46 protein-coding genes, 1 tRNA gene and 2 pseudogenes (2 of these 49 cut by a window edge) are annotated in these 57671 nt (G+C 61.3%); 33 read left to right on the plus strand and 16 right to left on the minus strand.

The annotated features are described in order from the left end of the window. Together ACVWSC_RS09705 and ACVWSC_RS09710 are read right to left on the minus strand one after the other, a co-directional pair. Nucleotides 1-702, minus strand: partial view of a UDP-2,3-diacylglucosamine diphosphatase gene (locus tag ACVWSC_RS09705; protein WP_442113424.1) — the 5' portion only. It extends 21 nt beyond the left edge of the window; only the first 702 of its 723 coding nucleotides appear in the window; it begins with the start codon at nucleotides 700-702; its stop codon lies off the left edge, out of view. Beyond that, on the minus strand, nucleotides 699-1202 hold the full coding sequence (locus tag ACVWSC_RS09710; RefSeq protein WP_442113425.1) for a peptidylprolyl isomerase: 504 nt from the start codon (nucleotides 1200-1202) through the stop codon (nucleotides 699-701). The genes ACVWSC_RS09705 and ACVWSC_RS09710 overlap by 4 nt, the downstream gene beginning before the upstream one ends. Before the next feature lie 236 nt (nucleotides 1203-1438). Here ACVWSC_RS09710 and ACVWSC_RS09715 point away from each other — a divergent pair, with 236 nt between their 5' ends. Both ACVWSC_RS09715 and cysS read left to right on the plus strand, forming a co-directional pair. Then, nucleotides 1439-3142 (plus strand): glutamine--tRNA ligase/YqeY domain fusion protein, encoded by a 1704-nt coding sequence (locus ACVWSC_RS09715; RefSeq protein ID WP_442113426.1) that lies wholly within the window; start codon nucleotides 1439-1441, stop codon nucleotides 3140-3142. Nucleotides 3143-3151: 9 nt separating this feature from the next. Continuing rightward, the gene (gene cysS, locus ACVWSC_RS09720; RefSeq protein WP_442113427.1) at nucleotides 3152-4534 is read left to right on the plus strand and encodes a cysteine--tRNA ligase; all 1383 of its coding nucleotides are present in this window, start codon (nucleotides 3152-3154) and stop codon (nucleotides 4532-4534) included. 67 nt (nucleotides 4535-4601) lie between these two features. Here the strand turns inward: cysS and ACVWSC_RS09725 are convergent, their stop codons facing one another. From ACVWSC_RS09725 to ACVWSC_RS09735, 3 genes are all read right to left on the minus strand, one after another. Further along, complete coding sequence (locus tag ACVWSC_RS09725) at nucleotides 4602-5990, minus strand: sensor histidine kinase (RefSeq protein ID WP_442113428.1); 1389 nt, start codon at nucleotides 5988-5990, stop codon at nucleotides 4602-4604. Continuing rightward, on the minus strand, nucleotides 5968-6648 hold the full coding sequence (locus tag ACVWSC_RS09730) for a response regulator transcription factor (protein WP_442113429.1): 681 nt from the start codon (nucleotides 6646-6648) through the stop codon (nucleotides 5968-5970). The genes ACVWSC_RS09725 and ACVWSC_RS09730 overlap by 23 nt, the downstream gene beginning before the upstream one ends. 143 nt (nucleotides 6649-6791) lie before the next feature. Beyond that, nucleotides 6792-7808 (minus strand): branched-chain amino acid aminotransferase, encoded by a 1017-nt coding sequence (locus ACVWSC_RS09735; RefSeq protein WP_442113430.1) that lies wholly within the window; start codon nucleotides 7806-7808, stop codon nucleotides 6792-6794. A gap of 253 nt (nucleotides 7809-8061) precedes the next feature. Between ACVWSC_RS09735 and ACVWSC_RS09740 the strand changes: the two genes are divergently transcribed. The 3 genes from ACVWSC_RS09740 (at nucleotide 8062) to ACVWSC_RS09750 (ending at nucleotide 12086) form a co-directional block, all read left to right on the plus strand. Continuing rightward, complete coding sequence (locus tag ACVWSC_RS09740; protein WP_442113431.1) at nucleotides 8062-8598, plus strand: sigma-70 family RNA polymerase sigma factor; 537 nt, start codon at nucleotides 8062-8064, stop codon at nucleotides 8596-8598. Continuing rightward, nucleotides 8595-9539 carry a FecR domain-containing protein gene (locus ACVWSC_RS09745; protein ID WP_442113432.1) on the plus strand — a complete coding sequence of 315 codons (945 nt, stop codon included), beginning with the start codon at nucleotides 8595-8597 and terminating at the stop codon, nucleotides 9537-9539. Before ACVWSC_RS09740 ends, ACVWSC_RS09745 begins: the two co-directional genes overlap by 4 nt. Nucleotides 9540-9689: 150 nt before the next feature. Beyond that, nucleotides 9690-12086 carry a TonB-dependent siderophore receptor gene (locus tag ACVWSC_RS09750; RefSeq protein ID WP_442114284.1) on the plus strand — a complete coding sequence of 799 codons (2397 nt, stop codon included), beginning with the start codon at nucleotides 9690-9692 and terminating at the stop codon, nucleotides 12084-12086. 201 nt (nucleotides 12087-12287) lie between these two features. Here the strand turns inward: ACVWSC_RS09750 and ACVWSC_RS09755 are convergent, their stop codons facing one another. After that, nucleotides 12288-12653 (minus strand): glyoxalase superfamily protein, encoded by a 366-nt coding sequence (locus ACVWSC_RS09755; protein ID WP_442113433.1) that lies wholly within the window; start codon nucleotides 12651-12653, stop codon nucleotides 12288-12290. A 260-nt stretch (nucleotides 12654-12913) separates the two neighbouring features. On the opposite strand from ACVWSC_RS09755, the gene ACVWSC_RS09760 reads away from it, so the two are divergent. After that, nucleotides 12914-14623 carry an amidase gene (locus ACVWSC_RS09760; RefSeq protein ID WP_442113434.1) on the plus strand — a complete coding sequence of 570 codons (1710 nt, stop codon included), beginning with the start codon at nucleotides 12914-12916 and terminating at the stop codon, nucleotides 14621-14623. A 200-nt stretch (nucleotides 14624-14823) separates the two neighbouring features. On the opposite strand, the gene ACVWSC_RS09765 is transcribed toward ACVWSC_RS09760, so the two are convergent. Then, nucleotides 14824-14898: transfer RNA gene (locus ACVWSC_RS09765), tRNA-Gln, on the minus strand. 195 nt (nucleotides 14899-15093) lie between these two features. Here ACVWSC_RS09765 and ACVWSC_RS09770 point away from each other — a divergent pair. Then, nucleotides 15094-15474 carry a RidA family protein gene (locus tag ACVWSC_RS09770; protein WP_442113435.1) on the plus strand — a complete coding sequence of 127 codons (381 nt, stop codon included), beginning with the start codon at nucleotides 15094-15096 and terminating at the stop codon, nucleotides 15472-15474. Between the two features lie 132 nt (nucleotides 15475-15606). Then, complete coding sequence (locus tag ACVWSC_RS09775) at nucleotides 15607-17601, plus strand: peptidase U32 family protein (protein ID WP_442113436.1); 1995 nt, start codon at nucleotides 15607-15609, stop codon at nucleotides 17599-17601. A gap of 32 nt (nucleotides 17602-17633) precedes the next feature. On the opposite strand, the gene ACVWSC_RS09780 is transcribed toward ACVWSC_RS09775, so the two are convergent. Next, nucleotides 17634-18536, minus strand: a complete 903-nt coding sequence (locus tag ACVWSC_RS09780; RefSeq protein WP_442113437.1) for a LysR substrate-binding domain-containing protein — start codon at nucleotides 18534-18536, stop codon at nucleotides 17634-17636. A gap of 152 nt (nucleotides 18537-18688) precedes the next feature. Between ACVWSC_RS09780 and ydiJ the strand changes: the two genes are divergently transcribed. Continuing rightward, the gene (ydiJ, locus tag ACVWSC_RS09785; RefSeq protein ID WP_442113438.1) at nucleotides 18689-21709 is read left to right on the plus strand and encodes a D-2-hydroxyglutarate dehydrogenase YdiJ; all 3021 of its coding nucleotides are present in this window, start codon (nucleotides 18689-18691) and stop codon (nucleotides 21707-21709) included. A 78-nt stretch (nucleotides 21710-21787) separates the two neighbouring features. On the opposite strand, the gene ACVWSC_RS09790 is transcribed toward ydiJ, so the two are convergent. Both ACVWSC_RS09790 and ACVWSC_RS09795 read right to left on the minus strand, forming a co-directional pair. Continuing rightward, nucleotides 21788-22141, minus strand: a complete 354-nt coding sequence (locus ACVWSC_RS09790; RefSeq protein ID WP_442113439.1) for a cupin domain-containing protein — start codon at nucleotides 22139-22141, stop codon at nucleotides 21788-21790. A 10-nt stretch (nucleotides 22142-22151) separates the two neighbouring features. Then, on the minus strand, nucleotides 22152-23642 hold the full coding sequence (locus ACVWSC_RS09795) for an aldehyde dehydrogenase (protein ID WP_442113440.1): 1491 nt from the start codon (nucleotides 23640-23642) through the stop codon (nucleotides 22152-22154). A 186-nt stretch (nucleotides 23643-23828) separates the two neighbouring features. On the opposite strand from ACVWSC_RS09795, the gene ACVWSC_RS09800 reads away from it, so the two are divergent. From ACVWSC_RS09800 to ACVWSC_RS09860, 13 genes and pseudogenes are all read left to right on the plus strand, one after another. Then, entirely contained in the window at nucleotides 23829-25256 is a 1428-nt protein-coding gene (locus ACVWSC_RS09800) for an APC family permease (protein ID WP_442113441.1), read from the plus strand. Nucleotides 25257-25290: 34 nt separating this feature from the next. Beyond that, on the plus strand, nucleotides 25291-26046 hold the full coding sequence (locus tag ACVWSC_RS09805) for a TorF family putative porin (protein ID WP_442113442.1): 756 nt from the start codon (nucleotides 25291-25293) through the stop codon (nucleotides 26044-26046). A 227-nt stretch (nucleotides 26047-26273) separates the two neighbouring features. Beyond that, nucleotides 26274-26531: pseudogene (locus tag ACVWSC_RS09810) on the plus strand (PAS domain-containing protein); the annotation flags it as partial. A gap of 111 nt (nucleotides 26532-26642) precedes the next feature. Continuing rightward, nucleotides 26643-26775 (plus strand): annotated as a pseudogene (locus tag ACVWSC_RS09815) (methyl-accepting chemotaxis protein); the annotation flags it as partial. Between the two features lie 194 nt (nucleotides 26776-26969). Further along, nucleotides 26970-27437, plus strand: a complete 468-nt coding sequence (locus ACVWSC_RS09820; protein ID WP_442113443.1) for an Lrp/AsnC family transcriptional regulator — start codon at nucleotides 26970-26972, stop codon at nucleotides 27435-27437. A gap of 313 nt (nucleotides 27438-27750) precedes the next feature. Then, nucleotides 27751-29175, plus strand: coding sequence for an APC family permease (locus ACVWSC_RS09825; RefSeq protein ID WP_442113444.1), 1425 nt, complete (start codon nucleotides 27751-27753; stop codon nucleotides 29173-29175). Nucleotides 29176-29228: 53 nt separating this feature from the next. Continuing rightward, on the plus strand, nucleotides 29229-30065 hold the full coding sequence (locus ACVWSC_RS09830) for a polysaccharide deacetylase family protein (RefSeq protein WP_442113445.1): 837 nt from the start codon (nucleotides 29229-29231) through the stop codon (nucleotides 30063-30065). Then, complete coding sequence (locus ACVWSC_RS09835; RefSeq protein ID WP_442113446.1) at nucleotides 30062-31147, plus strand: C45 family autoproteolytic acyltransferase/hydolase; 1086 nt, start codon at nucleotides 30062-30064, stop codon at nucleotides 31145-31147. The genes ACVWSC_RS09830 and ACVWSC_RS09835 overlap by 4 nt, the downstream gene beginning before the upstream one ends. Nucleotides 31148-31181: 34 nt before the next feature. After that, nucleotides 31182-31601 (plus strand): VOC family protein, encoded by a 420-nt coding sequence (locus ACVWSC_RS09840; protein ID WP_442113447.1) that lies wholly within the window; start codon nucleotides 31182-31184, stop codon nucleotides 31599-31601. Nucleotides 31602-31615: 14 nt separating this feature from the next. Next, nucleotides 31616-32425, plus strand: a complete 810-nt coding sequence (locus tag ACVWSC_RS09845; protein WP_442113448.1) for an SDR family NAD(P)-dependent oxidoreductase — start codon at nucleotides 31616-31618, stop codon at nucleotides 32423-32425. A 27-nt stretch (nucleotides 32426-32452) separates the two neighbouring features. Then, nucleotides 32453-33484, plus strand: coding sequence for a Rieske 2Fe-2S domain-containing protein (locus ACVWSC_RS09850; RefSeq protein ID WP_442113449.1), 1032 nt, complete (start codon nucleotides 32453-32455; stop codon nucleotides 33482-33484). Next, nucleotides 33481-34440 (plus strand): PDR/VanB family oxidoreductase, encoded by a 960-nt coding sequence (locus ACVWSC_RS09855; protein WP_442113450.1) that lies wholly within the window; start codon nucleotides 33481-33483, stop codon nucleotides 34438-34440. Before ACVWSC_RS09850 ends, ACVWSC_RS09855 begins: the two co-directional genes overlap by 4 nt. Nucleotides 34441-34584: 144 nt before the next feature. Beyond that, nucleotides 34585-35307: an amidotransferase gene (locus tag ACVWSC_RS09860; protein WP_442113451.1), complete on the plus strand. Its 723-nt coding sequence runs from the start codon at nucleotides 34585-34587 to the stop codon at nucleotides 35305-35307. A gap of 8 nt (nucleotides 35308-35315) precedes the next feature. On the opposite strand, the gene ACVWSC_RS09865 is transcribed toward ACVWSC_RS09860, so the two are convergent. The 3 genes from ACVWSC_RS09865 to katG form a co-directional block, all read right to left on the minus strand. Continuing rightward, entirely contained in the window at nucleotides 35316-36248 is a 933-nt protein-coding gene (locus ACVWSC_RS09865; protein ID WP_442113452.1) for a cation diffusion facilitator family transporter, read from the minus strand. Nucleotides 36249-36401: 153 nt separating this feature from the next. Further along, on the minus strand, nucleotides 36402-37337 hold the full coding sequence (locus ACVWSC_RS09870) for a Ppx/GppA phosphatase family protein (protein ID WP_442113453.1): 936 nt from the start codon (nucleotides 37335-37337) through the stop codon (nucleotides 36402-36404). A gap of 465 nt (nucleotides 37338-37802) precedes the next feature. Continuing rightward, nucleotides 37803-40058 carry a catalase/peroxidase HPI gene (gene katG / locus ACVWSC_RS09875; RefSeq protein WP_442113454.1) on the minus strand — a complete coding sequence of 752 codons (2256 nt, stop codon included), beginning with the start codon at nucleotides 40056-40058 and terminating at the stop codon, nucleotides 37803-37805. Nucleotides 40059-40614: 556 nt separating this feature from the next. On the opposite strand from katG, the gene ACVWSC_RS09880 reads away from it, so the two are divergent. From ACVWSC_RS09880 to ACVWSC_RS09890, 3 genes are read left to right on the plus strand one after another with little or no spacing between them, the layout of a single operon-like run. Further along, the gene (locus ACVWSC_RS09880) at nucleotides 40615-41280 is read left to right on the plus strand and encodes an ABC transporter ATP-binding protein (RefSeq protein WP_442113455.1); all 666 of its coding nucleotides are present in this window, start codon (nucleotides 40615-40617) and stop codon (nucleotides 41278-41280) included. Continuing rightward, nucleotides 41280-43742, plus strand: a complete 2463-nt coding sequence (locus ACVWSC_RS09885; protein ID WP_442113456.1) for an ABC transporter permease — start codon at nucleotides 41280-41282, stop codon at nucleotides 43740-43742. Before ACVWSC_RS09880 ends, ACVWSC_RS09885 begins: the two co-directional genes overlap by 1 nt. Then, nucleotides 43732-44796: a lipocalin-like domain-containing protein gene (locus tag ACVWSC_RS09890; protein ID WP_442113457.1), complete on the plus strand. Its 1065-nt coding sequence runs from the start codon at nucleotides 43732-43734 to the stop codon at nucleotides 44794-44796. Before ACVWSC_RS09885 ends, ACVWSC_RS09890 begins: the two co-directional genes overlap by 11 nt. An 87-nt stretch (nucleotides 44797-44883) precedes the next feature. On the opposite strand, the gene ACVWSC_RS09895 is transcribed toward ACVWSC_RS09890, so the two are convergent. Continuing rightward, complete coding sequence (locus tag ACVWSC_RS09895) at nucleotides 44884-45330, minus strand: NUDIX hydrolase (protein WP_442113458.1); 447 nt, start codon at nucleotides 45328-45330, stop codon at nucleotides 44884-44886. Between the two features lie 235 nt (nucleotides 45331-45565). Between ACVWSC_RS09895 and ACVWSC_RS09900 the strand changes: the two genes are divergently transcribed. The 3 genes from ACVWSC_RS09900 (at nucleotide 45566) to ACVWSC_RS09910 (ending at nucleotide 50217) form a co-directional block, all read left to right on the plus strand. Next, nucleotides 45566-48154, plus strand: a complete 2589-nt coding sequence (locus tag ACVWSC_RS09900; protein WP_442113459.1) for an autotransporter family protein — start codon at nucleotides 45566-45568, stop codon at nucleotides 48152-48154. Beyond that, nucleotides 48154-49020, plus strand: coding sequence for an alpha/beta hydrolase (locus ACVWSC_RS09905; protein WP_442113460.1), 867 nt, complete (start codon nucleotides 48154-48156; stop codon nucleotides 49018-49020). Before ACVWSC_RS09900 ends, ACVWSC_RS09905 begins: the two co-directional genes overlap by 1 nt. Nucleotides 49021-49179: 159 nt before the next feature. Then, on the plus strand, nucleotides 49180-50217 hold the full coding sequence (locus tag ACVWSC_RS09910; RefSeq protein ID WP_442113461.1) for an ABC transporter substrate-binding protein: 1038 nt from the start codon (nucleotides 49180-49182) through the stop codon (nucleotides 50215-50217). Nucleotides 50218-50292: 75 nt separating this feature from the next. Here ACVWSC_RS09910 and ACVWSC_RS09915 read toward each other — a convergent pair whose 3' ends face one another. Further along, the gene (locus ACVWSC_RS09915) at nucleotides 50293-50751 is read right to left on the minus strand and encodes a GNAT family N-acetyltransferase (RefSeq protein ID WP_442113462.1); all 459 of its coding nucleotides are present in this window, start codon (nucleotides 50749-50751) and stop codon (nucleotides 50293-50295) included. Between the two features lie 178 nt (nucleotides 50752-50929). Between ACVWSC_RS09915 and pdxR the strand changes: the two genes are divergently transcribed. Then, entirely contained in the window at nucleotides 50930-52426 is a 1497-nt protein-coding gene (gene pdxR / locus ACVWSC_RS09920; protein ID WP_442113463.1) for a MocR-like pyridoxine biosynthesis transcription factor PdxR, read from the plus strand. Between the two features lie 8 nt (nucleotides 52427-52434). Here the strand turns inward: pdxR and ACVWSC_RS09925 are convergent, their stop codons facing one another. After that, nucleotides 52435-53355, minus strand: a complete 921-nt coding sequence (locus tag ACVWSC_RS09925; protein WP_442113464.1) for a LysR family transcriptional regulator — start codon at nucleotides 53353-53355, stop codon at nucleotides 52435-52437. Between the two features lie 101 nt (nucleotides 53356-53456). On the opposite strand from ACVWSC_RS09925, the gene ACVWSC_RS09930 reads away from it, so the two are divergent. The 4 genes from ACVWSC_RS09930 to ACVWSC_RS09945 form a co-directional block, all read left to right on the plus strand. Beyond that, complete coding sequence (locus ACVWSC_RS09930; RefSeq protein ID WP_442113465.1) at nucleotides 53457-54530, plus strand: SDR family oxidoreductase; 1074 nt, start codon at nucleotides 53457-53459, stop codon at nucleotides 54528-54530. A 193-nt stretch (nucleotides 54531-54723) separates the two neighbouring features. Next, entirely contained in the window at nucleotides 54724-55185 is a 462-nt protein-coding gene (locus ACVWSC_RS09935; protein ID WP_442113466.1) for a YbjN domain-containing protein, read from the plus strand. Further along, nucleotides 55182-56117 (plus strand): peptidylprolyl isomerase, encoded by a 936-nt coding sequence (locus ACVWSC_RS09940; RefSeq protein WP_442113467.1) that lies wholly within the window; start codon nucleotides 55182-55184, stop codon nucleotides 56115-56117. Before ACVWSC_RS09935 ends, ACVWSC_RS09940 begins: the two co-directional genes overlap by 4 nt. Before the next feature lie 220 nt (nucleotides 56118-56337). Continuing rightward, nucleotides 56338-57671 carry the 5' end (the start) of an autotransporter-associated beta strand repeat-containing protein gene (locus ACVWSC_RS09945; protein ID WP_442113468.1) on the plus strand. 7549 nt of this gene lie beyond the right edge of the window, so the window shows 1334 of its 8883 coding nt (coding positions 1-1334); the start codon lies at nucleotides 56338-56340; its stop codon lies beyond the right edge, outside the window.

Consider the following 57671-nt stretch of genomic DNA (forward strand, 5'->3'; position numbering starts at 1 on the left):
CAACTGAAACCCTTGCTCATCCACCTGCAAGGCCCAACCCTGACGATCCCAGTCCCCCAGCACGATTCGCCGTGCCGGTTGCTCATCGATCATCAGTTTGTGAATGGCCGGGCGATGAGTATGCCCATGCACCAATGTGCGCACGCCATACTCCGCCATGATCCGCGGCACTTCCTCCGGGGTCACGTCGACGATGTCGTTGGCTTTCATCCGTGTTTGGGCCCGGCTTTCACTGCGCAGCTTGCGTGCCAGCTTTTGCCGGGTACTCAACGGCAGGTGACGCAGAATCCACAGGCTCACCGGGTTGCGCAGATAGCGGCGCATTTTCATGTAGCCGATGTCCAGGGTGCACAGGCTGTCGCCATGCATCAGCAACACCGACTCACCCCCCAGGCGTACCACGCTGGGGTCGGCCAGTAGGGTGGCGCCTGCGGCTTGGCAAAACGCTTCGCCAATCAGGAAGTCGCGGTTGCCATGCATCAGGTAGACCTGTGTGCCGCTGTCGCTCAAGGCGCGCAGGGCCTGGCAGATTCCGCGCTGGAACGGGGTCATGGCATCGTCGCCGATCCACGCCTCGAAAAAGTCACCGAGGATGTACAGGGCTTCGGCATGCCGAGCCCGACCTTCGAGCAGATCTAGAAACGCCCGGGTAATGTCCGGGCGTTCTTCTTGCAGGTGCAGATCAGAGATCAGCAGTATCACTCAACGATCTCGGCTTTCTCGATGATCACGTCTTCAACCGGTACGTCCTGGTGGCCAGCTTTGGAGCCGGTGGCGACTTTCTTGATGCTGTCGACCACGTCAGTACCTTCGGTGACTTTACCGAACACGGCGTAGCCCCAACCCTGCACGTTTTTGCTGCTGTGGTTGAGGAAAGTGTTGTCGGTGACGTTGATGAAGAACTGCGCCGAGGCCGAATGCGGCTCCATGGTACGGGCCATGGCGATGGTGTACTTGTCGTTGCTCAGGCCGTTGTCCGCTTCGTTCTGGATGCTTGGGCGCTTGTCTTTCTTTTCTTTCATGCCTGGCTCGAAACCGCCGCCCTGGATCATGAAGTTGCCGATGACGCGGTGGAATACGGTGTTGCTGTAGTGGCCAGCGTTGACGTATTCGATGAAGTTGGCCACGGTGATCGGGGCTTTTTCGGCATTCAGTTCGATAACGATGTCGCCGTGATTGGTGCTCAGTTTGACTTTGGACATGCTGGAATTCGCTCTTTCAAGGCATTCGAAAATGGGGTCGCGCAGGTTCGCGATACACACCTGACGCACAGTCTACAGCCCGCGATACGTAATTCGCGGCAGTTTTTTCGCGTTGCCTGCCGAATATCGCGCCAGTTTGTCGGCCCGAAGCTGTCGGCAGCTCGACCGCTTCGGCTATGATAAGCGCTTTGATTCAGTCGGCCTACCCAGGCCGTGTACCGGTATTCAAGGATCCTATGAGCAAGCCCACTGCCGACACCGCTGCCAACGCCGCTGCCAAAGGTGCCCCCGCTGTCCCTGCGAACTTCCTGCGCCCGATCGTGCAGGCTGACCTGGACTCGGGCAAGCACAGCAGCATCGTCACCCGTTTCCCGCCAGAGCCTAACGGTTACCTGCACATCGGCCATGCCAAGTCGATTTGTGTGAACTTTGGCCTGGCCCAGGAATTCGGCGGCGCCTGTCACCTGCGTTTCGATGACACCAACCCGGCCAAAGAAGACCAGGAGTACATCGACGCCATCCAGAGCGATGTGAAGTGGCTGGGCTTTCAGTGGACCGGCCCGGTGCGCTATGCCTCCGAGTATTTCGACCAGTTGCACGACTGGGCGGTAGACCTGATCAAGTCGGGAAATGCCTACGTCTGCGACCTGACCCCGGAGCAGGCCAAGGAATACCGTGGCAACCTGACCGAGGCGGGCAAGAACAGCCCGTTCCGTGAGCGCAGCGTCGAGGAAAACCTCGACCTGTTCGCGCGGATGAAAGCCGGTGAGTTCAAAGACGGTGAGCGCGTGCTGCGGGCCAAGATCGACATGGCCTCGCCGAACATGAACCTGCGCGACCCGATCCTCTATCGCATTCGTCATGCCCACCACCACCAGACCGGTGATAAGTGGTGCATCTACCCCAACTACGACTTCACCCATGGTCAGTCGGATGCCATCGAAGGCATTACCCACTCCATTTGCACCCTGGAGTTCGAAGGCCATCGTCCGCTGTACGAATGGTTCCTGGAGCACCTGCCGGTACCGGCCAAGCCGCGCCAGTACGAGTTCAGCCGCCTGAACCTGAACTACACCATCACCAGCAAGCGCAAATTGAAGCAACTGGTCGATGAGCAGCACGTCAATGGTTGGGACGATCCGCGCATGTCGACCCTGTCGGGTTTCCGTCGCCGCGGCTACACCCCGGCCTCGATCCGCAACTTCTGCGAAATGATCGGCACCAACCGCTCTGACGGTGTGGTCGACATGTCGATGCTCGAATTCAGCATCCGTGACGATCTCGACCGCACCGCACCCCGCGCCATGTGCGTGCTGCGTCCGTTGAAGGTGGTTATCACCAACTACCCGGAAGGTCAGGTCGAAAACCTCGAACTGCCGCGTCACCCGAAAGAAGACATGGGTGTGCGTGCACTGCCGTTCGCCCGTGAAATCTACATCGACCGCGACGACTTCATGGAAGAACCGCCAAAAGGCTACAAGCGTCTGGAGCCGGCCGGTGAAGTGCGCCTGCGTGGCAGCTACGTGATCCGTGCCGACGAGGCGATCAAAGATGCTGACGGCAACATCGTCGAGCTGCGTTGCTCCTACGACCCGGACACCCTGGGCAAGAACCCGGAAGGCCGCAAGGTCAAGGGTGTGATCCACTGGGTGCCGGCTGAGGCCAGCGTTGAGTGCGAAGTGCGCCTGTACGACCGTCTGTTCCGCTCGGCCAACCCCGAGAAGACCGAAGACGGCGGCAGCTTCCTCGACAACATCAATCCCGATTCGCTGCAGGTGCTGACTGGTTGTCGTGCGGAACCTTCTCTGGGCCAGGCCCAACCAGAAGACCGCTTCCAGTTCGAGCGCGAAGGCTACTTCTGCGCCGACCTGAAAGATTCCCAGCCGGGTCGCCCGGTATTCAACCGGACTGTGACCCTGCGCGATTCGTGGGGCAGCTGAGGAACGCTCGTGCTTAGCATTTACAACACACTTAGCAAGACCAAAGAGGTTTTCAAACCGCTCGACGGCAACAAGGTACGGATGTACGTCTGCGGCATGACCGTGTACGACTTCTGCCACCTGGGCCATGGCCGCAGCATGGTGGCGTTCGACCTGGTCACCCGTTGGTTGCGTTACAGCGGCTACGACCTGACTTATGTGCGCAACATCACCGACATCGATGACAAGATCATCAACCGGGCCAACGAAAACGGCGAATCGTTCGAAGCGCTGACCGCGCGCATGATCGATGCGATGCACGAGGATGAGCGCCGTCTGAACATCCTGCCGCCAGATCAGGAGCCGCGTGCCACCGACCATATCGCTGGCATGCACGCGATGATCCAGACCCTGATCGACAAGGGGTATGCCTACGCGCCGGGTAACGGCGACGTGTACTACCGGGTCGGCAAGTTCGTCGGTTACGGCAAGCTGTCACGGAAAAAGATCGAAGACCTGCGCATCGGTGCGCGTATCGAGGTCGACGAAGCCAAGCAGGATCCACTCGATTTCGTCCTCTGGAAGGGCGTCAAGCCGGGTGAGCCGAGCTGGGAGTCGCCGTGGGGCCCAGGCCGTCCGGGCTGGCACATCGAGTGCTCGGTGATGTCCACCTGCTGCCTGGGTGAGAGCTTCGATATTCATGGCGGTGGCAACGACCTGGAGTTCCCGCACCACGAGAACGAGATCGCCCAGAGCGAGGCCGCGACCGGCAAGCAGTACGCCAATTCGTGGATGCACTGCGGCATGATTCGCATCAATGGCGAGAAGATGTCCAAGTCCTTGAACAACTTCTTCACCATTCGCGATGTGCTCGACAAGTACCACCCTGAAGTGGTGCGTTACCTGCTGGTGTCGAGCCACTACCGCAGCTCGATCAACTACTCCGAAGACAGCCTGCGCGAGTCCAAGGGTGCCCTGGAGCGCTTCTACCATGCCCTGCGTGGTTTGCCGCGGGTCGAGGCCAAGGGCGGCGAGACGTATGTCGAGCGCTTTACCGTGGCGATGAACGACGACTTCGGTACGCCGGAAGCCTGCGCGGTGCTGTTCGACCTGGTGCGTGAGATCAACCGTCTGCGTGACAGCGAACCTGAAACCGCCGCTGGCCTGGCAGGGCGCCTGCGTGAGCTGGCGGGCTTGCTCGGTGTGCTGCAACTGGACGCCGACGACTTCCTGCGCGCGGGTGCTGAAGGCAAGGTTGATGCGGCTGAGGTCGAGGCCTTGATTCAGGCGCGTTTGCAAGCGCGAGCGGACAAGAATTGGGCCGAATCGGATCGCATTCGTGACCAGATCACCGCCATGGGAGTAGTGCTGGAAGACAGTAAAGGCGCTACCACCTGGCGTCTGGCTGACTGACCTTTCGCGGGGCAAGCCCGCTCCCACAGAACCGGTGGGAGCGGGCTTGCCCCGCGATTTATTTGCCCTAACTGACTACTCCAGTCCTGCAGTGCAACACCAACCTCGCGCCACCCAGCTCACTGGCTCCTACCTCCAGCACAAACCCATGCAGGTCAGCGATCGCCACAACGATCGACAGCCCTAGCCCGAATCCTGAATGCCGATGGCCTTCCTCGCTGCGGTAAAAACGCTTCAGCACGGCGTCCCGCTCGTCAGCGGGAATCCCAGGGCCGCTGTCTTCCACCGCAATCTTCAGCACGCCTGCCTCATTGTTGGCGTGCATGCGCACCTGGCCGCCCGCCGGGGTGAACTTGATGGCATTGCTCAGCAGGTTGGACAGTGCCTCGAACAACAGTTCGCGATCACCATGAAGCGCTGGCAGTTGTGCTGGCAGGTCAAGATCCAGGCGGATGTCGCCATCTTCAGCCAGCGGCAAGTAAAAGTCGTGCATTTCCATCAGTAGAGCATGAGGGTCAAGTTCGACGAACCCGGCGCGGCGCTGACGATTCTCCAGTTCACTGATGCGCAGCAAACCACGAAAGCGCGCCATCAACGTATCGGTTTCACCAATTGCCTGCTCCAGCGCTTGCGCTTGGGGTGAGTCGTCTCCGGCCTGCTGGCGGATGCGGTACAACTGGGCGCGCAGGCGGGTCAGTGGCGTGCGCAGGTCATGGGCGATGTTGTCACAGACCCCCTTGACCTCATGCATCAGCCGCTCGATGCGGTCGAGCATGGCGTTGACGATGGCGGCGAGCATGTCCAGCTCATCGCGGCGCTGCGACAACGGCAGGCGCTGGGTCAGGTCGCCGGCGACGATCTGTTCGGCAGTGGCCTGAATGGCGCGGATGCGCTTGAGGGGGCGGCGGCGCAGCAAATACCAGCCAGCGATGCCGGGGATGATGGTCAGCGACAGCCCCCAGAGCAGGGCATGCAGAATGATCCGGGTGACGACAAACAGCGAGCCGTTATCGCGTACCAGCACCAACCAGCGACCATCGCGCACCTTGATCGCCACCGCGTCACAGCTGTCGCGCGGCAGGTGCGGGTCGTCGGCATCCAGGCAGCGGCCCAACTCGTGGATCTTGCCGTCCAGACCGAGGTCGGTCGGAACCTGGCGAATCTGTCCGCCCAAAGGGTTGAACTGAGCGTCGAACAGGCCATAGGCATCGAAGCTGCGTTCTTCGAAGGCCTGGCTGGCGATCAGCGCGTCGTCCAGCTGTTTGCCACTCATGTGCGCGAACAGGTGCTGACGCTGCAGCAACGAGTGGCGGGTGAGTTTGTTCAGGTAGCCCGACACTTCAAAGTACAGCACCCCCATGAGGATGCTGCTCCAGGCCACAAAGAGAAAACTGTACAGCGCCAACAGGCGGCTGGTTGATGAACTCCACCCTTTAGACGGGTTCGGCAATGGCATAGCCCGAGCCCCGCACGGTCCGAATCAGCGGGGTTTGGCCAGCGGCATCGATTTTCTTGCGCAAACGGCCGATATGCACGTCGATCAGGTTGGTACCGGGGTCGAAGTGATAGCCCCAAACCTCCTCGAAAATCATCATCCGGGTGATTACCTGACCGGCATGGCGCATGAGGAATTCCAGCAGCTTGTATTCGGTGGGCAGCAGGTTCAGCGACTGTTCGCCACGCTTGGCCTCGTGGCTGATCAAGTCCAGTTCCAGATCCGCCACCTGCAGGCGGGTCTGCGCCATGGGCACGCTGTTGCGTCGCAGCAGCACTTCCACGCGGGCCGCCATTTCGTCGGAAGCGAACGGCTTGGTCAGGTAATCATCGCCGCCGGCACGCAGGCCGCGGACCCGTTCGTCGACATCCGACAGCGCACTGATCATCAGGATCGGCGTGGTGATCTTCAGGTTGCGCAGGGTGGTGACGATGGTCAGGCCGTCAAGCTCGGGGAGCATACGGTCAAGGGTGATGAGGTCGTAGCCTCCGGCGATAGCCTTGGCCAGGCCTTCACGGCCGTTGTCGGCCCAATCCACTTCCAGACCATGGCTGGAAAGCTCGGCGACGATCTCCTGAGCGGTCACGGCGTCGTCTTCGATAGTCAGTACGCGGGGCATGCTATTACCTGGGCGGCGGGTAGAGACTTGATTGTGCCAAAGAATAGGCGGTGCCCGGGTTAAAGAAAAATTCATCTTTGTAGCCATCGCGGGGCAAGCCGGCTCCTACAGTAGGAGCGGGCTTGCCCCGCGATGTGGTTACATCAAACCTTGACGATCCAGCCCGCCGGGCCTTCGATGTCGCCGCTCTGGATGCCAGTCAGCTCGTTGTAGAGCTTCTGGGTCACCGGGCCGACTTCGCTTTCGCTGTAGAACACGTGCAGTTTGCCGTTGTATTCGATACCGCCGATCGGGGTGATCACCGCCGCAGTGCCACAAGCGCCGGCTTCGCTGAACTGGCCGATCTTGTCGATCAGTACATCACCTTCGATCACTTCCAGGCCCAGGCGCGATTGCGCCAGTTCCATCAGCGACAGACGGGTGATGCCCGGCAGTACCGATGGCGATTTCGGGGTGATGAACTTGTTGTCCGGGGTAATCCCGAAGAAGTTGGCCGAACCGACTTCCTCGATCTTGGTGTGGGTCAGCGGGTCGAGGTAGATGGCGTCGGCGAAGTTGGCTTTCTTCGCTTCGGCGCCCGGCTGCAGGCTGGCGGCGTAGTTGCCACCGACCTTGGCCGCACCGGTACCTTGCGGGGCCGCGCGGTCGAAGCTGGAAATCTGGAAGTTGTGCGGCTTCATGCCGCCCTTGAAGTACGAGCCGACCGGGATGGCGAAGATCGAGAAAATGAATTCCGGTGCGGTGCGCACGCCGATGTTGTCGCCCACGCCGATCACGAATGGACGCAGGTACAGGGCACCTTTGCCGTGTGGCGGTACAAAGCGTTCGTTGGCCTTGACCACTTGCTTGCAGGCCTCGATGAAGGCTTCGGTCGACACTTGCGGCATCAGCAGGCGGGCACAGCTGCGCTGCATGCGCTGGGCGTTCTGGTCAGGGCGGAACAGGTTGATCGAACCGTCCTTGCAACGATAGGCCTTCAGGCCTTCGAAGCACTGCTGGCCATAGTGCAGGGCGGTCGAGCCTTCGCTGATGTGCAGCACGTTGTCTTCAGTCAGGGTGCCCTGGTCCCACTCGCCGTTGCGGAAGTAGGAAAGGTAGCGCTTGTCGGTCTTGATGTAGTCGAAGCCCAGCTTGTCCCAGTTAATGCTTTCGTTACTCATGGCACCCTCGAATCGGTTTGCATATGCCTGCATGCTCAGGCGTGTGTTATTGCGCACGCAGCCACGATAATACATCCCGTGCGGATCGGGAACGCCCAGTCATAGATTGGACCTTAGTTGCAGGCAAAATCTTCATGAAAGCGCCAGCGCAGTGCCCTGGCGCGTGATTTTCACAAGATTTTCAGGGTGATGATTGCTGTTGGTGCACGGCTCGTTTAAATTGCGATTAATTCTCAGTCGCGTATTTATTGCTATGTCCGTTTCCAGTGCTGCCCCCGTGTCGAGGTTGACGATCGGTGCCCTCTACAGTGATCACCATCGCTGGCTGGTGGGCTGGCTGCGTTCGCGCCTGGGCTGCTCGCAGCAGGCGGCGGACCTGGCGCAGGACACGTTCGTGCGCTTGCTGGTGGCCGATCGCGCCCAGCGTCTGCAAGCGCCCCTGCAGGAGCCTCGGCACTTTCTGGTGACCGTGGCCCGGCGCGTGATGGTCGACAGCTTCCGCCGTCGCGCGGTGGAGCAGGCGTATTTGCAGACGCTGGCCGAGCAGCCGGAAATCCTTGTGCCTTCGCCGGAAGATCAGCTCATGCTGATCCAGGCCCTGCAGGCGATCGATGCCATGCTCGACGGCGTGGGCGCGCGGGCCAAGCGGGCGTTTTTGCTGTCGCAACTGCAAGGCCTGGATTACAAGGCCATTGCCAGTGAGCTGGGCGTGTCGGTCAGCTCGGTGACCAAGTACGTCGCCCGGGCGACCGAACACTGCTTGTTGTATGCGCTGGAGCACGGCTTGTGATCACTGCCGAGCAACGCCAGGCCCTGAGTGAAGCGGCAGACTGGTATGCCCGGCAGAACGTGCCAGGGCACAACCCGCAACTGCGTGTGCAGTGGCAGCACTGGAAGCAATGCAGCGAGGTCAACGCTTGGGCCTGGCAGCGGGTAGAACGGCTGCAGGCGCAACTGGGCGGTGTCGACGGCGCGCTGGCCGGCGAAGTGTTGGCCCGTGCCACGCGTGCACCGCTCGATCGGCGCACCCTTTTGCGCTGCCTGTTGCTGGGCGTGGGCGCAGGGGCGCTGGGGTTGGGCGGCTATCAGCAGGCGCCGGTATGGCTCGCCGATGCGCGTACCGAGCGGGGGCAGCGGCGAACCCTGACCTTGGCCGATGGCAGCCGGGTAACCCTCAACACCTCGAGCGCCGTCGATGTGCAGTTCGATGCGCAGATGCGCTGCGTCGTCATGCGTCAGGGTGAAGTGTTGATCGAAACCGCCAAGGATTCCCGACCGTTCTATGTGCGCAGCGCCGAAGGCCAGATGCAGGCGTTGGGTACGCGCTTCATCGTCCGCCAACACCCGGGCATCACCGACCTGGCGGTGTTGGAGCATGCGGTGGCGGTCACCACCGGTGGCACCCATGCCAAACAGCGGATCGAGGCCGGGCAGGGGGTGCGTTTCGATCAGCAAGGCATCGTTGACCTGCGCGTGTTGCGAAGCGGTGAAGGGGAGTGGGTCAAGGGCCACCTGCTGATCGACGGCTGGCGTCTGGATCGTCTGCTGGCAGAGTTAGGCCGCTATCGGCCGGGCTATCTGGGCTGTGCCGAGGAGGTTGCTCATCTGCAACTGTCAGGCAGCTTCCCGTTGGACAACACCGATCAGGCACTGGCCGCTATCGCCCGCGCGGTACCCGTGGACATTCGCCAGCACACCCGCTTTTGGACCCGTGTAATGCCACGCGCTTGAGGCGGATAAAAAAACTTGCCCGGGCGTTGTCGATTTCTCGCGGTTGATACGACTCCCATGAACAAGATTAATTCTCGTTCATCTTTTGCAACAGGAGTCAGCATGTCCCGCGCCACTCATCCCCCTGTCACCCGGCCGCATCAGGCATTCATGAAAAAGCCATTGGTCGTGGCATTGCTTGGTGTTGCACTGCTGGCTCATGGCAGTGTGCTGCAGCCATTGCTCAGTAGCAGCGGGCAGGCGGGTGCTGCAGAGCAGCAGCGCCATTATCAGATTGGCGCCGGGGCGTTGGGCGAAGTGCTCAGCCGCTTTGCCGGTGACGCGGGCGTGGTGTTGTCGTTCGACAGCAGCCTTACGGCGGGCCGTCAGAGCCCGGGGCTGGTGGGCAGCTACAGTGTGGACCAGGGCTTCGCCCTGTTGCTTGGCGGCAACGGCCTGGTGGCGGTGCGCAATGCCGATGGCAGTTATTCGCTGGTGGTCAGCGGTGACGGGCAAGCGATGGAGTTGGGGGCGATCAGCATCTCCGGCAAGGCGCCGGGTTCGACCACCGAAGGCACTGGGTTGTACACCACCTATTCGTCGAGCAGCTCGACCCGCCTCAACCTTACCCCCAAAGAGACCCCGCAATCGCTGAGTGTGATCACCCGCCAGCGCCTGGATGACCAGAAGCTGAACGACCTGACGGAAGTGATGGAGGCCACCACCGGTATTACCGTGACCCGAGTCGGCGTTGGCGCAGAGAATGACACCTACTGGTCGCGCGGCTTTCAGATCAACAACTTCGAGATCGACGGCGTGCCGACGGCGTCACGCCTGGACATCACTACGCAGAACACTGCGATGTATGACCGGGTCGAAATCGTACGTGGTGCGACCGGCCTGATCAGCGGCTCCGGCACGCCCTCGGCTACCGTCAACCTGATTCGCAAGCGCCCGACTGATGAGCCGCAACTGAGCTTCACTTCCGAGGCCGGTAGCTGGGATCGCTATGGTGTGGGCATGGATGTTTCCGGTCGCCTGACCGAAAGCGGCAACGTGCGCGGCCGTTTGGTGCTCGATTACAAAGACCAGGCTTCCTGGGTCGATCACCTGAAAAGCGAGGGGCAACTGGTCTACGGCATCACCGAGTTCGACCTCAGCGAATCGACCTTGCTGACCCTGGGTTTCAGCTATGTGAAGAACAATGTCGAACGCCCGCTACGCACCGGTTTCCAGACCTTTTTCAGTGATGGCAGCCGCACCGATTTCGGCCGTTCGGCCAACAGTGCGCCCGACTGGGCCTATAACGACCGGGCCATGACCAACCTGTTCGCCTCGATCGAACAGCAGTTCGATAACGGTTGGAATGCCAAGCTGGAAGTTGGTCATTCGCAGAACGAATTCGACGAACTGATCAACTACATGAACGGCTCGATCGACCGCGAAACAGGCAGCGGCGCGTTCCTGTACCCCAACCGCTGGTCGGGCAAGCCGCGTCAGGATAACGTCGACGCCTACCTGACCGGCCCCTTCAGCCTGTTCGGTCGCGAGCATGAGTTGATCACCGGTCTGACCCTGTCGCGTTACCGCGAGAATACCCCCAACCATGGTGGCTGGTTCGGCCCCTGGACCGGCTACGACGGCACCATCGACAACATTTACACCTGGGATGGTGAAGGCCCGCGTCCCGATACCACCCCCATTGGCAAAACCTACATCGAAGAGAAACAGTACGCGGCCTACATGACCGGGCGCTTTAACCTCACCGATGCCACCCACCTGATTGTTGGCGGGCGGGTCACCGACTGGAAGCGCACCAACGATGTACGCACCTACGCCGACCCGGCCAGTGACAGCAAAGATGAAGAAACCCGCAATGGTGTATTCCTGCCCTACACCGGCCTGGTCTACGACTTGACCGACCAGTGGTCGGCGTACGCCAGCTACACCAAGATTTTCAACCCGCAGTACTACGGGATTGAAGACGTCAACGGCAAACCGCTGGATCCACAGGAAGGTACCGGCTACGAAGTAGGGGTCAAGGGCAGCTTCAATGAAGACCGGCTCAATGCCAGCCTGGCCCTGTTCAAGCTCGATCAGGACAACCTGGCGGTTTATGTACAGGACAACTATTACAAGGCTGAGCAAGGCACCACCACCAAAGGGGTGGAACTTGAGCTCAGTGGTGAGTTGAGTGAGGGTTGGCAGGCGTCGGCAGGCTATGCCTACAGCGTCAGTACCGACAGCGACGACAAGCGCATCGTGACGCAGATTCCGCGTCATGGTCTGAAGGCCTTCACCAGCTACCGCTTGCCAGGCGCCTGGGATCGATTGACTGTCGGTGGCGGGGTGAACTGGCAAAGCAAGACGGGTCAGGACCTGCATAACCACACTCAGGGCAGCTACGCCCTGACCAACCTGATGGCGCGTTACCAGATCGACGAACACCTGAGCGCCTCGCTCAACGTCAACAACCTGTTTGACCGTGAGTACTACAGCTTTGCCGACAGCTGGAGCGTGTACGGCGCGCCGCGCAATTTCATGGCCAGCCTGAAGTACACCTACTGACCAACGGTATACCAGCGGGCATTGACCGGCTGGTCAGCGCGGAGCAGTATAAAGCCATCAAGGTTTGCCTGCTGACCTCGATGCGTACCACGACCACCGCCAATCGCGATTCGGGTACCGATGATTCACCTTAAGGCAGTAGGTAAAACAAGGCCCCGTCCAGCAATGGACGGGGCCTTGTCTATTTAGGCCTTCGCCGATTCAGCCTTCAATCTGCTGACAAAAGCGCAGCCGGTTGCCAAACGGATCGGCGATCTCCATCTGTAACCCCCAGCCAACCCTAACGGCTTCAGGGCGCGAATAGCCGTAGCGCTTGGCGACCAGTTCGTTCTGCAGGGCGATGATGTCTTCGACCCGGGCAAATACCGTCGAGCCGGGTGTCGCGTCGCCGTGATGCTCACTCAAGTGCAGGATCAACCCGTCACGGTGCACTTGAGCATAGAGAGGCAGCTCAGGCTCGAAACGATGTTCCCAATCCAGTGTGAAACCGAGGAAGTCCAGGTAGAACTCCTTGGCTTTATCAACCGAAAAAATGCGCAGAACTGGAATGGCAGGGGCGAGGTGCATTCAGAGGATTCCATGTAGGAGCGGGCTTGTCCCGCGAAACAATACAACTGAAAACCCTCAATCACTAGGCAGGCCTGCATCTTATCCATGCCGTAGCGCAATATTGCTTTAAACCCAATGTCAGGGTTTCATGGTGCCCACTGCGCGGTTTCGCGTGAATGGCGTGCAATGAGACTTGATATGAAAACCCGTTTTAAACAATGTGATGTGCCTGAACTGCGTATGCCCAGCATCAACCAACAGTCGTCGGTGGTGAGCGCATGATTGAAGTCACTGAAGTTTCCATTGCCCAGCTGCGAGCTGCGCTCGAGTCTGGCCAGACCACGGCGGTCGAGCTGGTGCAGGCTTATCTTGCCCGCATCGAAGCCTATGACGGCCCGGCAACTGCTACCGCGCTCAACGCCGTGGTGGTGCGCAACCCTGAGGCGCTGGCAGAAGCCCAGGCTTCCGACGCGCGGCGCGCCAAAGGCGAAACCCTGGGGCCGCTGGATGGCATTCCTTACACCGCCAAGGACAGCTACCTGGTCAAAGGGCTCACCGCCGCCTCCGGTAGCCCGGCATTTGCCGAGCTGGTTGCCTACCGCGATGCTTTCACCATCGAGCGTCTGCGCGCGGCTGGGGCCATCTGTCTGGGCAAAACCAATATGCCGCCGATGGCCAATGGCGGGATGCAGCGCGGCGTGTATGGCCGCGCTGAAAGCCCGTACAACGCCGACTACCTCACAGCACCGTTTGCCTCGGGTTCTTCCAACGGCGCCGGTACTGCCACTGCCGCCAGCTTCTCGGCGTTCGGCCTGGCGGAAGAAACCTGGTCGAGCGGGCGCGGTCCGGCATCCAACAATGGCCTGTGTGCCTACACGCCTTCGCGTGGAGTGATCTCGGTGCGTGGCAACTGGCCACTGACGCCGACCATGGACGTGGTCGTGCCTTTCGCCCGGACCATGGCCGACCTGCTGGAAGTGCTCGACGTGGTGGTCGCCGAAGACCCCGATACCCGTGGCGACCTGTGGCGCATGCAGCCCTGGGTGCCGATTCCGAGCGTTGCCTCGGTGCGTCCGGCGTCCTACCTGGAGCTGGCAGCCGGTGCTGCAGCCTTGGCAGGCAAGCGCCTGGGTATCCCGCGCATGTACATCAATGCCGACCCCGAAGCAGGCACCAGCGAAGCGCCCGGTATTGGCGGGCCGACCGGCCAGCGTATCAACACCCGGCCGACCGTGATTGCCCTCTGGGAAGCCGCACGCAACGCGTTGGAAGCTGCAGGCGCTGAAGTCATCGATGTAGATTTCCCGCTGGTGTCCAATTGCGAAGGTGATCGCCCTGGCGCGCCGACCGTGTTCAACCGTGGCCTGGTGTCCAAGGAATTCCTCCACCATGAGCTGTGGGACCTGACCGCCTGGGCCTTCGATGATTTTCTCCAGGCCAACGGCGACCCTAAATTGAACCGTCTGGTCGATGTCGACGGGCCGAAGATCTTCCCGCACGACCCTGGCACCCTGCCAAACCGTGAGGGCGATCTGGCTGCGGGCATGGACGAGTACGTGCGCATGGCCGAGCGTGGCATTACCCCGTGGGACCAGATCAGCACCGTACCGGACGGCCTGCGCGGGCTGGAGAAAACCCGACGCATTGACCTCGAGGAGTGGATGGATCGCCTCGGGCTCGATGCCGTGCTGTTCCCGACCGTCGCTGATGTGGCACCGGCCAATTCCGACGTTGACCCGGCGTCGGCGGATATTGCCTGGAGCAACGGCGTCTGGGTTGCCAATGGCAACCTGGCCATTCGTCATCTGGGTGTACCGACGGTCACCGTACCGATGGGCGTGATGGCTGATATCGGCATGCCGGTCGGCCTGACCTTTGCCGGCCGGGCGTATGACGATTCGTCGCTGCTGCGCCTGGCGGCGGGGTTTGAGGCGACTGGCTCCAAGCGTCTGGTGCCACCGCGTACGCCGCCATTGGTCGCGAAGTAAGCAAAGCGGGCGGGGCAGGCTCCTGCATCCGGCCCTGCCGGTGGGAGCAGGCTTGCCCCGCGATTTGCTATGCCGCGCCAGATCGCGGGGCAAGCCCGCTCCCACCGAGTTAGGGGCAATCGGTGAAAAGCAAAATATGTTGGGTGCGCGAATGCTGCGACAGAACTGTCGTGGACGTAGATTGGAATAGAAGAAGAAAATGGCAGGGGCGGCTGGATTCGAACCAACGCATGGCAGGATCAAAACCTGCTGCCTTACCGCTTGGCGACGCCCCTGTAGCTGTAGCGACGAGTGTCTGGCACTCGTTTGAATAGAGGTTATTCACTGCCGTTGCAGGAATGTGCGGAAATTTACCAACTTTTCTGCCGTCTGGGAAGAGCCAAATCACATAAATTGTTTTTAAAACAGCCGGTTACTGTTGCTGCCGGTCAGGCATCATAGTGTTTACCCCATCCAGCAGGAATTTTTTCATGGCCAACCACGACATTACCTTCGTTCCAGACCCTGACCCGGAGTCGATCTCCAGCGATGTTACCGGCTTCGGCGGCATACTGGTTTCGACTCAGATTCCGACCCGTGCCGATGGCAGCCTGGAGCTGGGCGATATCACCTTGCAGAGTGAATGCACCCTGCAAGCGCTGAAAGTGGCCCTGGAGCGTGCCGGCAGTTCCATGGACCGAGTATTGCACTTGACCATTTACCTCACCGACATGGCAGATCGTGCCGCGTTCAACGAGGTTTACCAGCGTTTCTTCGCCAAACCGTGGCCAGTGCGCGCAGCGGTTGGCGTGGCCTCGCTGGCGGTTGAAGGCATGCGCGTGGAAGTAACGGCAATGGCCGCCAAAGCCTGAACCCTTGTGGGAGCGGGCTTGCCCCGCGATTGCGGTGTGTCAGCCAGAGAGCATCGCGGGGCAAGCCCGCTCCTACAGGCGGTTTCGCGCTACAATGCGCGCCTTGACCGTGACAAGCCTGACTAAAAAAACATGTCCTTACCCAAGCATCACCTGGAACTGCTCAGCCCTGCCCGCGATGTGGCCATCGCCCGCGAGGCCATTCTGCATGGCGCCGACGCCATCTATATCGGTGGCCCAAGCTTCGGCGCCCGCCACAACGCCTGCAACGAGGTGAGCGATATCGCTCAGTTGGTGGAGTTTGCCCGGCGCTACCATGCCCGGGTGTTCACCACCATCAACACCATCCTCCACGACAACGAACTGGAGCCGGCGCGCAAGCTGATTCACCAGCTGTACGATGCCGGTGTCGATGCGCTGATCGTCCAGGATCTGGGGGTGATGGAGCTGGATATCCCGCCGATCGAGCTGCATGCCAGTACCCAGACCGATATCCGCACCCTGGCGCGGGCCAAGTTTCTCGATCAGGCCGGTTTCTCGCAACTGGTGCTGGCGCGTGAGCTGAACCTCAAGGAAATCCGCGCCATCGCCGATGAAACCGATGCCGCCATCGAGTTCTTCATCCATGGTGCGCTGTGCGTGGCGTTCTCCGGTCAGTGCAATATTTCCCACGCCCAGACCGGCCGCAGTGCCAACCGTGGCGACTGCTCGCAGGCCTGCCGCCTGCCGTACACCCTCAAAGACGAGAAGGGTGGGGTGATTGCCTACGAAAAACACCTGCTGTCGATGAAAGACAACAACCAGAGCGCCAACATCCGCGCCCTGGTCGAAGCCGGTGTGCGTTCGTTCAAAATTGAAGGGCGCTACAAGGACATGGGCTATGTGAAGAACATCACCGCCTATTACCGCCAGCGCCTGGATGAAGTGCTCGAAGACCGTCCGGACCTGGCCCGCGCGTCCAGCGGCCGTACCGCGCACTTCTTCGTGCCGGACCCAGACAAAACCTTCCACCGCGGCAGCACCGACTACTTCGTCAGCGAGCGCAAGATCGACATCGGTGCCTTCGACTCGCCGACCTTTACCGGTCTGCCGGTAGGTGTGGTAGAGAAAGTCGGCAAGCGCGACCTGCAGGTGGTCACTCATGAGCCGCTGTCCAACGGCGATGGCCTCAACGTGCTGGTCAAGCGTGAAGTCGTGGGTTTCCGCGCCAACATCGCCGAGCCCAAGGGCGAGTTCGATGAAGACGGCGAAAAGCGCTACCGCTACCGGGTCGAGCCCAACGAGATGCCCAAGGGTATGCATCAATTGCGCCCTAACCATCCGCTGAGCCGCAACCTCGACCACAACTGGCAGCAAGCGCTGCAGAAGACCTCTGCCGAGCGGCGCATTGGCCTGAAATGGTCGGCCAGCCTGCGTGAAGATCGCCTGCAACTGACCGCTACCAGTGAAGAGGGCGTCAGCGCCAGTGTCAGCCTGGACGGCCCGTTCGGCGCGGCCAACAAGCCTGAGCAGGCACTGGAACAGCTGCGTGACTTGCTGGGGCAACTGGGCACCACCCAGTACCACGCCACCGACATCAAGCTGGATGCGCCACAGGCGTACTTCATTCCCAATTCACAGCTCAAGGCGCTGCGCCGTGAAGTGATCGAGGCGCTGACCACTGCCCGCGTCGAGGCCCATCCTCGGGGCAGCCGCAAGGCCGAAAGCAACCCGCCACCGGTGTACCCGGAGTCGCACCTGTCGTTCCTGGCCAACGTCTACAACCAGAAGGCGCGCGATTTCTATCACCGTCACGGCGTCAAGCTGATCGACGCGGCGTTCGAAGCCCACGAAGAGAAGGGCGAAGTGCCGGTGATGATCACCAAGCACTGCCTGCGCTTCTCCTTCAACCTGTGCCCTAAACAGGCCAAGGGCGTCACCGGGGTGCGCACCAAGGTGGCACCGATGCAGCTGATTCACGGTGATGAAGTGCTGACGTTGAAGTTCGACTGCAAGCCGTGCGAGATGCATATCATCGGCAAGATGAAAGGCCACATCTTCGACCTGCCACAGCCAGGCAGCCAACCGGTGGTGGGCCATATCAGCCCGGAAGACCTGCTGAAAACCATCCCGCGCGCACCGCACTGAGTGAGCACGAGCGCGACGTCACGGCGTCGCGCTCAGCCGCGCAATTCCATGCCGGCCTTGTCCAGCAACCAGCTGCGAAACGCCTGCAGCGCAGGCAGCGCCTGGTTGCGCGGTGGGTACACCAGGTAGTAACTGCGGGCGCTGGCAAAGGGCGGGGTGGGGCTGCTCAGCTCGCCGCTGGCCAGTTCGTCACTGATCAGAATGCGTGGCACCAGGCCGATGCCAATGTCGGCGCGCACGGCCTGGATCAAATGCGAGGTCAACTCGAAGCTCGGCCCCAGGCGCATGGCCTGGTGCGCCAGGCCGTGGTGGGTGAACCATTCACCCCAGGCATTGGCATTGTTGGCGACACTCAACAGCACTTGCTGGCTGATGGCTTTCGGGGTCCAGGCGGGCAGGCTGGCGGCCAGGGTCGGTGACAGGATCACGCTCAATTCTTCTGCGTGCAGGCGGTGGCAGATCAGTCCCTGCAGTTCATGGGTGGCAACGACGATGGCGGCATCGATGCCGCTGGTGGCGAAGTCCACCGGTTCAATCCGTGAATTGATGTGCACCAGTACTTCGGGATGGCTGCGGTAAAACGCGTGCAGTCGTGGCAGCAGCCATTTCGAGCCGAAGGTCGGCAGCGTTGCCAGGCGCAAACTGCCGCCACCGGCCTGGTGGGCAATGGCGTGCAAGGTGGCGCTGCGCACACGGCCGAGGGCCTCGCTGATTTCCCGTTGGTACAGGCGGCCGACCTCGGTGAGTTTGACTGTGCGGCCTTCGCGGCGGAACAACGTCACCCCCAATTGCTGCTCCAGCGCCTGCACCTGACGGCTGACAGCGCTCTGGGTCAGGGCCAGTTCCACGGCGGCGCGGGTGTAGCTTTCATGGCGCGCCGCGGCTTCAAATGCCAGCAGCAAGGACATCGACGGGGTGAGATTGCGGTAATTCATTCGTAAAAGTCATCAAAGGCTGCGGGAATATCCGTTTGTGCCTGGCGCCAGGCTGCGGGATCATTGGCATCATCCACTACCTGGCCGTGTACTGACCATACCGTTTCAGCAAGTATTCCTGATTAGCCTGACATAAATGAGGCCATCCCCCGATGATCGCCCGATTGACCGGCACTGCACCGGCCACGCTGTACCCTGATTTCCTCGAAGCCCTGCGCGCTGCCGGTTTCCGTGGCCAGCTCAGTGCCGACTACGCCACCCGCACCGTACTGGCCACCGACAACTCGATCTACCAACGCCTGCCGCAAGCGGCGGTGTTCCCGCAGGACGCCGACGATGTGGCGCGAGTTGCGACGCTGATGGCCGAGCCGCGTTTCAAAGACGTCAAGCTCACGCCGCGTGGCGGCGGTACCGGTACCAACGGCCAGTCGCTGACCGACGGCATCGTCGTCGACCTGTCGCGGCACATGAACAGCATCCTTGAAATCAACGTTGAAGAGCGCTGGGTACGGGTTCAGGCCGGTGTGGTCAAAGACCAGCTCAATGCCGCGCTCAAGCCCCATGGCTTGTTCTTCGCCCCGGAACTGTCGACCTCCAACCGCGCCACCGTTGGCGGCATGATCAACACCGACGCCAGCGGCCAGGGCAGTTGCACCTACGGTAAAACCCGCGATCACGTGCTCGAACTGCACAGTGTGCTGCTGGGCGGCCAGCGCCTGCACACCCGGCCATTGAGCGACGCTGAACTGGAGCACGCTTGCGCTGAACCTGGCCGCGCCGGTGAGGTGTACCGCACCGCCCGGCAGATCCAGGAGACCCAGGCCGAACTGATCGAGCAAACCTTCCCCAAGCTCAACCGCTGCCTGACCGGTTACGACCTGGCGCACCTGCGTGACGAACAAGGCCGTTTCAACCTCAACAGCGTGCTGTGTGGCGCCGAGGGCTCGCTGGGCTACGTGGTCGAGGCCAAGCTCAATGTGCTGCCGATACCCAAGTATGCAGTGCTGGTCAACGTGCGTTACACCAGCTTCATGGACGCACTGCGCGACGCCAACGCGTTGATGGCGCACAAGCCGCTGTCGATTGAAACGGTAGACTCCAAGGTGTTGATGCTGGCGATGAAAGACATCGTCTGGCACAGCGTCGCCGAGTATTTTCCGGCCGATGCCGAGCGCCCGACCCTGGGTATCAACCTGGTGGAGTTCTGCGGTGACGACCCGGCTGAAGTCAATGCGCGGGTGCAAGCCTTTGTCGCCCACCTGCAGGCCGACAAAGGCGTCGAGCGTCTGGGGCACACCCTGGCCGAAGGTGCTGAAGCGGTAACGCGGGTCTACACCATGCGCAAGCGCTCGGTGGGCCTGCTGGGTAACGTCGAAGGTGAAGTGCGGCCGCAGCCGTTCGTCGAAGATACCGCAGTACCGCCAGAGCAACTGGCGGACTACATCGCCGACTTCCGCGCCTTGCTCGATGGCTATGGCCTGGCCTACGGTATGTTCGGTCACGTCGATGCCGGCGTGCTCCATGTGCGCCCGGCGCTGGACATGAAAGACCCGGCCCAGGCCGCGCTGGTCAAACCGATTTCCGATGCCGTGGCTGCCCTGACCCTGCGTTACGGTGGTCTGCTCTGGGGTGAGCATGGCAAAGGCCTGCGCTCGGAATATGTGCCGGAATACTTCGGTGAACTGTACCCGTCGCTGCAAGCGCTCAAGGGCGCCTTCGACCCGCACAACCAACTCAACCCCGGCAAAATCTGCACCCCGCCCGATAGCGCCCAGGGCCTGATCAAGGTCAACGAAGCGCCGATGCGTGGCGACTTCGACCGCCAGATCGACGAGCGCGTGTGGCAGAGTTTCGGCAGTGCCGTGCACTGCAACGGCAACGGCGCCTGCTACAACTACGACCCCAACGACGCCATGTGCCCGTCGTGGAAAGCCACCCGTGAACGTCAGCACTCGCCCAAGGGCCGTGCCTCGCTGATCCGCGAATGGCTGCGCTTGCAAGGCGCCGCCAACGTCGATGTGCTGGCCACCGCCCAGGGCAAGCTCAACTGGCTCAAAGGCCTGCCGGCGCGGCTGCGCAACAACCTGGCGCGCAACAAGGGGGAAGCGGACTTCTCTCACGAGGTGTACGACGCCATGGCCGGTTGCCTGGCCTGCAAGTCGTGCGCGGGGCAGTGCCCGATCAAGGTCAACGTGCCGGAATTCCGCTCGCGCTTCCTCGAGCTGTACCACGGGCGTTACCAGCGGCCGTTGCGCGACTACCTGATCGGCTCGCTGGAGTTCAGCATTCCGTATCTGGCCTACGCTCCCGGTGTGTACAACGCGGTGATGGGCTCGAAATGGGTGAGCAAGCTGCTTGAGCGCCATGTCGGCATGCTCGACAGCCCGCTGATCAGCCGTTACAACTTCCAGGCCACCCTGACGCGCTGCAACGTGCGCGTGGCCAGCATTCCGGCCTTGCGTGAGCTGACCCCGGCGCAGCGCGAACGCAGCATCGTGCTGGTTCAGGATGCCTTCACCCGTTACTTCGAAACCCCGGTGCTGGCGGCGTTCATCGACCTGGCCTATCGCCTCGGGCATCGCGTCTACCTGGCCCCCTACAGTGCCAACGGCAAGCCACTGCACGTGCAGGGCTTCCTCGGTGCTTTCAACAAGGCGGCGATTCGCAATGCCCGTGAGCTCAGTGCCTTGGCGGAATGCGGTGTGCCGCTGGTGGGGCTGGACCCGGCCATGACCCTGGTGTATCGCCAGGAGTACCTGAAGGTTCCGGATCTGGGGGCATGCCCGAAGGTATTGCTGCCTCAAGAGTGGTTAATGGAGGTACTGCCTGAACAACCGACCCGGGCAACCACGACCTACCGTTTGATGGCGCACTGCACAGAGAAAACCAACGTCCCGGCAAGCACGCGGCAGTGGGAACAGGTGTTTAGCCGCCTGGGCCTGAAACTGACCACCGAAGCTACGGGTTGCTGCGGGATGTCCGGTACCTATGGTCACGAGGCCCGTAACCAGGCCACCTCGAAGACCATCTTCGAACAGTCCTGGGCGACCAAGCTGGACAAGGAAGGCGAAGCCTTGGCTACCGGCTACTCGTGCCGCAGCCAGGTCAAACGCCAGGCCGACCGCACCTTGCGCCATCCGTTGGAAGTGCTGCTGCAACAGCTGAGCAGCTAGCCTGTAGGAGCGGGCTTGCCCCGCGATGCGGTGTGTCTGATAAACCGCGATCGCGGGGCAAGCCCGCTCCTACCAAGGTCAAGCCTGGAAGGTCACGTAGACCTTCTTGCAGGTGGTGACAACTTCCCAGATCCCGGTGAAGCCCGCCGGAATGACGAAGCGATCACCGGCCTGAACCACTTTCACATGGCCGTTCTGGTCATGAATCAGCGATTGGCCACTGAGGATTTCGCAGTACTCATCTTCGCTGTACACCACCTGCCAGCGCCCCGGCTGGCTTTCCCAGATACCGGCATTGAACTGGCCATTGGCACTGCAAAACTGATTGTGTGCCGATTGCTCAGGATGGCCGCTGATCAAGCGTTCAGGCCTGGGCAGGTAGCGTTCGCCAGGGGTGTTGTAGGTGAAGTCAGCAATGTCTTTTATCAGCATCACACATCCCTCAGAGTTTGATCCAGGTGGCCTTCAGCTCGGTGTATTTGTCGAACGCGTGCAGCGACTTGTCGCGGCCATTGCCCGACTGTTTGAAGCCGCCGAACGGCGCGGTCATGTCACCACCGTCATACTGGTTGACCCAGACACTGCCCGCACGCAGCGCCTTGGCGGTGCGGTGCGCTTTGCTCAAGTCGGCCGTCCAGATGCCCGCCGCCAGGCCATAGGGCGTGTCGTTGGCAATCCGGATCGCTTCTTCGCAGTCCTCGAAGCTGATCACCGCCAATACCGGGCCAAAGATTTCTTCCTGGGCAATGCGCATGTCATTGCGAACATTGGTAAACACGGCTGGCTGCAGGTAATTGCCACCGGTTTCTTCCAGCACCTGGTGGCCGCCGTAGGCGCGGGTCGCGCCTTCGTCTTCGCCGATCTGGATGTACTTGAGCACGCTGCGCAGGTGCTGGGTATCGACCAGCGCACCGACCTTGGTGGCCGGGTCCAGTGGATGACCAGGCTGCCAGTTTTCCAACTCGGCAATGACCATGGCGGTGAAGCGCTCTTTGATCGAGGCTTCAACCAGCAGACGTGAACCTGCAGTGCAGACTTCTCCCTGGTTGAAGGCAATGGCGCTGGCTGCCGCCCGTGCCGCCGCCTGCAGGTCGGGGGCGTCGGCGAAGACGATGTTCGGGCTTTTGCCACCGGCTTCCAGCCACACCCGTTTCATGTTGGATTCGCCAGCAAACATCAGCAGTTGCTTGGCCACGCCGGTTGAACCGGTGAACACCAGGGCGTCGATGTCCATGTGCGTTGCCAGGGCCTTGCCGACCACCTGGCCGCGGCCCGGCAAGACGTTGAACACCCCGGCAGGAATACCGGCGTCTACGGCCAACTGGGCCAAACGGATGGCAGTCAGCGGCGACTTGTCGGACGGTTTGAGAATCACCGAGTTGCCAGCCGCCAGGGCCGGGCCGAGTTTCCAGCAGGTCATGATCAGCGGAAAATTCCACGGCACGATAGCTGCTACCACACCGATCGGTTCGCGGGTAATCAGCCCGAGTTCGTCGTCGGCGGTGTTGGCCACTTCGTCGTAGATTTTGTCGATGGCCTCGCCATTCCAGCGAATCGCGCGCGCAGCGCCGGGGACGTCGACACTCAGCGAGTCGCTGATCGGCTTGCCCATGTCCAGGGTTTCCAGCAGCGCCAGGTGCTGGATATCAGCCTCGATCAGTTCGGCGAACTTGAGCATGACGCGTTTGCGCTCCACCGGTGAGCGCCGTGACCAGACGCCTGAGTCGAACGCCTGGCGCGCAGCCTTGACGGCAATCTGCGCATCTTGCGCATCGCACTGGGCGATATGCCCGAGCAGGCGGCCGTCAATCGGACTGATGCGTTCAGCACTGGCGCCAGCGCGCGCGGCGCAGTACTCACCATTGATAAAAGCGCGGGTCTCGGCGCTGAGCGCGTCGGCGCGGGCGATCCAATCATGCAGTTGCAAGGGCATAGAGAATTCCTGTGGTTTTTATTTTGCGCAAAATATGCTGGCGTTGAGCTGCTGATTCAGCATATAAATTTGCAAGATTCTGCGCAATGCAACGATTAAAAAATAAAAAATCTACACATGCGCAAAAATCTGACTTAGCATTTGCTCATTCCTGCCTATAAAAATCACAAAACGAGGGCGATGAAGATGGAACAGGTTTCCATAGGCGCACAGCCACACGCGGTACTGGCAAAAACCATTCGCTGGTGGGACGGGGTGGCGATCACCCTGAGCTTGCCGGCGGCGTTGTTCGTAGGGCTTGGCTACTCAATCGGCGCGATTGGAGCCTGGGCCGCGATTGTCTTGTGGGCGGTGATTGCCGCCGTGGCGGTATTGCACAACTGGCTGTATTCGGAGATGGGCGCAATGTTTGCGGAGAAGTCCGGCGGCATTGCCCTTTACGCCAACGAGGCGTGGAGCAAGCGCGTGCCCAGCTTCGGTCCGCTGGCCACCTATGCCTACTGGTTCGCCTGGGCCACCGCCCCGGCCATCTGGGGGCTGGCGGTGGCGCAGATCCTCTCGGAGCAGTTCTGGCCCGATGTCACGTTCAGCTATGACCTGGGCATTGTCTCGCTGGGTTTGCCGCAGTTCATCGCCTTGGGGGTGGCGCTGTTGTCCTGGGCCTTGAGCATGATCCAGCTGCGTTTCACCATGGTGATCCTCACCGTGGCCGGGGTGTTGCTGATGATTCCGGTGCTGATTTTCGGCAGCAGCTTTTTCACCTTTGAGGCCTGGTCGACCAGCAGTTTCACCTGGCGTACCGGCGAGGGCATCAGCGGTGTGCGCACGGTGTTGGCCTGGTTGTTCATCATGGCCTGGTCGGCGTATGCGGTAGAGGCGTCGGCTTCGTTCATTCCCGAGTTTCGTGACACCGTCAGCGACACCCGCAAGGCGTTGCGCATTGCTGCGCTGATCCTGCTGCTGGTGTTTACCCTGACGCCGTTGGGCCTGGCCGGGCTGCTCGGCGAGCAAGTACTGATCGACAAACCCTACGGTTTTCTCCAGGCCGGCGCGCAGGTGCTGTTTGGTGGTGGCGCGGCGCTGATTACCCTGGTGCTGATTGCCGGCATCCTGGTGCTCTCGGTGATGGGCACGGCCGATGCGGGCAGGGCGCTGTACCAGAGTTCACGTGATGGCCTGACCGTGCGTCAGTTCGGCACCCTCAACCGCGCCGGTGTCCCGGCTCGGGCCGTCACCGTGCAGTTGCTGATCAACGTGTTGCTGGTGTTGCTGGTGGGCAACCCGCTGGCGGTGATCGTTGCCGGTAATGTTGGCTACATTCTTGCTCACTTGCTGGCGGTTTCCGGTTACGTAGTCCTGCGTCGCGACCGGCCGGATGCGCCGCGTCCGATTCGCCTGTCTCGGCGCTGGACAAGCATTGCTATCGCTTTGGCCCTGTTCGACGCCTTGATTCTGCTGGTGGGCATGACCAGTGCTGCGATTACCGGCTATGGCGGCCTCAAGGAAGTGCTGATTGCCGTCGCGGTGCTGGCCATCTCGCAAGCGCTGTTCTGGTTGCGTCGTGTGCAAGACCGCAACGCCGGCCAAACCCACGCCGTTCACAAAGCGCCCTGACTGACTAAAACTTCTCCCGAAAAGGAACATCCCCATGACGCAGCTAACGTGCGCCGTGCGTACTTTCTTGTGCCTTGTTTTTGCTTCGGCCAGCGTCCTGCTGCCTTGGTCGCAGGCTCAGGCCATCACCCTCAGCGAGGCGTTCAGCCTGCAGTTGGACGTCAGCGCGCTCAGTGATTACCGCTCCCGCGGTATCTCCCAGACGCAAGGCGATCCGGCCCTGCAGGGCGCGGCCACGCTGATGCACAGCAGTGGTGCGTACCTCGGGGCCTGGAGCTCCAACGTCGACTTTGGCTATGGCAGCAGCACGCGCCAGGAGCTGGATTACTACCTGGGGTACTACTGGCAGATCAGCGATGACATCGCCCTGGACGTCGCCTATTACGATTACACCTACCCACGGCAGAGCGACCTGAACTACAGCGAGTATTACGCGCAGTTGTCGGCGTATGGCGTGAGCCTGGGCGGCTATTACTCGGACGACATCGCTGGCGATCAAAGCATGCTGTACAGCTACCTGGGTTACACCGCGGCGCTGCCGTTGGACGTGGCGCTCGACCTGCGTTACGGCCATGCCGATTACAAAGACCCGATCTGGATATCGGCTTCCGGCAGCACGCGCAACAGTTATGACGAGTGGGAGGTGAAGCTGAGCAAGGAACTGTTCGCCCTGACCTGGTCGCTGAGCTACATCGACACCGACCTGTCGGCGGCCGAGTGCGCCAACTACATGGGTTTTGATGATGTGTGCTCGGCGACCGTGGTGGCTGCAGTGAGTGCGTCGTTCTGACGGTGCCTTCCCGGGGTGTCCTGGCACCCCGGGTATTGCGCCAAGCAATGGGAGTCGTGGTGATGGGGTTTGAACCTAAGGTGCAGCAAGCGCACGACGAGGTCGATCAGTTGCTGGCTGCCTGGCAACTTGAAAAGCAGGTGTGGCAGACGCTGCTGCTGACCCTGACGGAAGGCACTTGGGAGCTGGAAGTGGTCAATGGCGACCCGCGCCATCCGCGCAATCAGATGCGCTGGAGCGACCCGTTCTGCAGTTTGTTGGGCTACAGCCGCACGGAATTTCCCGATGGCTGGGACAGCTATACACGGGTCACTCACCCGCAGGACATGCCGCGGGTGATGCAGTCATTCAATGCACTGCTCACCAGCACTGATCCACAGGCCGGGTATGTGGTGGAGTACCGCATGCAGCACAAAAGCCACGGCATGCTCTGGTTTCGTGAGCGCACCCGCTGTTTGCGCAATGAGCGCGGCCAGTTGTTGCGCATTGTCGGCGCCGTACGCTGCATTGCCGATGAAAAAAATGCCGAGGCGGCGCGCGCGCGTGAGCAGGCCTCGATCCAGGCCACCTATGGGCAAATTGCGCAACTGGTGGCAGTGATCAAAGGCATTGCCGACCAGACCAACCTGTTGGCCCTCAATGCTGCAATCGAGGCGGCACGGGCGGGCGAGCAGGGCAGGGGCTTCTCGGTGGTGGCCGACGAGGTCAAACAACTGGCACGGCGCACCCGCAACGCAACCCAGGAAATTCAGGACATGCTGCATAAAAGCCGGGAAAAACTCACCAGCGGATCGCCTCGCTAGCACGTCGACAGATCATGTAGGGCCGGGGCAAGGGCGGTATTTTTGCGCTGACGCTTATCTGTTAGCCTTGGTTTTTTGCGCGGCGATGTTTCCCGTCGGGCACTGCCATCGAGAACCCCTATGCCAATTACATCCCTCGACCCTCTGGACATGGACATTGTCCGCGAGCTGCAAGAAGACGGTCGTCGCGCGTTTCGCGAAGTGGCCCGCAACCTGTCGGTGCCTGAGGCCACGGTGCGTACCCGGGTCAAGCGCCTGCAGGATCAGGGCATTCTGCAAATCCTGGCGTTCACCAACCCGGCCAAGCTGGGCGAAGCCAAGCTGGCGCTGATGTTCGTCAACGTCAGCCCGCAGGATCATGATCGGGTGGTCGATACCCTGGGGCGCTGGCCTGAGGTCAGTTACTTGTCGACCACCATGGGTACTGCCGATATCTGCGTACAGGTGCTGTGCAGTGACAACGACAGCCTGTGGCGCCTGAAGCAGCGCATTCGCTCGCTGCCCGGCACCGAAGAAGTGCGCATGATGCAGGAAGTCAAAGTGCACAAGATCCGCTTCACCATCCCCGGCGGCGAGATCGACCTCTAACCTGTAGGAGCGGGCTTGCCCCGCGATAGCGATCTGTCTGTCACATCGCTTCGCGGGGCAAGCCCGCTCCTACCGGGATACCCCCCAACCCTCCCTTGTCTTTGATGCCCTGCACAGGTGCGTCCGGCTTTGCCGTGCGCTGCGCAAACCCGCGATCCTAATGGGTTTTCACTCGCACCATGCGCACCAAAATTCATCATGTGTTGCGCAAAGTAATTTTAGTTGTAAAAAAATGATGATTTTGCGCAATGTTCGTGGTTAATATTGACTCGTCGCAAGCAGTTATAAAAATAAAGCGGATGAGGTGTTTGCCATGCAACAGTGCCCTACTGGCGGTGAGCCGCAGGTTGAGTTCGAGAAGTCCATTCGCTGGTGGGATGGTGTCGCCATTACCCTCAGCTTGCCCGCTGCGTTGTTTGTCGGTCTGGGCTACTCCATTGGCGCCATTGGTGCCTGGGCCGCCATGGCCCTGTGGGCGCTGATTGCGGTCATCGCCGCGCTGCACAACTGGGTGTACTCGGAAATGGGGGCGATGTTCAGCCACAAGTCCGGCGGCATTGCCTTGTACGCCAACGAGGCCTGGAGCCAGCGCTTTCCGTCCTTGGGCCCACTGGCCACCTACGCATACTGGTTTGCCTGGGCCACCGCACCGGCGATCTGGGGCCTGGCGATTTCGCAGATTGTCACCGAGCAGTTCTGGCCAGACGCGCGCTTCACCCTCGACCTGGGTCTGCTCCAACTCGACTTGCCGCAGTTGATTGCCCTCGGCGTGGCCCTGGTGTCCTGGGCCTTGAGCATGATTGAACTGCGTTTCACCATGATCCTGATTACCCTGGCCGGTGTGTTGCTGATGATCCCCGTGGTGATCTTCGGCAGCGCCTCGTTCTTCGCTGCGCCCTGGAGCAGTGCGTCGTTCAGTTGGCACCTGGGCAGCGGCGTCGAAGGCTTGCGCAATGCGTTGGCCTGGTTGTTCGTGATGGCCTGGTCGGCGTATTCGGTCGAGGCCGCAGCCTCCTTCATTCCGGAATACCGCAACACCGTCAGCGATACCCGCAAGGCGTTGCGCGTGTCGGCGCTGATTCTGCTGCTGGTGTTCACCCTGGCCCCCCTGGGCCTGGTCGGCCTGCTCGGCGAGCAGACGCTGATCAACCAACCCAATGGTTTTCTGCAAACCGCAGCGAATGTACTGCTCGGCGGCGGGGCGGCATTGATCACCGTGTTGCTGATCGCCGGCGTCATGGTGCTGGCAATCATGGGCACTGCCGACGCTGCACGTGCCCTGTACCAAAGCGCCAGGGACGGGCTCACCGTGCGCCAGTTCGGTGTTCTCAACAAGCGCGGCGTACCGGCACGAGCGGTGACTTTGCAACTGGCCGTCAACATCGCCCTGGTGCTGTTTGTCGGTAACGCCCTGGCGGTGATTGTCGCCGGCAACGTCGGCTATGTGCTCGCCCATCTGCTGGCGGTCAGCGGTTTCGTCATGCTGCGCAAGGATCGTCCGCAGGCGCCGCGGCCCATTCGCCTGTCGCAGCGCTGGGTTGTGATCGCTGCGGCCCTGGCGTTGTTCGATGGCCTGATTCTGCTGGTCGGCATCACCAGCGCATCGGTCACCGGTTACGGCGGTTACAAGGAAGTGGCCATCGCCATCGCAGTCCTGGCGGTCTCCCAGCTGATGTACCGCTGGCGTCAGCACCAGGACCGCGCTGCGCCACTGGCACTCGGTAGCCAGTACTCCTGAGCGGCGTTGTAACCCCGCAACGCACGACCTTACTTTGATAGAAGGACCCTCCCATGAGTCATTCCAGCTCATATGGCATCGCTTGGCCAAAAAACAGCCCGGTGGCGGTTTCGCTGACCTTCGACGTGGACGCTGAAGCCGGTTTGCTGGGCGACAGCCCGACCTTCGCCAGGCGCCTGACCAGCCTGTCCGAAGGCCGTTTCAGCGTGACCCGCGGTGTGCCACGGATTCTTGAAATGCTGGCGCGGCACCAGATCAAGGCGTCGTTTTTTGTCCCCGGCTACACCGCCCAGCAGCACCCGGGGTTGATCGAGACCCTGCTCAAGGACGGCCACGAAGTTGGCCATCACGGTCACATGCACCTGCGCAGTGACAAGGTTTCGGCCCAGCAGCAAGTGGATGAAATGGGCCTCGGCCTGGAAGCCCTGGCCCGCGCCGGTGCACCGAAACCTGCCGGTTACCGCTCTTCGTCCTGGGAGCTGACCCCGGAGACTTTCGACCTGGTGATCGATAACGGCTTTAGCTACGACTCCAGCTGCATGGGCGATGACCGCCCGTACATCGAGACCTTCAACGGCCGCTCGATCATCGAACTGCCCGTGCATTGGTCGCTGGATGACTGGCCGATGTTCGGCTGGAGCATCGACAACGGCGGCAACTTCACCCACCCGCGCACCCTCAGCGAGGTGTGGCTGGCGGAGTACGAATCGGTGCGCCGCGAAGGCCGCCATACCAGTTTCACCATGCACCCGGAAGTCATTGGCCGTGCGGCGCGCTTTGCCCAGCTGGAGCGTTTTGTCGAGCGACTGGTGAGCGATGGCGATGTCTGGTTCGCCCGTCTGGATGAAGTCGCCCGGCATGTGGCGCCACACTTGGAGCAGCAACGATGAGCTATCAATTTCGCTCGACCCTGACCGATCCTTACGGCCGTGGCCGCGAGTTTGGCGAGTGCCACAGCGCGCAGATCCGCGCTTCGGTACAGGCCTACCGCGGCCTGTTCGAACGCACTGCTGGCGCTACCGTTGACCTGTTGGCGCTGGGCACAGAAGCCCTGCAACAGATTGCCGCGTTCGCACCGCCCCTGCACGAAGAAATCCGCGGCATGGCCGAGGGCAGTGGCATCGATGTGCGTGAGATCGGCGCGATCAACGCCCGTACGGAAGTGCTCGCTTACCTCAGTCGCCAGCGCAGCGCGGGCGCCGGTGAAAACCTGCGCGGCGAGTGCTCGACCATCGCCTATGTCGATCCTGCCGCCGCCGCGCCCGTCACCTTGCAAACCTGGGACTGGTACTCGCAATTCGCCGGCCAATGGCTGGTCTGGGAAATCCCCCATGGCAATGGTCGTGTCACTACTACCGTCACCGAGTACGGCATCGTCGGCAAGATCGGTGTGAACAAACATGGCCTCGGCGTGCATTTCAACATTCTTCACCACCGTAGCGACGGCGCGCGGATCGGGGTGCCGGTGCATGTCGCCTCGCGCTGGCTGCTCGACAGCACATCCGACTTCAACGATGCCTTGCAACTGTTGGCCGCTGCCGACTTCTCGGCGTCCAGCTCGCTGACGGTGCTGGCCTCCAAAGCCGGGGAGGCGGCCGCAGTTTCGGTGGAGATCTACCCCGAAGGCCCGGCCTTTGTGTTCCCCGATGAACACGGCCTGCTGCTGCACACCAACCATTTTCTCGACCCCAAGGCGGCGCAGGGCGACACCGAGTGGGGCGTTTACCCCGACACCCTGGTGCGCCATCAGGTGCTCAAGCGCCGCCTGGGTGGCCGGACCGGCCTGAGTGTCGAGCAGTTGCTCACGGCCATGAACAGCCATCTCGGCAGCACCGGCGCCCTGTGTTGCCACCCGGACCCGGCGTTGCACAGCGATCAGTACCAAACCCTGGTCACCGTCGCTATCGACGTCGCGGCCGGCACCCTCAACGCTTTGGCCGGTGGCCCCTGCGCCCACCTCAAGGCCCAGTGAAACAACCTTCGCAAACCCGCATCAGGAGCTCGTCATGCTGAAACTCAAACGCGTCGACAACATGGACATCCTCACCAACAACGTACAGGAGCTGGTGGATTTCTATCACGGCATCCTCGGCCTGGGCTTTTTCCTGCCCTACGTGGCCGAAGAGCGTTGGGCTGCCATCGATTGCGGCAACCTGACCCTGTACATCTTCCACACCGAGCACCAGGGCCAGGTCGAGCGCCGCACCGCGGTCAACCTGGAAGACGCCCCGGGTTTCGACTCCTTTGCCTTTGAAGTCGAGAACCTGGATGAAGCCATCGCCTACCTGGACGGCAAGGTGCAATGGGTCACCGCCCAGCCGATCGCCTGGCAGCACCCGAACGGCACGCACTACCGCTACCGCCCGATGTTCGACCCGCAGGGCAACATGCTCTACGTCACCGAACCGCACAAAGTCGGCGTTTGAGAGGGGGTGCAACCATGAGCGTTTCTGCAGAACACGCCAAGCAGGCGCCGCAAGCGGTACTCGAGCTGGCTGAAGCCGCACAGAAATTTACCGGCCGTGTGGCCTTGGTCACCGGTGCCGGTCGCGGTGCCGGTCGCGCCCATGCCCGACTGCTGGCCGCCCGTGGCGCCACGGTGGTGGTCAACGATATCGATGAGGATGTCGCCCGGGCCACGGCGGCCGATATCTGCGAAGCCGGTGGCAAGGCCATTGCCCTGGCTGCGGATATCACCCAGAAGGTCGCCGCCGAAGCACTGGTTCGCCAGACCGTGGCGCAGTTGGGCCAGCTCGACATCCTCGTGCACAACGCCGGGATGATCTATTCGCTGACCGGCCTGGAAGCCACCGACGACGACAACTTCAACCAGTTGCTGGCGATCAATGTGCATGCGCCGTTGTACCTGACCCGTGCGGCGCTGCCAGCGCTGCGCAACAGCAAGGCGCCGCGGGTGATCTTCATCAACTCGCAGTGGGGGCAGGTGCCTGATGGCCATTCCTACGCCTACATGGTGTCGAAAACCGCGCAGTTGGGGCTGATGAAAACCCTGGCCAAAGAGTTTGTCGGCGAGGGCATTTTGGTCAACGCCATCACCCCGGGCGCCATTCTCACGCGCATGGTGCCAGAGGAATACGTCGAGGGCGAGAAAGCCAACATCCCCTTGGGGCGACTGGTTCACCCGGAAGAAATTGCGGCAGCGGTGGCCTTTCTGGCCAGCGATGAAGCGGCCTTCATTAGCGGCCAGGTGCTGGCGGTCAATGGTGGTGCGCTGGTGGTGGGTATTTAAGTTAACGGCTTTGGTGAGGACATAATAATGACCCATAAAATGACTCAACGTCAGCGTGCTGAAGCGGCCATGCGTCGGCAGTGGTTCCCGGTGGCGCGCAGTGTCGACCTGGCAACACCACAATCGGCGACCCTGCTCGGCCAGCGTCTGGTGGTGTATCGCACCGAGTCCGGCCAGGCGGTGGTGCAAGATGCACGCTGCCCGCACCGCGGCGCCGACTTTGCCTTGGGCAAGGTCCACGGTGAAAGCATTGCCTGCCCGTATCACGGCTGGCGTTTCGCGGCCGAAGACGGCAAGTGCAGCCACATTCCGTCGCTGGAAGACCAATGCAAGATTCCACCCCAGGCGTCGATCAAGACTTACCCGGTGGTGGAGCGCTTCGCGCATATCTGGACCGCCCTGGAAGACCCGATCCAGCCGATGTACGACCCGCTGCAATGGCAAGGCCTGGACTTCGAATGGCTGGCGGCCGAGCCGCTGCTGTCACCTACCGGGGTAGCGGTGGCGGTGGAAAACTTCCGCGACGTGGCGCATTTCCCGTTCGTCCACGAAGTGTCGATGGGGCCGACGCCGCATGTGGTCGAGCCGCTTAACGTCCGCCGCGAAGGCCTGGATATCGTCATGCAGCGGCCCTTGCACGCCGGTGAAGGCGAGTGGGCCAACGACGGCGATTGCCTGATGTACTACCACTGCGCCGCGCCGGGTTTCTCCAGCATCACCTACGACTATGAGCGCCTGGGCAAGCGTATCGTGGCCGGCTTCCCGTCACCGGTGGCCTATGACGATGTGAAGATCTTCTGGGGTGTGGCCAACCATCGCGAGTTCAAAGGCGCTGACTTGGAAGAAAACCTGCGCATCGAGGAAATGGTGTACCTCGAAGACATGCCGATTGCCGCCGGGATCTTCCCGCGTGAAATCGACTGGGACGGCATCTTTGTCGAGCATTCGGTGCCGGCCGACCTGTTCACCTTGAACTACCGCCGCGCCTTCCGCGCCTTCATGGACCTGGCCGTCCCCGAAGGTAGTGCAGCCCCGGCCGGGCAGTGGAGCCCGGTATGAGCCGCGCAGGTGAACAACGCAGCGTATTGATCAGCGGCATGCGCCTTGAGGCTGAAGGGGTGATGTCGCTGGAGCTGCGGGCCGACGACGGGCAACCGTTGCCGGCCTGGGAGGCCGGTGCGCACATTGATGTGCACCTGCCGTCGGGCAGCGTGCGCCAATACTCCCTGTGTGGTGATCCGCATGATACGCAATACCTGCGCATTGCCGTGCTGCGTGAAGACAAGGGACGCGGTGGCTCAAGGGAAGTGCACGACAGCCTGCGCGTCGGTCTGTCGATCCGTATCAGCACGCCGCGCAATGCTTTTGCGCTGGCGCCGGCCGAGGCTTACCAGTTTGTCGCCGGGGGGATCGGTATTACCCCGATCCTGCCGATGATCCTGGCCGCGCAGCGCGCCGGTAAACCCTGGCATCTGGTGTATGGCGGCCGCTCGCGGCGCTCGATGGCGTTTCTCGAAAAACTCTTGCCGTATGCCAGCGAGCAGGTGCAGATCCTTCCGGCCGATGAATGTGGCCTGCTGGATCTGCAGCGTATCGCCGAACGTGCGGCGGCCGGCGCCGAAACCTACAGCTGTGGCCCGGGCGTGCTGCTTGACGCCTTGACCGAGGTTTTCCAGGCACAGGAACTGGCGCCGCGTTTGCATCTGGAGCGCTTCAGCGCAGCGCCGTTGCCGGTGAACAGCGCGGCGGGGGAGCTGACCGTGGTACTGGCGCGCAGTGGCCGGGAAATTGCCGTAGCGTCCGATTGCTCGATCATGAATGCACTGCGCGCCAGCGGCGTCGATGTGCCGTCCTCGTGCGAGCAGGGTGTGTGCGGCATGTGCGAGACGCGGGTACTGGAAGGCGACGTCGACCACCGCGATATGTTGCTGACGGCCGCCGAGCAGGCTTGCAACAACGTCATGATGGTCTGTGTATCCAGAGCCAAAAGCGCAAAGCTGGTGCTCGATCTGTAATTTTTGACTCAAGGTAGGAGCGGGCTTGCCCCGAGATTGCGGTTTGTCTGCCACATCGCATCGCGGGGCAAGCCCGCTCCCACCCCATCCCACCCCCCAACCCCTTCATAAATCATCTGTCTTGGCATGAGGATTCCTGTCTCTATGCTTTCAATCTGTATTCTCGAAACCGACGCATTGCGCCCCGAGTTGGTGGCCGACTTTCACAGCTACGGTCAGATGTTCAAGCGACTCTTTGAGCAGCAACCGGTGCCTGCACGCTTTGAAGTCTTCAACGTCGTGGAAGGCCACTATCCGGCCCCGGCACAATCCTTTGATGCTTACCTGGTCACTGGCAGCAAAGCCGATGCCTTCGGCGACGCCTCCTGGATTGTGCAGTTGCGCGCCTATCTGCTGGCCCGTTACCAAGCCGGGGATACGCTGCTGGGCATCTGTTTCGGCCACCAACTGCTGGCGTTGTTGCTCGGTGGCAGCTGTGGGCGGGCGCCACAGGGCTGGGGGTTGGGTGTGCATCGCTATGCGCTGGCGGCGCCGCAGGCGTGGATGACTCCCGCCGCGGCAACGTTCAGTGTGCTGGTGTCGCATCAAGACCAGGTCAGCCAACTGCCGCCGGGCGCAACGCTCCTGGCCAGCAGTGCATTCTGCCCGTTGGCCGCTTATTGCGTCGGTGATCAGGTGTTGTGCTTTCAGGGCCACCCGGAGTTTGTCGAGGACTACGCCGGCGCGCTGATGACCTTGCGTCGCGACCAGCATGAGCCCGTCTTGTATGAAAGCGCCCAGGCCAGCCTGGCAAGCGGTCACGACGGTGCATTGATCGCGCAGTGGATGATGCAATTTGTAGCCCTGCGCGTCGCTGCAACGGTGTAGTAAAGGCGTTACAACCAGCGGCTGTCGCGGGTGAAGCCAATGGTGATCCAGCGGTCAGGCCCTTCGCGGCCGATGCCGCTGGCAATCTCACCGCGCACCTCATCCAGTTGGTGGACGGTCCAGACGTTCATGCTTTCCGGAATCTGGATATGGATCTCGACAAACAGCCCGCGACCGATCTGCACCGCCGAATGGCTGAAGGCCTCGAAGCCGTAGCGTTGGCTCATGCGCGTCATCAGCGTACTGACCTGTTGATCCAGTTCGCTGGGGGTGATCTTCAATACTTGCCGCAGCGCTTTGATCACCGCCTTGGCCGGGCCTGGCATCAGCGCGATCGACAGCACCGCAAGAATGCCGGGGTCGATGTACGGCGTGAGGTAAGCGTAAGCGCTGCCTTGCAAGGCATAGCCAATCAGAAAGGCGGCCAACAATGACGCGGTGATGGAAAACGACATCCACCAGCTTTCTACATCCAGTGCAATCAGCTCGGAATTGACCTTACGGTTACCCCGCAGGGTGTAGCGGTGCATCAAGGCGCAAATGGCTGCAGTAACCGCCGAATAGGCAATCGCACTGTCGAACACCAGCTCATGACCGCCGTGCACCAAGGCGCTGACGGCATTGGCAAAGGCATACACACAGAGCATCAGCAAGACACTGCCATTGAGGGTCAACACCAAGGGCTCGATATGCCAGTAACCGGTCTGGAATCGGCGGCCGACGCCTTTGGCCAACAAGCGGGCAACCAGCAACGACAGGAACGCCATGCTCGAATCGATGGCATTGAACAGGCCATCGAAAACAATCGACTGAGAGCGGCAATACAAACCAAAGCCGATGCCGCTGGCGGCCATCAAGGCAGTGACCAGGATCGACACCTTGAGCAGGTGTTGCTCATATTTCTGGGGGCACAGAGACGGGGATTTCGGATGGGATAGCATGGCAGGCACGGCACTTTGTTGTGGCTTTTGTAGCCACAATGCTAAGGGCGGTGATTGCGCGTGTAAATGTTTATTCTGGTTTGTGTTGCGCAAAATAAACAAAAATAAATTTAATTGTTAATTTTGCGCAGATTTTATTGTCGCTTGCCGCTCTCAGCGCTTCAGCATCAAATCATGCAAAACACCAAACCTCAGCCCCGGCTCAGACGGCATCATCTCGGTAATGCCAAACGCTTTGAATGCCGCTAGGGTAATGGCCAGCCCCGCTGGCAGCACGCTATGACGATGCGGCTGTAGCCCTGCCAGACGCGTGCAGTCTACGTGACCGGCCTGTTGCAGGACGATCGACAGACGCAGCAGGCCACGGTAGGTGATCCCGCCTTCGCCGCAGTCGTTCAAGGCGTTGGCCCTGAGTACTTTGGCCAGCATGCGCGCGGTACCCGACGAGCCGATAGCTTGCTGCCAGCCCAGGTGACGGTAGCGGCGGGCGACCTTTTCAAACTGCAAGGTGGCCGTGCGTTCAGCGTCGAGCATGGCTTGGGCGCACACGCGACCTTCGGGGAAGAAGCGCGTGCTCCAGGTGCCGCTGCCAATGGTCAGGCTTTCGCTGAGCAGGGCTTGTTCGCCCCGGCCCAGGATCAGTTCGGTAGAACCACCGCCGATGTCCACCACCAGGCGCATGGTGTCGGCAGCCGGAATGCGATGGCTGACGCCGGTGTACACCAGCTTGGCTTCTTCTTCACCGGAGATCACCTCGATGGGAAAGCCCAGGTGGCGTTGCGCGTCGCTTAAAAACAGCCTGGCGTTGGCCGCTTCACGCACGGCACTGGTGGCCACCGCGCGGACACGTCCGGGCTCGAAACCACGCAGTTTTTTGCCAAAGCGTGCCAGTGCCTGCCAGCCGCGATCCAGTGCCAGCTCATCGAGGGCACCGCCCTGCAGGCCTTCAGCCAGGCGCACCGGCTCGCGCAAGGATTTCACCTCTTCGATGACCCATTGGCGGTTCCGTTTGACCGGCTGGCCGATCATCATGCGAAACGCATTCGACCCCAGGTCAACGGCTGCAAACAGGGAGGTGTCGCTTTTCATCGAGTGGTCCTTGCTCAATCATCAGGTGCGATGATTTTCCACTCGATTGATGACGCGAAGATGACAGGCTGTGGGAACACGTCCTGTGTGGGAGCGGGCTTGCCCCGCGATGGCGGCGTGACAGGAAGACCGCTATCGCGGGGCAAGCCCGCGCCTACCGTAGGTGTTAGAGGGGGGAGATTGTCCCGAGTGCACCGATGCCAATGGCCAGCACCAGAAAACCAACGACGAAAAGCGCAAGCTTGCCCATATGAACTCCGAATTGACCAGAAAAGAGGCAACAGGCGCCGCAGATCACTCAGCTACCTGATCAGGCACGCGGTGGAAGCGGCCTTGTAGGGCCTTCATTGTCGGAGTGTCAGGGTTTTCGTTACAGATGCAGATGGTCGAGAAAAAAGCGTATCAGATGAAAAACACCCCACGCTGAGCTGCCAGCGTGGGGCGTTTTTCTCGGTGCTGCTGTGTTTACCTCAGGTCAAAACGGTCCAGGTTCATGACCTTGGTCCAGGCGGCAACGAAATCCCTGACGAACTTGTCGTTGGCATCGCTGCTGCCGTACACCTCGGCCAGCGCTCGCAGTTGTGCATGCGAGCCAAACACCAGGTCGACACGGCTGCCGCTCCATTTCAGCTCGCCGGTTTTGCGGTCGCGGGCTTCATAGCTGTCGTTGGCGCTGGAGGTCGGTTTCCACTCCACGCTCATGTCCAGCAGGTTTTTGAAGAAGTCGTTGGTCAACTGCCCAGGCCGATGGGTGAACACCCCTTGCGCATTCTGGCCAACGTTGTTGCCCAGCACCCGCAGACCACCGATCAGCACCGTCATTTCTGGCGCGGTGAGGGTCAGCAACTGCGCCTTGTCGACCAGCAGTGCTTCGGCTTTGACCTTGACTCCGGCTTTGACGTAGTTGCGAAAGCCATCGGCAGCCGGTTCCAGCAACGCGAAGGACTCGACATCGGTTTGCGCTTGCGAGGCATCGGTGCGACCGGGAGAGAAGGGCACCACCAGGTTGTGGCCGGCGCTTTTCGCCGCTTGTTCCACGCCTGCGTTGCCCGCCAGCACGATCAGGTCGGCCAGGGAGATTTTCTTGCCGCCGCCCTGGGCGTTGAAGTCGTTCTGGATGCCTTGCAGCTTGCTCAGCACTTCTGCCAGTTGCGCAGGCTGGTTGGCTTCCCAGTCTTTTTGCGGCGCCAGCCGCAGACGACCACCGTTGGCCCCTCCGCGTTTATCCGAACCACGGAAGCTCGATGCGGCCGCCCAGGCGGTCGACACCAGTTGCGCCACCGACAGCCCCGAGGCCAGGACCTTGGCTTTGAGCGCCGCGACATCGGCGTCACCGACCAGGGCATGATCGACCGCCGGGATCGGGTCTTGCCACAGTAGCTCTTCGTTGGGCATTTCCGGGCCAAGGTAGCGCGACAACGGACCCATGTCGCGGTGGATCAGTTTGTACCAGGCACGGGCGAAGGCGTCCGCCAGTTGATCGGGGTTGTCTTTGAAGCGTCGGGCGATGGGCTCGTAGATCGGGTCGAAACGCAACGCCAGGTCGGCGGTCAGCATCCGCGGTTCCTGTTTTTTCGACGGGTCGAATGCGTGCGGAATCTGCCCTGCGCCAGCGCCGCCTTTGGGGCGCCACTGGTGGGCGCCGGCCGGGCTCTTGGTGAGTTCCCACTCAAAGCCGAACATGTTTTCCAGGTACTCGTTGCTCCATTGCGTCGGCGTCGAGGTCCAGGTCACTTCCAGGCCGCTGGTGATCGCGTCGGGGCCTTTGCCGCTGCCGAATTTGTTGCGCCAACCCAGGCCTTGTTCCTCCAGGCCGGCCGCTTCCGGTTCGGCGCCGACGTTATCGGCCGGGCCGGCACCGTGGGTTTTGCCGAAGGCGTGACCGCCGGCAATCAGCGCCACGGTTTCTTCGTCGTTCATGGCCATGCGGCCAAAGGTGTCGCGGATGTCTTTACCGGAAGCAATCGGGTCCGGGTTGCCTTCAGGGCCCTCGGGGTTAACGTAGATCAGGCCCATCTGCACCGCGGCCAACGGGTTTTCCAGGTTGCGTTCACCGGAGCCGGTGCGACTTTCCTGTTGGCTGGAAGAGGGTTCGGCCACCAGCGGTACATCGCCCGGCGGCTGTGCTTTGCCATAACGGGTGTCGCCGCCCAGCCAGACGGTTTCCGAGCCCCAGTACACGTCTTCATCCGGCTCCCACACATCGGCGCGGCCACCGGAGAAACCGAAGGTCTTGAAGCCCATGGACTCCAGCGCCACGTTGCCGGTGAGCACGATCAGGTCGGCCCAGGAGATGTTCTTGCCGTACTTCTGCTTGATCGGCCACAGCAGGCGCCGGGCCTTGTCGAGGCTGACGTTGTCGGGCCAGCTATTGAGCGGGGCGAAGCGTTGCTGGCCGGAGCCGGCGCCGCCACGACCATCACCGATACGGTAGGTCCCGGCGCTGTGCCAGGCCATCCGGATGAACAACGGGCCGTAGTGGCCGAAGTCGGCGGGCCACCAGTCCTGGGAGTCGGTCATCAGCGCCCGCAGGTCTTGCTTGAGAGCGGCGAAGTCGAGGCTTTTGAACGCGGCGGCGTAGTCGAAGTCCTCGTCCATGGGATCGGAGAGGCAGGAGTGTTGGTGCAGGATCTTCAGGTTCAGCTGGTCGGGCCACCAATCACGGTTGGTGGTGCCACCGCCAGCAGCATGGTTGAACGGGCATTTTGACTCGTTTGACATGACTGTTTCACCTCTGGATGGACTCACCCCACAATCCGACCCGTTTCAACCACTGGGTAGAGATGAGTGAAATCAATGACATAGGTTCAAGGCCAGCGGTTCGATCAACGAATCGGGGATGGCCATCACGGACGGTTCAGCGTAGCGGCAATCTCGTTATCGGACAGGTGGAGCACGGCGGGAGCGACGGCTATAGCCGCTGTGTTAGCGCCCTCCCAGAAACCATCCGGCCGGATCAGTGCAGCGATAAATATAGGCTAGACGTGGCGAAGAGCGAGGGCTAATAGCGCCAGTATTGCGGGCTGATAGACAGACTCTTTCAGGCGCGGGCAGGCGACAAGCAAATATGACTAAGCGTGGCAACACTGCTATTCCTAGGCTCTGTACGAAAAGTTTTGTAGGAGCAACTGTCTTGCACCACCTGTGGGAGCGGGCTTGCCCCGCGAATTCAAGCTTTGCTGCCGCGTTTCGGCAGATCGCGGGGCAAGCCCGCTCCCACAACGATGTAGTACTTTTCGTATAAAACTTAAGCGTTGATGCTTTGGGATAACCGTTGATGCTGGTCGTCGAACAGTTACGCAAATCGTTCCCCACTGCCCAGGGCCCGTTGCCGGTGCTGCAGGGCGTCGACTTGTGTCTGGCGCGAGGCAGTAGCCTGGCGCTGATGGGCGAATCCGGCAGCGGTAAAAGCACCTTGCTGCATTTGCTGGCGGGGCTGGACTGCGCCGACAGCGGCAGCATCCTGATCGACGGTGAACCGCTCGACGGTCGTTCGGAATCGGCCCTGGCGCGCTGGCGCCGGGAAGGTATCGGCCTGGTGTTTCAACATTACAACCTGATCAGCAGCCTCAACGTCGCGGCCAATCTCGCTTTTCAGGCCAGGCTGGCCGGACGTCACGACCCCCAGTGGCTGGATTACCTCACTCAGCAGTTGGGCCTGATGCCGCTGTTGCAGCGTTATCCGGAGCAACTGTCTGGTGGCCAGCAACAGCGTGTGGCGATCGGCCGTGCGCTGGCTGCACGCCCGGCGTTGCTGCTGGCCGATGAACCGACCGGCAGCCTCGATGAAGCCAGCAGTGATGAAGTCTTGGCGCTGATGCTGCAATTGGTTGGCGAAGCCGGCAGTAGTGTATTGCTGGTCACTCACAGTCCGCGTTTGGCCGCACGACTGCAGCGGCGCTGCGTGTTGCATGCCGGCCGTGTGCAAGCCGGGCCGGTTTGATGAACGCGCTACGGCTGACCTTGCAGGCGTTGCTCAGCTACTGGCAACGCCACCGTCTGCAGTGCTTCAGCATCCTCACCGGCTTGTGGCTGGCCACCGCGTTATGGACTGGTGTGCAGGCATTGAACAGCCAGGCACGTACGGACTACGCCCGCGCTAGTGCATTGTTGAGCGGCCCAGCACACGCGCAACTGGTCGCGCGTGACGGGCAGCGCTTCGATCAGTCGCTGTACCTGCACCTGCGCAAGCTCGGCTGGGCGGTGTCGCCAGTGCTGGAAGGGCGCTTGCGTGTGGCTGGCAAGCAGCCGGTGACGGTGCGCCTGATCGGCATCGAGCCGCTGAGCCTGGCACCCGCCACGCAGATTGCCGGTACGCAGGTGTCCGACTTCGCTGTAGCAGCGTTCATCAACCCGCCGGGGCAAGCCTGGGTCGGCCCGGACACCTTGCGGCAATTGGGGGGCAGAACTGGCGAGCCAGTCCTCAGCAGTGAGGGGCAAGCGTTGCCGCCGTTGCTGCTGCAGGCGCAGTTGGCGCCGGGCATCATTGTCGTGGATATCGGCCATGCGCAACGCTTGCTCAACGCTCCGGGGCAACTGTCGCGGTTGTTGTTGGCGGACAACAAATCGCCGTTGCCCGCAGCGATTGCCATGCAATTGGAACGTCAGCCATCCAGCGATGACGGTAGCCTGCAGCGCCTGACCGAGAGTTTTCACCTCAACCTCTCAGCCCTTGGCTTGTTGGCCTTTGTGGTCGGGCTGTTTATCGCCCATGCGGCCATTGGTCTGGCGCTGGAGCAACGCCGTGGCCTGATTCGCACTTTGCGTGCCTGTGGGATCAGCCGGGGCACGCTGCTCGGCGGCCTGGCCTTGGAACTGGGTGTGTTTGCCGTGTTGGGCGGTGTGCTTGGCGTGGTCAGCGGCTACCTGTTGGCGGCGATGCTGCTGCCCGATTTTTCCGCCAGCCTGCGAGGCCTGTACGGCGCACAAGTGGCCGGGCAGTTGAGCCTGCCGGGCAGCTGGTGGTTGACCGGTGTGATGGTGAGCGTGCTGGGTGCACTGCTTGCTGGGGTCAGCAGTGTACTGCGTGCCGCGCGGTTGCCACTGCTAGCACTGGCCCAGCCGCAGGCCTGGCGCTTGGCCCAGGGGCCGTGGTTGCGGCGCCAGGCGCTGGTGGCGGGGTTGTTGCTGTTAGTCGCGTTTGCCTGTTGGCGATTCGGTAACGGTCTGCCCAGTGCCTTCCTGATGCTCGCCGCGCTACTGCTGGCCGCTGCGCTGCTGTTGCCGGGTACGCTTGAGCTCGCCCTGGCCGCAGGGGCGCGTGGCCGTCGTCGGCCGTTGACGCAATGGTTCATTGCCGATTGCCGGCAGCAATTGCCGGCCTTGAGCCTGGCGCTGATGGCCTTGCTGCTGGCCCTGGCTGCCAGTGTCGGCGTCGGCAGCATGACCGAGGGTTTTCGCAAAACGTTCACCATATGGATCGATCAGCGCCTGGCCGCCGACCTTTACGTGACGCCGCGCGACAGTGAGCAGGGCCTGCAAATCAGTGACTGGTTGCGTCAGCAACCGGACGTTACCGCGGTGCTGCCCAGCTGGAGTCTGGAGCTGCGCGTGCAAGGCTGGCCGGTGCAGGTGCAGGGCATCGTCGATTATCCCGGCTACCGCACCCGCTGGCCGCTATTGGAGCGCAGCGCACAGGCCTGGGCGCAGTTGGCCAGCGGTGAGGGGCTGATGCTCAGTGAGCAACTGGCCCGACGTTTGGCGGTGAAGGTGGGCGAGCGCCTTGCGCTACCGCTTGAGCCTGCGCAACACATGACGGTGGTGGGTATCTACGCGGACTATGGCAACCCCAAGGGGCATGTGCTGGTCAATGCCGACTGGCTGCGCGGGCATCGGCCAGTGGCGGCGCTGGGCGCTATCAGCGTCAATCTGCCTGCCGAGCGGGTGCCGCTGCTCAAGGCGCAGCTGCAGTCGCGTTTTGCGCTGGATGACAGCCGCGTTGTCGAGCAAAGCACTTTGAAACGCTGGTCCACCGAGGTTTTCAGCCGTACCTTTGCCGCCACCTCGGCGCTCAACAGCCTGACCCTCGGGGTTGCCGGTATCGCCTTGTTCATCAGCCTGCTGAGCCTGGGGCAGCAGCGTCTGGGGCAGTTGGCGCCGCTGTGGGCACTGGGGGTGCAGCGGCGGCAACTGGTCTGGCTGGCGTTGGGGCAAACGTTGATGTTGAGCACCCTCACGGTGGTGCTGGCGATACCCTTGGGGGTGTTGCTCGCCTGGTGCCTGGTGGCTGTGGTCAATGTGCAGGCTTTTGGCTGGCGCTTGCCGTTGCAGGTGTTCCCCGGGCAGTTGCTGCAGTTGGCCGTGCTCGGGGTGGTGACCAGCCTGCTGGCCAGTGTCTGGCCGTTGTGGCAACTGGCGCGGCGTCAGCCGGGCGAACTGCTGAGGCAATTTGCCGATGAGAGCTGAAACTTGCGGGTTGCTGAGCCTGTTGCTGCTGGTCGGGTGTGATCAACCTGAGTCGCCTGGCAACGGCTTTGCCGGGCTTGGTCAGCAGGCCAATACGTTCGCGCAGGTAACGCGTAATCAGCCCTTGGTTTTTCCTCGTGACCATGGCCCGCACAACGGTTTTCGTATCGAGTGGTGGTACATCACCGCCAACCTGCAAGACGCCCAGGGGCGCGCCTGGGGCGCGCAATGGACCTTGTTCCGCTCGGCACTGCGCAGTGGCGCGGAAACCGCCGGCTGGGACAGTCCCAACCTGTGGCTGGGGCATGCCGCGCTGACCGGACCGGGCGGCCACCAGTCCAGTGAAACGGCGGCGCGTGGCGGGGTGGGGCAGGCGGGTGTCGAAGCGCAGCCGTTTCGGGCCTGGATAAACGACTGGTCGCTGCAGGGGGACGATGGCATCGAGCACCTGCAGATGAGCGCGGGTGGTCAGGGCTTTGCCTACCGTCTGAACCTGCGTAGCGGCGGCCCGCTGGTGTTGCACGGTGATCAGGGTTACAGCGAAAAATCTGGCCAGGGTCAGGCGTCTTACTATTACAGCCAACCGTTTTACCGGGTCAGTGGCGAGGTTGAGCGTGATGGACAACGAGTTGCCGTCACCGGCAATGCCTGGCTCGACCGCGAATGGAGCAGCCAACCGCTGGCGGCCGGGCAGTCGGGGTGGGACTGGTTTTCCCTGCATCTGGACAGTGGCGCAAAAGTGATGCTGTTTCGCGTACGTGAGGCCAAGGGCAGGGGGTATTACGCTGGCACTTGGGTTGATGCTGCTGGGAAAAGCCAGGCGCTCAAAGGGGAGCAGATAGAGCTGCAGCCGCTGGCCTGGACCCCCCAGGAAAACGGCAAGCAGCTGCCGACGCGCTGGCGGGTGCAGGTGCCCTTGCATGAGCTGGATGTGCAACTGGATGCCGTGGAGCCCAAGGCCTGGATGAACACCCGTTTCCCTTACTGGGAGGGACCGGTGCACATCAGCGGCAGCGTCGCCGGCACCGGCTACCTGGAAATGACCGGCTACTGACTACCCTCGGTAGGAGCGGGCTTGCCCCGCGATGCGATGTGACTGGAAGCTCGCTATCGCGTGGCAAGCCCGCTCCTACCAGGGTGGTCATTGCAGCAGTGCAGCGGCTGTGAGCAGTTCGTACAGGCCTTCAGGGACCAACCGCCCCTCGGTGCCGAAGCTTGAGCTATCACGCCAGGTCGCTGTGAACGCGGCACCATCGGACTCATGACCCATCAGCCAGGGCTGCTCGTACAGGCTCGGGTCGCTGAACTGTGCATCGTATACCTGAACAAACTCATGCCCCGGTTTGCCCGCGTAGGTGAAGATGCTTTCTAGAGTGCCGAGTAGTCGCAGCGCCTCGATCGGCTGGTTCAGCTCTTCCTGCACCTCCCTGACAATCGCATCCGCGCTGCGCTCACCGAATTCGATGCCGCCGCCGAGAGGGCGAAACAGGGTCTGCTGTGACTCGGAGTCGTAGAACGAGTTGACCAGAATCTTTCCTTGATGATGAAAAACACACAGGGCAAGGCCACGAATGCGGTGCTCTGACATGCAGCAAATTCCATTTGAGAGTGAAGGGCGCGCGACGATACGCCTGAGGCTGCCAATAGGCAATTGCCAGCGGCTCGGTGCAGTCAGTCGCTGTCATTGTTATGGCGTCAGAAATATATACCCATGATAAACAAAGGAATTTATACTCCGCCCGCTTCTGGCGTGGCACTTGGCCATCAAGCCGGCACGAAGCCCCGCATGGAAGCGCATTCACCTCGATTTTTAAGGAAGAAAAGTGGCTGTCGTCAATCTACAAAAAACACTTATCGCACTCGCCATCACTGCAGCAGCGCAATCGGTTTCTGCTCAAACCCTGTCGCTGACCAACGCCGGTATCCAGGTCGACAACGCTTCCTATGCCGACCACGTTGAGGTCAACGGTTCGTTCACCACGACCAACAGTGACCTGGACGCTATCGAATTCAACAGCGTTTCGTTCGACAAAGACCTGATCATCAATGCCACCGTCAATGCCAACGGCACCAACGCCGATGGCCTGGACCTGTCGCAAGCAGGCGAGGACGAAATCCCTTCGTCGTTCGGCCCGGCCACCGAGATTTTCGGCAACCTGGTGAACAAGGGCAGTATTTCGGTAAGCGGCGATGGCGTCTCGGCCATGCTGGTTGACCCGGCCATTATTCACGGCAATCTGGTCAACGAAGGCACCCTGAGCGTCAAGGGCAATGAGTTTGAGGGTGACGGTATCCGTGCCCTGGAATTCTCCGGCCAATCGGAGCTGCACGGCGATCTGATCAACGCCAGCAGCGGCCAGATCCTGGCCAGCGGTGAGAACGCCAAAGGCATTCTGCTTGAAGGCGGTGAGATTGATGGCAAGCTGATCAACAACGGCCTGATTCACGTCAGCGGCGAGAACGCCACGGCGCTGGACGCCACCTCCAATGAATACCAGTGGGGCGGTACGTTCTACAGCGACCGTGTCGATGTCGGTGGTATTGAAAACAACGGTCGCATTATTGCCAGCGGCGCCGATGCCGTCGGCGTAGCGCTCGATGGTGTCAGCTTCACCTCGTCGTCTGCCCAGTTTGTAAACACCGGCCTGATTCAGGCCACTGATGCCGCCATCGAAATCGGTGGCTTCGACCTCGATGGTGAGGGCCAGGGCGGTGCACTGACGATCGTCAACCGTGGCACCATCGTTTCTGAAGACGAGGCCATCGACGCTTCTGAGGCTTCTGATACCGTCGTTCTGGATTGGCAGGGCGGCGCCATCACCGGCAACCTGATCGATCTGGATCGTGTGTATGTCACCGGCGATGCCGTGTTCAAAGGCACCAACACCGATGCCGATGGCTACAATATCCGCATGTACGAAAACGGCCCGGTGATGGTCGGTAGCGAAGGTACTGCAGGTCATCTGCAACTGGCCAACCCGCACACTTCGCTGCAGGGCGAGCTGGTCGTTGCCAATGGTTCTTCGCTGGACTTGAACCTCAGCAGCGCAACCGACGCCGGCAAGGCTGTGTTGAACGTTGAGGGTAAAGCCACCTTCCAGAAAGGTTCGCAAATCACCCTGGCTGCCCAGGGCAACGATTTCACCGCCAAGGGCAGCACCTACACCCTGATCGATGCCGACGCGCTGGATAACCAGACCGAAGCCGGCAAGCTGGTCAGCAGCCGTTCCTCGTTGCTGAACGTCGACACCTATGTGGTCGAGGGCAATCAGGTGGTTGCCACTGTCACCGGCAAATCGTCTTCGCAAGTGGGCGAGGTGATCGAGAGCATCGGCGGTTCGGGCAACGCCCAGCGCGCCGCTTCGGCCTTCAGCAGTGTGGCCACTGAACTGGCCAGCCTGAACCCGCAGGACAAAGTGTTCCAGGCATACGTCAATGCCTCGCAGGACGCCGAAGCCCTGCGCACCCTGGCTGAGCAACTGACTCCTGAAGTCAACGGCGGCGCAACTCAGGCGGCCACCACCGGCCAGACCCTGATCAGCAACGTCACCAGCGGTCGTACCTCGGCGGCGCGCGGCATGTCCTCGGGTGAAGGCTTCAAGGAAGCCGGAGTCTGGGTACAAACCCTGTACAGCGATGCCAGTCAGGACCTGCGTGACAATGTCGTTGGCTACAACGCTCACAGCCGCGGTATTGCCGTAGGCGCCGACGGCAAGCTCAACGACCAGCTGACCCTGGGTGTGGCGTACAGCTACCTGAACACCGACGTGAACGGCAAGAGCGGCGACAAAACCAAGGTCGATGGTCATGCCTTCACCCTGTACGGCGGCTTTGAGCAAGGTAACTACTTTGTCGACGGCAGCCTGACCTATGGTCTCAACAGCAACGACAGCAAGCGCAGCATTGCCGACACCACGGCCAAGGCCGATTACGACAGCACGCTGTTCGGGGTGAACCTGGTCGGTGGTTACACCTACCGCGTGTCGCCGTCGATGCTGGTCGAGCCGCGCATCGCTGCCCGCTACAGCCGTGTTGATATCGACGGCTACCGTGAAAAAGGCAGCTCTGCTGCACTGAAGGTCGAAGAGCAGCGCTTTGAAGTGGCTGAACTGGGTGCGGGTCTGCGTGTTGCCGGCAACTTCCCGCTGGGCAGCGGCACGCTTGAGCCACAAGCTCAGGTCATGACCTATCACGACTTTATCGGCGACCGCGTCAGCAGCACCTCGACCTTCGTTTCCGGTAACACCCCGTTCGTGACCAGCGGTGCCAGTGCGGTACGCAACAGCTACGAAGCGGGTATCGGTGCGGACTATCACCTGGGTGCTGTGACCCTGGGTCTGAACTACGACTACGTCGGCAAGTCTGACTTTGATGCCAACACCGTCACGGCCAAAGTGCGTTACGACTTCTGATGGCCATTGCAAAGCTCAGCCTGCTCCGGTGGGCTGGGGTTTGCCTGCGAGGCACGGCACTGTTGATCAGTGCCGTGCTCAGCGGCTGCCAATCCCCACAACAGGCGTTGCAGGCCTTGGCCGCTGCCCATGGGCAGCGTCTGCAGGTATTGGCCACTGAGCCTTTTCCGTTGGCGATGGTCAGCCCCCTCACATCCCAGCCCCCGGCGCGATTACGCGTCTATCTGGAAGGCGATGGCCGTGCCTGGGCTACCGCCACACAACCAAGTCTCGACCCCAGCCCCCGGCACCTGCTGGTGGCGCAATTGGCGCTGGATGACCCGACACCCGCGGTCTATCTTGCCCGCCCTTGTCAGTTCGTCAGCGCGCCGCACTGTACACCGGCGATGTGGACCGATCGGCGCTTCTCCGAAGCGGTCGTTGCCAGCATGAGCCAGGCACTGGACCTGCTCAAAACGCGTTATCACAACCACGACTTTGAACTGGTGGGCTACTCGGGTGGTGCCGCTGTGGCGCTGCTGTTGGCGGCCCGCCGTGATGATATTGCCCACGTGCAGACACTGGCGGGTAACCTCAGCCCGGCACAGTGGGTGCGCCTGCAGCAGCTCGCACCACTACGCGGTTCACTCGAACCGCTGGACTATCGCCAGCGCCTGGCGTTGATCCCACAGCGCCATTTGTTTGGTGCTGATGACCGGGTGATTCCACCGGCAATCGAAGGCTATTACCGTCAGCAACTGGGGCCTGGTGCCTGCCTGGAAACCGCGGTAATAGCAGGTGTCAGCCATGAGAGCGGCTGGCAGCAGGCTTGGCAGCACTGGCGCGCACAACCGGTCGCTTGCGCGCCAAAGTTTAGCGCCGACTGATCTGAGCGTTAGAAAAGCAGGGTCTTACTACCGTTCCTTCCGTGCCACCTTACGCCTCGAATGGAGCGAGACCCGGATGTCTCACGCCTGGGAAGGCTTGGTTGATCCCGGTGTCTTGAGTGATTTGTCATCACCCTTGGACAGTAGGAGATAACAATAATGATCAAGACTCTGAAATTCGCAGCGCTGGTAACGGGGTTAGCAGCTGCCAGTCACGGCCTTGCGGCCGATCTCACCATCGTATCGTTCGGTGGCGCCAACAAAGAGGCCCAGGTAAAGGCCTTCTACAAACCCTGGCAGCAAGCCAGCGGCAGCAAGATTATTTCCGGGGAATACAACGGTGAAATGGCCAAGGTCAAGGCCATGGTCGACACCCGCAGCGTGTCGTGGGACGCGGTGGAAGTGGAGTCTGCCGAGCTGGCCCGCGGTTGTGATGAGGGTATGTTCGAAACCCTCGACCCGGCACAGATCGGCCTCGACAGCAAAGACTTTGTCCCGGGTGCGATCCAGCCCTGCGGTATTGGCTTCCTGGTTTACTCGACGGTGTTGGCCTACAACGCCAGCAAGCTCAAAGAGGCCCCCACCGGCTGGAAAGACTTCTGGGATGTCGAGCGTTTCCCCGGTAAGCGCGGGCTGCGCAAGCTGGCCAAGTCGACCCTGGAATTCGCCCTGATTGCCGACGGCGTGGCGCCGGGCGAGGTGTACACCCTGCTGGCCACCGAGGCCGGTCAGGATCGCGCGTTCGCCAAACTCGACCAGATCAAACCGCACATTCAATGGTGGGAAGCCGGTGCCCAGCCACCGCAGTATCTGGCGGCAGGGGATGTGGTGATGAGCTCGGTGTACAACGGGCGTCTTTCGGCAGAGCAGCGCAAAACCTACGACCTGAAAATCGTCTGGTCTGGTGGGCTGTACGAGTTCGACTCGTGGGCGATTCCCCGTGGCGCTTCGCGTCAGGAGAAAACCCGCGAATTCATTGCCTTCTCGCTTGAGCCGCAGCAGCAGAAGAGCTTCGCCGAGCACATCGACTACGGCGCCGCCAACCTGCAGGCGATGGGCCTGCTCGACAAGGCACGCATCGCCGAGCTGCCCACCGCACCTGAAAACCTGGCCCAGCAAGTGCCGGTAGATGCACTGTTCTGGGCCGATCATGGCGAGCACCTGGAGCAGCGCTTCAACGCCTGGGCCTCGCGCTAACCCCCCTCGGTAGGAGCGGGCTTGCCCCGCGATGGCGATCTATCAGTCACATCGCATCGCGGGGCAAGCCCGCTCCTACAGTGGCATTCTGTATTCGATTACGCCGGGCTTTTCGGCAATCCAGTCGTACAGCCGTTGGGCGGTCTGGTTGCTCTGCTGGGTGTGCCAGTAAAGCCGCCCACAGTGGTTTTCCCGCGCTTGGCCTTGCACGTATTCGATCAGCTGTTTGCCGATCATCTGGCCGCGTACGCTCGGGCACACGTAGAGATCTTCCAGGTAGCAGAAATCGTTCTGGCTCCAGGTCGAACGGTGAAACACGAAGTGGACGAAACCGAAGATGTTCTCAGCATTTGCAGCCACCGCGCAGTGCACCGGTTCGCGGCTGTCGAAGAACCGTTCCCAGGTTGTCCTGGTGGTCTGCGTGTCGATTTCCACTTTATAGAACGCTTGGTACTGCGCCCAATATTCGCACCATGTGGCGAAGTCTTTTTGCGCTACTGGGCGCACCGATAAAACCTGTTGTACGGCAGTCATATTCACTCCTTGTTGACGTTGAAAAGGCTGATCGGGAGCGGTTTTATAACGTGGTAATGGCCTGTATAAGCCATCCACTTATCAAGATAAGGGCAGACCACTTTTCTGGCGTCGGAGCGCTTTTTAACGCAGCCCAGGGCGGATAGAATCGAGCGGCTTTCATCATCGGGCAGAGCGCATGGCAATCGCATTCGAGCTGGACACGTTGAAGATGCGCATCAACGATGCGCAGTTTCAGCAGCTGGATTTGCACCAGCGTATTCAACGGGCGTTGCGTGCGCTGATCCTGGAAGGTGCCCTGCGGCCCGGTACAAAGCTGCCAGCAACCCGGGCATTGGCGACATCGCTCGGGGTCGCTCGCGATACGATCGAAAATGCCTATGTGCAACTGCATCGCGATGGTTTCATCGTGCGCCGCGCAGGATCAGGCAGTTACGTCTGCGACAGCCTGGGCCCGGCGTTACGCGGCGCAGCCCGGCAGCGCTTCAAGGCGCACGAGGTGCAGCACAGGCACGCTGCGCCTGGTGACGGTCTTAGCCAACGTGGGCGAATGATCTTCGAGACGGGTGGCGTCAGCGACCAGCAGCAGGTCAAGGCATTCGCCACTGGCTTGCCGGAAACCCGCAACTTTCCGATTGAGGTGTGGGAGCGCCTGCAGCGTCAGGTGGTGAAAGACTATCGCGCGCAGATTCTGCTGCACGGCGACTCGCAAGGTGCAGAACCGCTGCGCAAGTCGATTGCCACCTACCTGAACCTTGAGCGCGGCGCGCGATGCTCGCCTGAGCAGATAGTGATTTTGAGCAGCACCCGCCAGGCCCTGTTTCTGTGTGCGCAGTTGCTGGTCGATAGCGGCAAGCCGATCCTTATGGAAAACCCGGGGTATTACGGCGCCCGCAAGGCGTTCCAGACGGCTGAAACCAGGGTCTTGCCGATTGCCGTCGACGCCTCGGGGCTGCGCACCGATCTCCTGCACGCCGACCGCAGTGGCGCCCCTTGCGTTTACGTGACGCCATCGCATCAATACCCCACCGGCGTCACACTGTCTCTGGAACGCCGACTGGCGTTGATCGCCTGGGCGGCGCAGAAGGGCAAGTGGATCATCGAGGATGACTACGACAGCGAGTTTCACTATGAAGGGCAGCCCACGGCCTGTGTGCAGGGCCTGGATAACGACCAGCGCACGCTGTACGTCGGCACCTTCAGCAAAACCCTTTTTCCAGGCTTGCGCATGGGCTACATCGTGCTGCCCCCTGAACTGATCAAACCCTTCACCTATGCCCGCAGCATGATGGATGGTCATACCCCGCAGACACTGCAATTGACCCTGGCGCGGTTCATGGAGGACGGGCATTACAACGCGCATGTCCGGGCCATGCGCAAACTCTACGCTGAGCGCCGAGCTGTTTTGCTCGATGCGATTGCCAGGTACCTGGGGGGCATCGTCACGGCCCTGCGTCCACCTGGGGGCTTGCAGATTCCCTGTTTGCTGCATGCCGGGTGGTCAGAACAAGAAACGATCACCAAGGCTGCCAGAGCCGGCATCAAGCTGTCCGGGCTCAGCCGTCTTTACGCCGGCGATGAGCCGAAAGAGGGCTGGTTGCTGGGTTACGCGTCGTTGACGGCGCATGAGATCGAGTCGGCGGTGATACGTCTTGCCCAAGTGCTGCGGTCATAACCGGACTGTCAGTTGCCGGGTTCAGGTTCAACGATATCCAGCTCGCCCAGTATCGTCAGCAAAGCATCGACCTTGGGCAGCAGCTGTTTGCGCCGTGGCCAGAGCAACGTCAGCGCCAGGCCGGCGGGTTGCAGTTCAGGCAAGACAATTTCCAGCTCACCGCGCTTCAGTTGTTCGTGTATCAACCAGGTTGGCATTTGAGCCACACCCAGCCCGGCGCACACCGCCTGGACTTGTGCATCCACATCGCCCAAGGCCATCCGGAACGGTACCGATCGCCAACTTGAATGGCCATCTGCGGTGGTGAATTGCCAGGGCTTGGTGCTGCCATCGACGCGCTCATAAAGGATGGCCCGATGCTGCAGCAGCGCTTCCACACTGTCGGGTTTACCAGCTTTGGCCAGGTAGGCCGGGGATGCACAGAACACCATGGCCTCACGTCCCAGCTGACGACACGCCAACGAGGCGGGCAGCTCATCTGTGCCACCGATGCGTACCGCCACATCGACGCCTTCTTCAAACACATCAACAAAGCGGTCTGAGAAGGTCAGGCTCAACTCCACCTCAGGGTGCATCTGGCAAAACGCGATCAGACGCGGCATCACACACAAGCGGCCGTAGGTACTGGGCAGTGCCAGGCGCAGGCGCCCGGAGGGGATGCTGCGCTGGGCGGCCAGCACCGATTCCGCTTCAGCCAGCTCTTCGAGAATTCGCATGCAGGTCTGGTAGTAAGCCTGGCCGGCATCGGTCAGGGTCAAGCGCCGGGTGGTGCGTTCAAGCAGTTGCGAACCCAGCCTTGCCTCCAGGCGACTGACACTTTTGCTGACTGCAGAACCCGTCACATGCAGCTGTTCTGAGGCAGCTGTAAAGCTGCCCCGGTCGACGCTGGTGACAAACGGGATGATGTCCTTGAGGCGTTGATCATGCATCAATTGATGAATCCAGTTCGTTAATCATGTGAATTAATGCCAGAAATCAGAAATTGATTCTCCAGTAGTCTACTCATCAATACCGATCTGGAGAAACCAGCATGCAGAAAAAAGCCTTGATCGTAGGTATCAGTGGGGTGATTGGCCGTGCTCTGGCAGAAAAGCTGATGCACGAGGGATGGCAGGTGTACGGCCTGTCGCGTGGTCGCGCAGCCGTACCGCAAGGCTGCACCAGCCTGGTGGCCGACCTGACTGATGCGCCAGTGGTCAGCGAGGCACTCAATGCGATTAAACCGGATGCACTGTTCTTCAGCGTCTGGGCCCGCCAGGAGAATGAAAGCGCCAATATTCGGGTCAACCGTGCCATGGTCAGGCATGTGATCGATGCGCTTGGCGACCGGCTGCTGGGTGCCCACGTCGCGCTGATTACCGGCCTCAAGCATTACCTTGGGCCTTTTGAAGCCTATGGCCAAGGCGTTGTGCCCGTCACGCCGTTCCGCGAGGAGCAAGGCCGCCAACCGGTCGATAATTTCTACTACGCGCAGGAAGACGAACTGTTTGCCGGTGCCGAAAAATATGGTTATCGCTGGAGCGTGCATCGTCCTCACACCATCATCGGTTACGCCTTGGGCAATGCGATGAACATGGGCCAGACCCTGGCGGTGTACGCCACGTTGTGCCGCGAGAATGGCTGGCCATTCATCTTCCCGGGCTCGGCAGAGCAATGGCATGGGGTGTCCGATGTGACCAGCGCCAACCTGCTGGCCGAGCAATTGCTCTGGGCTGCACACAGCCCGGCAGCGGCGAACCAGGATTTCAATGCCGTCAACGGCGATGTGTTTCGCTGGAGCTGGCTGTGGCCGCGCCTGGCCGCGTACTTTGGTATCGCGTGGCAGGGTTATTCGAGCCAGATAATGCCGTTGGAAGGGCGGATGCAAGGCGCAGAGGCGGCCTGGACGGCGATTGCCAACAGGTATCAGCTTCGGGAGCCGGACATTAGCAAACTGGTTTCCTGGTGGCATACCGATGCCGATCTGGGGCGGCCCATGGAGGCGTTTACCGACATGAGCAAAAGCCGCAAGGCCGGCTTTAGCGGTTACTGCAGCAGCCTTGATGCATTCACCCAGCTGTTCGACAGGTTGAAGCAGGAAAGGATCATCCCGGATGCCGGTTAGGTTGCAGCTAGGAATAGCTCCATCTGTGGGAGCGGGCTTGCCCCGCGATTGCGATCTGTCAGCCAAATCGCATCGCGGGGCAAGCCCGCTCCTACAGCGAGTGTGATCAAGGGCTATTAGCGCGTGCACGGCATGATGTCGATGTGCTACAACTCGCGGCTTTCAGATGCCCTTTTCGCCAGGAAGTAACGTGATGAGCTCTACGGAATTGATCGACTTTGTTACCGCCGATTCGCTGACCAGCCTGCTGCAAGACGCCGGCTGCCGGGTTAACCGCAGTGGCCAGGGTGGGGTGGAGCAATTGCTCACGGCCAGCCAGGGCATCGGCTTCAGCCTGCGCTTTGGCAACCCAGGCCTGGAGGCGGGGCGCTATCTGGATTTCATCTACAGCTGCGCCCTGCACATTCAGGGGCAATTGCCCGAGGGGCTGGTCAATCAATGGAACGCCTCGCGCCGCTTCGCCCGGCTGTCGGTGCAGGGCGGCTTCCTGGTGATGGAAATGGACGTGGTGGTCGCCGACGGCGTCAGTCACAAGAGCCTGTTGGGGAGCCTGGTGCTGTGGGATCGCCTGCTGCAGGAAGTGGTGACTTATCTGCGTGATTACAAGCACACGGCCGCCGACGTGGCGCCGGCTGCAGCGGAAGCTACTTCGTGAGTCGTCGCGTGATCCTGGCCAGCCTGGGTGTGCTGGCCGTAGCGGTCGCGGCAGCGTTGGTTTTGCGTCCTGGTAAGGCACCGGAGGCTAGCGTGACAGCGGCCACTGCTCCGGGCAGCGAAGCCGTGGCGCGGCTGGGCGATCAGCAGGTAGATGCCAACGACCTGAACGCGCTGTTTGAGCAGTTGCCCGAGGCGTCGCGCCAGCAATTGCGCGGCGACCGTGCAGCACTGGAAACCTGGCTGCGCGCACGCCTTGCCGAAAAGGCCCTGTACCAACAGGCCGAGGCGGCAGGCTGGTCGCAACGCCCGGAGGTGCAGGCGCAGACCCGTGCGGCGGTCGAGCAGATCGTGTTGCGCGGCTACCTGAGCTCGTTGACCCAGGCACCGCAGGACTATCCGAGCGAGCAGGCGCTCAAGCAGGCCTATGAGGCCAGCAAGGCGACGCTGCAGGTGCCGGCGGTGTATCGGGTGAGCCAGATTTTCCTTAGCGTGCCAGACGAGCAGGCAACACAAAGCGTGCGCAATCAGGCTCAGGCCTTGAGCAAGCGCGCCCACGCGGCCGGTGCCGATTTTGCCGAGTTGGCCCGTACCTATTCGCAAGACCCGGGCAGTGCCGCACGCGGTGGCGATATCGGGCCACAGCCGCTGGCGCAACTGTTGCCGGAAGTGCGTGGTGTAGTGCCGCAACTCAAGGTCGGCGAAGTCAGCGAACCGCTGCAGAGCACGTTGGGCTTCCACATCATCAAACTCACTGAAACGCAGCCGGCACGGCTCGCCACGTTCGATGAAGTCAGTGGCCAGCTACGCGAGGCGCTGCGAGCGCAGCGCCAGGAACAATCGGCCAAGCAGGTGGTGGATGAAGTGCTCAGCCGTTCGACCTTGAGCATCGACGGCGCTGCACTGAACAAAGCACTCGAAGCGCAACGCTGACTCTCCCGGCCACCGGGCCGATTTCCCGCGAAATATCTGCATAAACAGGGGGGCAACCCCCTGTTCAGATAGTGGCTATTTGATGTAAAAAGGCCACCTTATAAAAATTCCCATTGCCAAGGCCAAGCTTTTCGACTGTCGCAGATTTGCCCAGCGTGCGTTTTGCGGTGGCTGTCTGCGTGTTCAAGGATGAATCGCCAAGCCACATCTGGAGTCGTGTGTGGACAGTCAAACCCCTTCCGTTCTGCGGGCACGTCGTAATCCGTTGTCCCTGGCCGTCAGCCTGGCCACCCTTGGCATTATCGCAAGCCTGAGCAGCGCACCTGCATCTGCCGGTTGCACGCCGTTCTTTCCGCTTGACGGTGCAACCGTGACCTGTAACAACACCGACCAGCAGAGCTACTTCAGCTCGGCCAGCAATCTCACGGTCAATATTGCGCTAGGTTCCATTCTCAGTTCGGCGCTAGATGGCGTACCGGTCATCCAACTGAGCGGCAACAACACCAACATTGCCAACAACGGGGACATCTCTCCGACCCGCAGCGGGCAGCGGACGCAGTTGACCACCGGTTTGAGGGTCGGTAATGCCAACGCGCAGAACATCTCCATCCTCAACAATGCCTCCGGCTGGATTTCCGGCACCAGTGGCAACCTCGGCAGCTCCATTGTCAACCTTGACGGCATGGCGATTGATGCACGGGCTGGCGCCGGTGGCAAGGTAACCATCGTCAACAACGGCACGATCCACGCCGACCGGATCGTCGGGGCAACGCTGGATGCGGCCGACATGCCGAACGTGGCGGTGCACGGTGGGGCCCAGGTCGAGATGACCAATACCAACCAGCTCTACGGCCGGGTGGCGTTCGAAGCGTCGACGCAGGGCAATACCTTTACCAACAGCGGAATGCTGGTGGGCAGCCTGTCCATGGGCGCGGGCAGCAGCAATACCTTCAACGCCATTACCGGTTCCATGGTGTCCACTGGCGGTGCCATGAGCACGCACTCGGTGACGGTCGCCTCCAACCCCAATCTGGTGTTCGCCGCGCCCGGCATCGTCGATGGGGGCGCCGGTGGCAGCAACACCCTGTCGCTGCAGAACGCCATCGGCGGCGGCTCGGGCATCGCTGGCAGCGGGACGATCTCGGCGGCGAACTACATCAACTTCAGCAATCTGCTGGTGAAAAGCGGTACCTGGCAAGTCAACGGGGCACTGCTGACCGGTGCCAACAATAGCGCGAGCCTCACCGGCGGGAAGCTGCGGGTGAACAATAACGCAGTGTTCGGTAATGCTAACGTCAGTGTCGATGGCGCCACTCTGGCCACCAGCGGCGTGGCGGTTACCCTGGCAAACGCGATTACCCTGGGTGCCAACGGCATGACAGTCGATACCGGCAGCGCTGAGTACCTGACGCTGGAGGGGACAATCACTGGCACCGATAGCAGCGCGACGCTGATCAAGAACGGTGTGGGTGAATTGACGCTCAAGGGCGCCAACAGCTATGCCGGAGGTACTCAGTTGTCGGCTGGCAGCCTTATCGTCGGTAATAATCAGGC

This window comes from Pseudomonas sp. NUPR-002 (genome assembly GCF_056322725.1).

Bases quoted from the DNA above. Each gene is read 5' to 3' on its own strand.
- ACVWSC_RS09710 (WP_442113425.1), bottom strand. From the start codon at position 1,202: ATGTCCAAAGTCAAACTGAGCACCAATCACGGCGACATCGTTATCGAA.
- ACVWSC_RS09715 (WP_442113426.1), top strand. From the start codon at position 1,439: ATGAGCAAGCCCACTGCCGACACCGCTGCCAACGCCGCTGCCAAAGGT.
- ACVWSC_RS09725 (WP_442113428.1), bottom strand. From the start codon at position 5,990: ATGCCATTGCCGAACCCGTCTAAAGGGTGGAGTTCATCAACCAGCCGC.
- ACVWSC_RS09730 (WP_442113429.1), bottom strand. From the start codon at position 6,648: ATGCCCCGCGTACTGACTATCGAAGACGACGCCGTGACCGCTCAGGAG.
- ACVWSC_RS09735 (WP_442113430.1), bottom strand. From the start codon at position 7,808: ATGAGTAACGAAAGCATTAACTGGGACAAGCTGGGCTTCGACTACATC.
- ACVWSC_RS09740 (WP_442113431.1), top strand. From the start codon at position 8,062: ATGTCCGTTTCCAGTGCTGCCCCCGTGTCGAGGTTGACGATCGGTGCC.
- ACVWSC_RS09750 (WP_442114284.1), top strand. From the start codon at position 9,690: ATGAAAAAGCCATTGGTCGTGGCATTGCTTGGTGTTGCACTGCTGGCT.
- ACVWSC_RS09755 (WP_442113433.1), bottom strand. From the start codon at position 12,653: ATGCACCTCGCCCCTGCCATTCCAGTTCTGCGCATTTTTTCGGTTGAT.
- ACVWSC_RS09760 (WP_442113434.1), top strand. From the start codon at position 12,914: ATGATTGAAGTCACTGAAGTTTCCATTGCCCAGCTGCGAGCTGCGCTC.
- ACVWSC_RS09770 (WP_442113435.1), top strand. From the start codon at position 15,094: ATGGCCAACCACGACATTACCTTCGTTCCAGACCCTGACCCGGAGTCG.
- ACVWSC_RS09775 (WP_442113436.1), top strand. From the start codon at position 15,607: ATGTCCTTACCCAAGCATCACCTGGAACTGCTCAGCCCTGCCCGCGAT.
- ACVWSC_RS09780 (WP_442113437.1), bottom strand. From the start codon at position 18,536: ATGAATTACCGCAATCTCACCCCGTCGATGTCCTTGCTGCTGGCATTT.
- ydiJ (WP_442113438.1), top strand. From the start codon at position 18,689: ATGATCGCCCGATTGACCGGCACTGCACCGGCCACGCTGTACCCTGAT.
- ACVWSC_RS09790 (WP_442113439.1), bottom strand. From the start codon at position 22,141: ATGCTGATAAAAGACATTGCTGACTTCACCTACAACACCCCTGGCGAA.
- ACVWSC_RS09795 (WP_442113440.1), bottom strand. From the start codon at position 23,642: ATGCCCTTGCAACTGCATGATTGGATCGCCCGCGCCGACGCGCTCAGC.
- ACVWSC_RS09800 (WP_442113441.1), top strand. From the start codon at position 23,829: ATGGAACAGGTTTCCATAGGCGCACAGCCACACGCGGTACTGGCAAAA.
- ACVWSC_RS09805 (WP_442113442.1), top strand. From the start codon at position 25,291: ATGACGCAGCTAACGTGCGCCGTGCGTACTTTCTTGTGCCTTGTTTTT.
- ACVWSC_RS09820 (WP_442113443.1), top strand. From the start codon at position 26,970: ATGCCAATTACATCCCTCGACCCTCTGGACATGGACATTGTCCGCGAG.
- ACVWSC_RS09825 (WP_442113444.1), top strand. From the start codon at position 27,751: ATGCAACAGTGCCCTACTGGCGGTGAGCCGCAGGTTGAGTTCGAGAAG.
- ACVWSC_RS09830 (WP_442113445.1), top strand. From the start codon at position 29,229: ATGAGTCATTCCAGCTCATATGGCATCGCTTGGCCAAAAAACAGCCCG.
- ACVWSC_RS09835 (WP_442113446.1), top strand. From the start codon at position 30,062: ATGAGCTATCAATTTCGCTCGACCCTGACCGATCCTTACGGCCGTGGC.
- ACVWSC_RS09840 (WP_442113447.1), top strand. From the start codon at position 31,182: ATGCTGAAACTCAAACGCGTCGACAACATGGACATCCTCACCAACAAC.
- ACVWSC_RS09845 (WP_442113448.1), top strand. From the start codon at position 31,616: ATGAGCGTTTCTGCAGAACACGCCAAGCAGGCGCCGCAAGCGGTACTC.
- ACVWSC_RS09850 (WP_442113449.1), top strand. From the start codon at position 32,453: ATGACCCATAAAATGACTCAACGTCAGCGTGCTGAAGCGGCCATGCGT.
- ACVWSC_RS09855 (WP_442113450.1), top strand. From the start codon at position 33,481: ATGAGCCGCGCAGGTGAACAACGCAGCGTATTGATCAGCGGCATGCGC.
- ACVWSC_RS09860 (WP_442113451.1), top strand. From the start codon at position 34,585: ATGCTTTCAATCTGTATTCTCGAAACCGACGCATTGCGCCCCGAGTTG.
- ACVWSC_RS09865 (WP_442113452.1), bottom strand. From the start codon at position 36,248: ATGCTATCCCATCCGAAATCCCCGTCTCTGTGCCCCCAGAAATATGAG.
- ACVWSC_RS09870 (WP_442113453.1), bottom strand. From the start codon at position 37,337: ATGAAAAGCGACACCTCCCTGTTTGCAGCCGTTGACCTGGGGTCGAAT.
- katG (WP_442113454.1), bottom strand. From the start codon at position 40,058: ATGTCAAACGAGTCAAAATGCCCGTTCAACCATGCTGCTGGCGGTGGC.
- ACVWSC_RS09880 (WP_442113455.1), top strand. From the start codon at position 40,615: ATGCTGGTCGTCGAACAGTTACGCAAATCGTTCCCCACTGCCCAGGGC.
- ACVWSC_RS09885 (WP_442113456.1), top strand. From the start codon at position 41,280: ATGAACGCGCTACGGCTGACCTTGCAGGCGTTGCTCAGCTACTGGCAA.
- ACVWSC_RS09890 (WP_442113457.1), top strand. From the start codon at position 43,732: ATGAGAGCTGAAACTTGCGGGTTGCTGAGCCTGTTGCTGCTGGTCGGG.
- ACVWSC_RS09895 (WP_442113458.1), bottom strand. From the start codon at position 45,330: ATGTCAGAGCACCGCATTCGTGGCCTTGCCCTGTGTGTTTTTCATCAT.
- ACVWSC_RS09905 (WP_442113460.1), top strand. From the start codon at position 48,154: ATGGCCATTGCAAAGCTCAGCCTGCTCCGGTGGGCTGGGGTTTGCCTG.
- ACVWSC_RS09910 (WP_442113461.1), top strand. From the start codon at position 49,180: ATGATCAAGACTCTGAAATTCGCAGCGCTGGTAACGGGGTTAGCAGCT.
- ACVWSC_RS09915 (WP_442113462.1), bottom strand. From the start codon at position 50,751: ATGACTGCCGTACAACAGGTTTTATCGGTGCGCCCAGTAGCGCAAAAA.
- pdxR (WP_442113463.1), top strand. From the start codon at position 50,930: ATGGCAATCGCATTCGAGCTGGACACGTTGAAGATGCGCATCAACGAT.
- ACVWSC_RS09925 (WP_442113464.1), bottom strand. From the start codon at position 53,355: ATGCATGATCAACGCCTCAAGGACATCATCCCGTTTGTCACCAGCGTC.
- ACVWSC_RS09930 (WP_442113465.1), top strand. From the start codon at position 53,457: ATGCAGAAAAAAGCCTTGATCGTAGGTATCAGTGGGGTGATTGGCCGT.
- ACVWSC_RS09935 (WP_442113466.1), top strand. From the start codon at position 54,724: ATGAGCTCTACGGAATTGATCGACTTTGTTACCGCCGATTCGCTGACC.